Genomic DNA, 56537 nt, shown 5'->3' on the forward strand with positions numbered 1-56537 from the left:
TTCGTGTCTTTGGGGGTGTGGGGGGGGGGGTGGGGGGGATGGGGCTCGGGGTCCCCCCCCCCCCCCCCCCCCCCCCCCCGCCCCCCCCCCCCCCCCCCCCCCCCCCCCCCCCCCGGCCGCCACCGCGCTGTACGGGCCCCATCTCGACGGCGACGCGATGCCCGCCCTGTACGAGGAACTCCGCGGCAGATACGGCCCGGTGGCCCCCGTCACCGTTGCGCCCGGCATCGAGGCCTGGCTGGTCCTCGGCCACCGCGAGCTGCTCCGGCTCACCCGCGAGGAGCAGGACTTCTCACACGATCCGCGTCACTGGAGCCTGCTGCGCGAGGGCCGGGTGCCCGCGGACTCGCCGATCCTGCCGCTCGTCGGCTGGCGGCCCGCGCTGCTGTTCGCCGACGGCCAGCAGCACCGCCGGATGCGGGCCGCCGTCTCGGACGCCCTCGCCGGGATCAACGGACACGAGCTGCGCCGCAGTGTCCGGGCCGCGGCCGAGCAGCTGATCGCCTCTTTCGCCGAACGCCGTGAGGCGGACCTCGTACCGCACTACGCGCGCAAGCTCCCCATGCAGGTCATCACCGGGCTGCTCGGCCTGGACGACCGGACAGGGCAGCAGCTCGTCCAGGCCATCGCCGGATTGGCCGTCGCCAACGCGGACTCGGCCAACGCGAGCAAGCGGATGGGCGCGATCCTGCTCGCGCTGATCGAGGAGAAGCGGCGCAGGCCCGGCAACGACGTCACCTCGGCGCTGCTGCACCACCCGGCACGTCTCACCGACGAGGAGGTGCTGCACAACCTGGTGGTGATGTTCGTCGCGGGCAATCAGACCACCGTGAACTGGATCGCCACGACCCTGCGCATCCTGCTCTGCGACCCCGCGTTCCGGTCCTCGCTGACGGGCGGTCATCTCAGCGTCGACGACGCGCTCGACCTGGTGCTGTGGCGCTTCCCGCCGACGCAGAACTTCCCCGCCCGGTACGCGACACGGGATCTGAGCTTCGGCGGCCAGGACATCAGGGCCGGCGACATGCTGGTCCTCGGACTGGCCGCGGCCAACGCCGACCCCGCGGTGCTGCCGCCCGACGGCAGCCCGGTCGTCGGCAACCGCTCCCATCTTGCCTTCGGGGCGGGACCGCACACGTGCCCGGCGCAGGACCCGGCCCGGCTGATCACCCGTACCGCGGTGGACACCATCCGGCACCGGCTGCCCGATCTGGAGCTGGCCGTCGCGGAGTCGGAACTGGCCTGGATCTCCTCTCCCTGGAGCAAGGGTCTTGCCGCGCTCCCGGTCCGGTTCACCGACCCTCAGCTGCCCCTCGCCCCACGAACGCCGAAGCCGTCGCAAGCACCGCAAGCACCGCACGTACGGCAGTCAGTGCACTCACCGCACACCGCGCCACAGACAGGAGAGCCTCGTTGAACACCTCACCCTCGGACGCGCACCGGATGGACCCGGCCGGCGGCTGCCCGCACGCGGACAACGCACGGCTGCTCGCCCGGGGCGCCGTGGCTCCGGTCGTGCTTCCCGGTGATGTGGCGGGCATGGCCGTGCTCGGGCACGACGCGCTCAAGGAGTTCCTCGCCCACCCCGATGTGGCCAAGGGAGCCGAGCACTTCACCGCGCTGCGCGAGGGCGGGATAGCCGACGGCTGGCCGCTGAAGACCTTCGCGACCGTGCAGGGCATGACGACGGCCGACGGCGCCGACCACCGGCGGCTGCGGTCCCTGGTGAGCAAGGCGTTCACCGCGCGCCGTGTGGAAGAGCTTCGGCCGCGCATCGAGACGGTGACCGCCGAGCTGCTGGACGGCCTCGGCCGGGCGGCGGCCGAGGGCGGCGGCACCGCCGATCTGCGCCGCCACTTCGCGATGCCGCTGCCCATGGGTGTGATCTGCGAACTGCTCGGCGTGGACGCCGAGTACCAGGACCGGCTGCACCATCTGTCCAACCAGGTCGTCGCGACCGACATCGGCCCCCAGGAGGCGATGGCCGCCAACAAGGAGCTGGTGGAGGTGCTGAGCACGGTCGCCGCCGCCCGGATGAAGGAGCCCGGCGACGATCTCACCAGCGCGCTCATCGCTGCCCGCGAGGAGGACGGCGACCGGCTCAGCCAGTACGAGCTGATCGGCACCCTGCTGCTGATGATCATCGCCGGGCACGAGACCACGCTGAACCTGATCACCAACGCCGTCCGTGCGCTGTGCGCTCACCGCGACCAGCTCGCCCTGGTCCGGTCGGCCGAGGCGAGCTGGGCGGATGTGGTCGAGGAGACCCTGCGCTGGGACAGCCCGGTCAGCTACTTCCCGTTCCGCTACCCGACGCGGGATCTCACTCTCGACGGCACCGTGATCCCCAAGGGGACGCCCGTGCTGGCCGGATACTCGGCCGCCGGACGCGACAAGGCCGCTCACGGCCCCGACGCGGACCGCTTCGACGTGACCCGGGACGCGGCCTCGCGGCATCTCTCCCTCGGCCACGGACCGCACTACTGCCTCGGCGCGCCGCTGGCCCGGATGGAGGCGACCATCGCCCTGGAGCAGTTGTTCACCCGCTTCCCCGACCTGGACCTGGCCGTCACGGAGCCGGAACTGCCGCGCCACGCCAGCTTTGTGGGCAACAGCGTGCAGGAGCTGCCGGTGCGGCCGGTTCCGTAGTCACCCGTACGGACCAGGCCGACCGCCCGGATCCCGACGGTCCGCCGCAGGCTGTAGGACATACCTGAGAGCTTCGGCGTGAGCGAAGATCAAAGTGCGAAGAGCGCAGTGCGCAGCGCAGTGCGCAGTGTGCAGTGCGAACGAGGAACAGGGAGCCGGCATGGCAGGAAAGTTCGAAGCGACGGTCGTGATCGACCGGCCTGTCGAGGAGGTCTTCGCCTTTCTCGCCGACGGCGAGAACGATCCGAAGTTCAGTCCCCGAGTGCTGGAGATGAGGAAGACCACCGACGGCCCGACGGCCGTCGGCACCGTCTACCGCAGCAGGGTCAAGGACGCCGGGATGACGACCGGCCGTGAGTTCCGGATCAGTGAGTTCGAGCCGTCTCGCAGGATCCGCTGGACGGAGCTGTCCAAGAACATCGTGACCGTCCCGGAAGGCGGCTACGACCTGGAGCCTGTCGATGCCGGCCGTACCCGGCTGAGGGTGTTCAACACTCTGGAGGGGCACGGCCTGGGCAAGCTGCTGGTGGGATTCGCGCTGAGCGCGGCCCGTAAGGACGCGGACGCCTTCGGCCGGCGCATCAAGGCCGCTGTCGAAGCGTCCTAGGGTCTGTCCGGTGGATCAGGCTGGAGCTCAGCAAGATCCACCGGACAGACCCTAGGCGCACAGGCGCGCCGCCGCGCCGCTCAGGCGTCCTGCTGCGGCGCGCCCGGGATCTCGGCTCCCGAGGGCATGCCCTCGGCGACGTAGGCGTCGTAGTACGGCTGCCACGGCTCGGCGGACTCGCTGTGCGGGCCTTCGGCACGGGCTCCGGCGAGGTGCCTGTCCAGTTCGGTGAGGCAGACGCTCCAGCCCGCGGCGTTGCGGGCCGCGGTGTTCCGCGCCTCCAGCACGTTCGTCAGCGTCAGCCGGCAGCCTTCGCCCTCCGCCGCCAGTTCCAGATGGATCTCGTCGCCGCCCCAGGTGAAGGCGAGGCGGCGCGGCGCGTCGAACGCCAGCACCGTTCCTGTCGTCGGGGGCAGGTTGGGGTCGTCGGAGAACTCGATCTTCCCGCCGGCGTGCGGCTCCAGCCGGACCGTCGACGGGAACCAGTGGGCGAGTCCCTCCGGCTCGGAGACGGCGGCCCAGACCCGTTCGACCGCATGCGGATACGAGCGCTGGAACTGGACGGCCGGGCGGCCCTCGAAGTCGATGAAGGTTCCGCGGTTCATGATGGCTCCTCTGTGCGGTCACCGCTGCCGCCGTCGTCGAGATAGCGGCCCAGTGCGTCAAGACTCTGGTTCCACAGCCGCCGGTACGGCGCGAGCCATGCGTCGAGCTCCGCGATCGGGCCCGGCTCGATCGCGTAGATACGCTGCTGCGCCTGCTTCCTCACCCGGACGAGCCCGGCCTCCCGCAGCACCCGCAGATGCTTGGACACATTCGGCTGGGACTGACCGAGCACCTCGACCAGCTCGCTGACCGCGCGGTCGCGCTCACGCAGCAGATCGAGCACGGCCCGCCGGTGCGGGTCCACCAGGGCCGACCAGATGGCGTCTGTCATCCATCGAATATGCGCCATGGGTTATATGCCTGTCAAGGCATGTAAGTTCCCTGGCGCTGATGTCAGCCCGCGCCTACCCGGTCGGGCCGCCGTACTGCCTCATGCCGTCCCCGCCCGGTCAGGCGCTCTTGGTCGGCGAGTCCAGCAGCAGTCGCAGCTGCTTCTCCCCGTCTCCCGACACCGCGTGCTCCACCTCGACCGCGAAGCCCGAGGTGAGCGCCTTGGCCATCCGGTCCACCGCCGGATACGAGCCGGACAGCTCCGCCGCCACGGGCGCGTGGAGCGCCGTTGCGGCCACCGGTCCGGCGGTGTCGGCGGGCGACACGTCATAGGTGGCCATCCAGATCGTGGGGTGGCCGCCCCGGCCCAGCTTGTGCGGGTGCTCCTCGGCGTCCCGGTCGCAGGGGTACGCCGCGAGCAGCGCGCCGAAGACGGCGTCCGCGTCCTCCGGTGCACCGCTGAGCTGCACCGATACTTCCTCGCCGTGCTTGTCCGTCGCGGTCACGGTGATCCCCGTCCTCTCTCGCGCTGGGGTTTCCCTCTCCAAGGTCCCACCTCGCGCCCCGCACAGCACGGGCAGAGCATCTTCCGGGGGCCGGCCCTCCGGACGCCCGTCAGTGCCCCTGCGGCTGCTCACCGGTCCGGGTCCAGTGCAGCAGCTCGTCCGCACCCCACGTGTTGATCACCCGGGCCTGAGGCACCCCGCACTCCTCCGCCCGCACACATCCGTTGATCTGCCAGTCCAGCTGCCCCGGAGCATGCGCGTCGGTGTCGATCGCGAACAGCGTCCCCGCGTCGACCGCCCGCCGCAGCAGCCGGCGCGGCGGATCCAGTCGCTCCGGACGGCTGTTGATCTCCACGGCCGTCCCGTACTCCGCACACGCCGCGAACACCTGCTCCGCGTCGAACTCCGACTCCGGACGGCCCCGTCCCCCGTCACGGCCCGTCAGCAGCCGCCCGGTGCAGTGCCCCAGCACGTCCACCAGCGGATTACGGACCGCGGCGACCATGCGCCGGGTCATCGGCCGCGCCTCCATGCGGAGTTTGGAGTGGACGGAGGCCACCACCAGGTCCAGCCGGTCGAGCAGCTCCGGTTCCTGGTCGAGCGAGCCGTCCTGCAGGATGTCGCACTCGATACCGGTGAGCAGCCGGAACGGCGCCCAGGTCCGGTTCAGTTCCGCCACGAGGTCCAGCTGCTCGCGCAGCCGCTCCGCCGACAGCCCGCGCGCGACCGTCAGCCTGGGCGAGTGATCGGTGAGTACGGCCCACTCATGGCCGAGCTCAGCCGCGGCCCTGCCCATCGCCTCGATCGGGCTGCCGCCGTCCGACCAGTCCGAGTGCAGATGGCAGTCGCCGCGCAGCGCCGCGCGCAGCCGCGTCCCGGCATTGCCCTGGACGGGCTGCGCGCCCGACTCCTCCTCCAGCCGGCGCAGATACGCGGGCATCTCCCCGGCCAGAGCTTCCCGCACCACCTGCGCGGTCTTCGGCCCGAGACCCCGCACCGCCTCCAGGGATCCGGCCGCGGCGCGCTCACCGACCTCGCGCTCACCCAGTGCGGTGACAGCTGCCGACGCCGTACGGAAGGCCCGCACCCGGTACGTCGGAGCCCCGGACCGCTCCAGCAGGAACGCGATCCGGTCCAGTGCCTCCTCCGGTTTCATGGCCGGGTGCCGTCTTCGCGCTACTCCTTGAGCACGGACAGGATGTTTCCCGCCGGGTCCTTGAACCAGGCGATGTCCGGGCCCTCGCCGCGGTGGATCCCCTTCTCGTCCTGGGCGAAGCCCTCATAGCGCTCGAACGTCACCCCGCGTGCGACCAGTTCGTCGACGGTCTCGTCGATGTCGTCCACGGGGAAGTTGAGAATGGTGAAGGCTGCGGGCCTGTGATCGCCCTTCGGGTACGCCAGCACGTTCGTGTCCCCGGCGAGGTGCAGAGTGAGCAGCCCGTTCTGCTCGGAGACGCGAAGGCCGAGCGTACCGCCGTAGAACTGCTTCGCCTTCTCGATGTCGTCGACCGAGAAGCCGCTGAATGCTCTGCTCTCTCCCAGCATGGCCCTTCCCTTCCTCCTGGTTGCGGCCCGGCTCTCTCATGGTCCTCCCGCGCACGTTCACCGGCGACCGACGAACCTCCGCGCGAGCTCATCACCCAACCTGACCGCTGCCCGGTGGGACTCGATGGGGGAGACCTTCGAATCGCGGAACAGTATGTACGTGACACCGGAATTGACGCCGCCGGTCAGTGGGTCGGGATCGATGCCCAGGGCGTCGGCCACGGCCCACGAGGCCTCGCCGATGATCTCCTCGGGGCCGACGTCCCCCACGACCGCGTACACCACCCTGTTGCGGTAGACGACGGCGGCGACGCTGCCGGGCCGAATGCCGGAGTCGCTGTAGTCCCAGCGTGAGCTGGGCGCCGGGACGACGATGAACGGGATGAATTCGGAGCTGAGCGGGTCCCCCGCGGAGTCGACGACGGCCGTCGAGTCCTGGAAGTACATGTCCGTGTCGCTGTTGCACGCGTCCGTGGGCCAGCCGTCGCAGTCGATGTCCATGTCCGCCTTCCAGTACACGGCATCGCTCGTGCCGCACACCGGGACGTTCGCGGGCTCGTCCGTGTCTATTCGGAACCTGCCGTCCGATATTCGGTTGCACTTCCTGACCTCGGCAAGGAGTGCGGCCGCACTGACCGAACCCTCGTAGTACGAACGGGCGGAGGCTGAGGCTGAGGCGGGGAGAGCGGTGGCGGCGAACACCGCCGCGCAGGCGGCGGCGACCGCCTTGGAACGTTGGGGCACGGGGGATGTCCTTCGGTTCGGGCGCGGCCGCTGTCAGCGGCCGTCGCGTATGTGGTCGCGTATGTAGTGGCCGAGCCTGTCCAGGAAGATCCGCTGCCCCGGGACGAGCAGCCGCGCCGCCCGTTCCAGGGGAAACCACCCCACCCTGTCGATCTCCGGGAACTCGCTCAGCACGCCGGACCGGGGCGGCCACTCCATGGTGAAAGTGCCGGGCACCACGCCGTCCGGGTCGAGGTCACCCTCGACCGCCCAGATCGACACGGTCTTGCCGCCCGTCTGGCGGTTCTCGCCCAGCGACACCCGGTCTCCGTCGGGCGCCGGCAGGCCGAGTTCCTCCTCGAACTCCCGGCCTGCGGCGGCTTCCGGCTCCTCCTCGGGGCCGTACTCGCCTTTGGGAATCGACCAGGCGCCCTCGTCCTTGGCGGCCCAGTACGGGCCGCCCATGTGACCGATCAGCACCTCGACGCCCGGATCCGCGACCCGGAAGAGCAGGAGACCTGCGCTTCGTTTGCCCGACATGCCGTCGAGTCTGCTGTCCGGCGTCCGGTGCCGCCAGACAACCGCGGCCCTCCGTGAAGGGCGTGCGAAACGGTTTCCGGATCAGCTCAGCTGCTCCATCAGGGTGTCCAGGTCGACCGTGTCAGCGGCCGGCGGAGTCGCGGTGGGCACCGGCTTGTCGTAGTCGGAGAAATCGACGCTTGCCTTGGCCGCCCCTGCGCTGGTCACGTTCAGCCGTACCGGGTAGGGCGTGCCTTCGGTCGCCACGTACATCGTGATCGTCCTGCCCGCGCGCTGTCCCGTCACGGGGATGACGTCAGTTCCGTCGATCCTCGTCTTCTTGCCCTTGGTGAACGCGCCCCCGCTGTCCGGGGCGCCGGCGAGCGTGTCCAGGAACTCGTCGAGGTCGCACACGTCGGTGAGGTCCTTCAGCAGGCCGTCGTCCGTGGTGCCGTGCAGATACTTGTCCCCGAACAGCTCTTCGGCCGTCTCGCCGACGCCGGGCACCTGGCTCTTCCAGAACGCCGCGTCCGGCTTGAGCCACACGGCCTCTCCGCGCTTGATGATCTTTACGGACCCCTCGGTGCCCATGCTCACCGAACCCGCGCAGTTCCCTTCGCGGTCCAGCGTGAGATCCAGCTTGCTCGGCGAGCCCGGCTCACGGAGGTCGCCCTCGCTCATGATGTGCACCGACGAGGCGTCCAGAAGCGCGGACCTGGCTTTGTCGGCGATCTGCCGGGCCGAGAGCGACTCGATGTCGTCGTCGGCGTACGCGGTGCCGCCGACCGCGAGCGCCGCCGCGACGAGGGCCGCCAGACAGGCCGGCACCTGTCCACTGCACCGATGACCGGTCACGTCGCCTCCCTGGAGGGACCTGCCCAAGGCGTGCGGTCCGTACCTCACGAGCGTACGTCGCACGGTCACCACCTGCCCGTTCGGGTGAATCGCCCGGGATCCGGCATCCGGTGCCCGGGGCCGCCGCGTTGCGCCGCCGCCCGGGGCGCGGCAGGGTCGTAGATGCGCGGCCGAAGGAGGACACAGCCATGCCCATCGCCACGGTGAACCCCGCGACCGGCGAGACGCTCAAGACCTTCGAAGCACTCGGACCCGAGGCGATCGAGAGCCGCCTGGCCGCTGCCGACGAGGCGTTCCGTACGTACCGCACCACCGGATTCGGCGAACGCTCCCGGCTGCTCAAGCGGGCAGCCGCGCTGCTGGAGGAGGACCAGGACGACATCGCCCGCACCATGACCACCGAGATGGGCAAACCCCTCGCGGCGGCCCGGGCAGAGGCGGCCAAGTGCGTGAAGGCGATGCGCTGGTACGCCGACCACGCCGAGGCACTGCTCGCCGACGAGTATCCCGCGGACTCCGATGTGAAGGACTCGGGCGCCGCCAGCGCCCGGGTCCACTACCGCCCGCTGGGCGTGATCCTCGCCGTGATGCCGTGGAACTTCCCGCTGTGGCAGGTCGTACGGTTCGCGGCACCTGCCCTGATGGCGGGCAACACGGGGTTGCTCAAGCACGCGTCGAACGTCCCGCAGACCGCCCTCTACCTGGGTGATCTCTTCCACAGGGCGGGCTTCCCCGACGGCTGCTTCCAGACCCTGCTGATCGGCTCGGGCGCGGTCGAGAGCGTCCTGCGCGACCCCCGGGTCGCCGCCGCGACGCTCACCGGCAGTGAGCCCGCCGGCCGGTCGGTCGCGTCGATCGCCGGGGACGAGGTGAAGAAGACCGTCCTGGAGCTGGGCGGCAGCGACCCGTACGTCGTCATGCCGTCGGCGGACGTCGACAAGGCCGCGCGCACCGCGGTCACCGCGCGCGTGCAGAACAACGGGCAGTCATGCATCGCGGCCAAACGCTTCATCGTCCACGAGGACGTCTACGACGCCTTCACCGAGCGGTTCGCCGTCCGGATGGAGGCACTCACCGTCGGTGACCCGCTGGAGGAGTCCACCGAGGTCGGCCCGCTCGCCACCGAGAAGGGACGCGCCGACCTGGAGGAGCTGGTCGACGACGCCGTACGGCTCGGCGCGCACGCGCTGTGCGGGGCGGGCCGGCCGGGGGACCAGCCGCACGGCTGGTTCTACCTCCCGACCGTCCTCACCGGGATCACCGAGGAGATGCGCATCCACCGCGAGGAGACCTTCGGACCGGTGGCGACCGTCTACCGCGTGGCGGACCTCGACGAGGCGGTCTCCCTCGCCAACGACAGTCCCTTCGGGCTAAGTTCGAACGTCTGGACGCGCGACGACGCCGAGGTGGACCGGTTCGTACGCGACCTCGAAGCAGGCGGTGTCTTCTTCAACGGCATGACGGCCTCGCATCCGGCGATGCCGTTCGGCGGCGTCAAGCGATCCGGCTACGGGCGCGAACTGTCCGGGCACGGCATCAAGGAGTTCTGCAACACCACCACCGTCTGGAGCGCGCCCTGAGCCCGAGCCGGACGGCCCGGCGCCGGGCCCAGCAGCCGGCCGGGCGTACCGCCGGGGTGCGAACTCGTGATCAAGAGACTGGTCAAGGGCGCTGAGTGCCGGGCCGGTTGAGGATTCGGTACAGGGCCGGATCAGTGCCGGCCGAGGCCGATCCGCACCGGACCTCCCCCGCCGTCCACCCGGTCCGCCCAGTGCGCCGGAACCGCCATCGAGCGCTCCGGATCCGCCGTACGCAGCAGACGGCCACGGTGCAGCAGCCGCCCGTCCTGGCCGACCGTCACCACCGGACGGACCAGCCGCTCCGAGGCACGCAGCAGGAGCCGTGCGCCCGCGTCGCCGGGACCGATGAGGTTCGGCGCCGCCCAGCGCAGCGGGGCGTCCACGACCACCGGCACTCGGGCGTCCGGCCAGCGCCCGTCTGCGAGGAAGCGCCGTACGTGTGCGGCCGCGCGGCGGCCCTCGAGCGCCGCGGTACCGGCCCGTTCGATCCCGTGCAGGACGTTCCCCACGGCGAAGACGCCCGGACGGACGGTACGGAACGTGGAGTCGACGGCCGGGCCACGGGTGCCCGCGTCGAGCGCGATCCCGGCGCTCCTGGCCAGCTCGTGGTCGGGAATCCAGTCGCCGGTGAAGACGACCGTGTCGCACGCGACGACCGTGGTGCGGCCGTCGTGGCGGCGCAGCCCCACGCCCTTGAGCCGTCCCCGCCCGATCAGTCCGGTCACGACCGTGCCGGTGAACTGCGGCACGGGACGCCCCAGTTCCGGACGCGGCCGCCCCGGCCCCTCGGTCACCAGGGCGACGGGCTCGGCGCCGGCGCGCCGCAGCGTGGCGACGGCCGCGCGGGCCACGGGCCCCGCACCGACGATCACCGCGCGCTCTCCGACCGACTGCCCGTACAGATGCACGGCCTGCTGAAGCTCACCCGTCGTGTACACCCCTGCGGGCCGGTCACCCGGCACCAGCCGGGCGCTGCGCGGCCGTTCGCGCGCGCCGGTGGCCAGCACGACCGCCCGGGCCGGCAGCTCCGCCGGACCGGCCGGGCTCGTAGCCTCCAGGGCGAGCGGACCCGACCACCCCGTGACCGTGACACCCGTACGCACCCGCGCCCCGGCCCGTTCCGCCGCATCCGTCCAGTGCCGGGCATACGCCGGACCGGTCATCGGCTGTCGCAGATCCCGCAGCCCGAAGCCGCCGTGGTGACAGTGGCGCGGCACCCCGCCCGCCTGCTGCTCCCGGTCGACGACCTCGATCAGTCCCGCCCCGGCCGCGGCCAGCGCGCCGGCCACGGCGAGACCGGCCGGACCCGCCCCGACGACCAGCACGTCGGCCCTGCGCCCGCTCACCGCGCGGCCTCGAACAGCTCGCGCACCGCGGCCCCGCAGTAGAAGCCCTGGCAGCGGCCACCGCGGGCCCGCGTGCGCCGCCGCAATCCGTCCAGTGAGGACGGCGGAATGTCACTGGTCAGGGCGTCCCTGATCTCCCCGCGCGTCACCCGCTCGCACGGGCACACGATCGCCCCGTACTCCGGATCTGCGGCGATCAGTCCGGTGCTCCGGTACGGCCGGGGGAACGCCTCCCCGATGTTCGGCATACGCACGGGCGTGAGCGCGTCCGGCGTGCCGAGAGCGAGCCCCGCGTCGGCGAGCAGCTCCACCACATGCGCCGCGACGGCCATGGACGCCGTCAGCCCGGTCGAGCGGATTCCGCCGACCGTGACATACCGCTGCTCCGGTCGGCCGGTGATGCGGTAGTCCTCCTGGCCGGTCGCGGCACGCAGTCCCGCGTAGACCGCGGTGACCTCCTCGTCCAGCAGTTCCGGCACGATCCGGCGGCCCTTCTCCCGCAGCAGCGCGAGCCCTTCGGCCGTCGATCCCGTCGCGGTCTTGTCGTCCAGGTCCTCGGCGGTGGGTCCCAGCATCACGTTCCCGTACACGGTCGGCGCCACCAGCACACCCTTGCCCAGTGCCGTCGGGACCGGGAGCAGAATGTGGCGGACCAGACCGCGGGCGAACTTGTCGAAGACGATCAGCTGGCCGCGCCGCGGGGTGACCGTGAACGTCCCGTGGCCCAGCAGCCGGTCGATCTCGTCCGCGTACAGGCCCGCGGCGTTCACCAGATGGCGGGCGCGCACCGTTCCCCGGCTCGTGCTGACGAGATGATGGCCGTCGGTGGCGGTGACGGCGTCCACGCGGCAGTTCAGATGCAGGGCGACTCCCGAGCGCACGGCCTGGGTCGCGTAGGCCAGTGTCGTCGTCCACGGGCAGATGATGCTCTCGCCCGGGACGTCGAGCGCGCCGAGCGCTCCCGGGCCCAGATGCGGCTCACGGGCGCGCACTTCGGCTGCGCCGATGATCCGGGCGTCGCGGCAGCCGTTGCGTTCCGCCTTGTCGGCGAGGCCCGGCAGGGCGGCGAGCTGCTCCTCGTCCCAGGCGACGAGGAGCGCGCCGAGCGGCTCCACGGGGATGCCGGACTCCCGCGCGTACGCGGCGAGCCGCCGGCTGCCGTCCCGTACGAGACCGGACTCCAGCGAGCCCGGGACCGCGTCGAATCCCGTGTGCAGAATTGCCGTGTTGGCCTTCGACGTTCCCTCGCCGACATCGCCCGACGCCTCGACGAGGGCGGTCCGCAGCCGGTAGCGGGCCAGCTCACGGGCGATGGCCGCCCCGACGACACCGGCTCCGACGACCACGACATCGAGCACGCCGTCGTCCACCGGCCCGGCGCTCGTCACGGACACGATTCGTCCTGTTCTCCCCCGGACTCTCCCCCGGAGCTGCCGCCTGGGAGGTGCCCCCTTCTCCGGCCACGCGGCGCAGAGGTGCGGCCGTCGATGTCATCCGCGGACCGGCGGCCGCGTGCCCCTCGCTCACGGCACGCGCCCGGTGAAGCCTGGTCGGTGAGGGCGTCCACCGCCGCGCGGAACGCCGCAAGCCGCTCCTCCGCCTGCCCGGCCGGGATGCGGGGCTCGTACACCGCTGCCGGTTTCCACGCTGGCACCGCCGCTTCGACGGTGAGTCCGGGGTCCAGGCCCAGGCGTGCGACCGTGCCCACTCCCAGGGCCGTGGCATCGGGCAACGCCGAGACCTCGACCGGTCGTTGCAGCAGATCCGCCTGCGTCTGCATCAGCAGCGCGGACCGGGTCAGCCCGCCGTCCACGCGCAGCGAGGACAGCGGAGCACCCAGATCCGTGGCGACGGCGTCGGCGAGGGCCACGACCTGCGCGGCGATCCCCTCGCACAGCGCGCGCACCAGATGCCCGGCCGTGGTGTCGAGGCCGAGACCCGTCAGCGATCCGCGCAGATCGCCCCGCCACCACGGTGCCGCCAGACCCGCCAGCGCCGGTACGAACGTGACACCACCGCTGTCCGGCACGGACGAGCCGACCGGGTCGAGGTCTGCCGCACCGGAGATCACACCGAGGTCGGTCAGCCAGCGGACCGCGGACGCGGCCGTGTACACCTGCCCGTCGAGGCAGTAGCTGGTACGTCCGGCCAGCCGCCACGCCACACAGCTGACCAGCCCCGAACTTCCGCGTCTGGGCGTCGCGCCGGTCTGCGCCAGCAGGAACGCGCCCGTGCCGTAGGTGCACTTGGCGGTGCCCGGCTCGGTGACCCGCTGGGCGAGCAGGGCGGCCTGCTGGTCGACGAGCAGTCCCGTCAGGGGCAGTCCGGGCCCGAAGGCGGTCGTGGTCCCGACGGGCCCCGCCGCGTCCACGACGCGCGGCAGCCGCTCCCCGGACAGCCCGAAGATCTCCAGCGCTCGTGGCGACCACTCGACCCGGTCGAGATCCAGCAGCTGGGTGCGTCCCGCGGTCGCCGCATCCGTGACGAACTCACGGGTCAACTGCCTTGTCAGCCATACGTCGCTGGTGGTCACCGTGCCTTCGCGCGTCAGCTCCCGGCGGATCCAGGCCATCTTCGGTGCCGCGAAATACGGATCGAGCGGCAGCCCCGTGAGGTGGCGCAGCTCCTCGGCCTCTTCCGGTGCGAGCCCGGCGCACACGGACTCCGCCCGCCGGTCCTGCCACACGATCGCGTCGGTCAGTGGCGCACCGGTGTCCGGGTCCCAGGCCAGCACGGTCTCACCCTGATTGGCCAGCCCCACCGCCGCGACCGGCTCCCCGGCCTCGGCGAGCGCTCGACCGCCCGCGTCGACGACCGACGTCAACAGCTCGGCCGGGTCGACCTCGACGGTCCCTCCCGCACCGTAGCGGGGGCGCACCGCTGCCCAGCCGGCCCCGATCACGCCCCGCTCGGGGCAGATGACGAGCGCCTTCGTCCCCGACGTGCCCTGGTCGACGGCGAGCACAGGGGCGGTGGGGCGGGAATCGGCGGCCAGCATGTCCTGTCTCTTCGCTATGTCCCGGTCTCTTCGGCCGGTGATCCGGTCACGTGAGGTCACGTGAGGCGCGAAGCCGCGGGAGTCGCGGGGAGTCGCGGGGAGTCGCGGGGAGTCGCGGGGAGTCGCGGGGAGTCGCGCGGTGATCACCGACGGCAAGCCTGACCCAGCCCGTGCGCCCCGTCAAGGCCCGCAAGCCGTGCGTCGAGCAGGCCTGACACATGGTCAATTTCACGTACAGAGCGAATAGTTGTGCAAGATCCGCAAACATGTCCAACAGAGCGCGACCGCCCCTACACTGATCGTCGACCAACAGCAGGACGCACTTGCGGCGAGTAACGCCCGCCTTTGCCCCACCGTCCTGGAGGACCCATGACGACCAACGTCCGTTCCTGGTTACGCACGGTACGCAGCTTCGCCATGGACGTCACCACCCGTGCCGGGGAGGGCTGATGGCCCATGACCATTTCCGCCCCGTCTACCACCCCGCCGGCCATGACAACGCGCTGCGCGCGGCCGTGCAGGACGTGCGCACCGGACGATGGGTGTCGATGCGGGACCTCCTCACCGGGACGGCCAACCGGTCGCTGTGGACGCAGCGGACCCAGGTCCTCGCCGCCGTCGCGGCCGGCTCCGACGTCGTCAACGCCTGGCGGGCGGAGGAGCCGCAGAGCATCCCCGCGGCCGTGATGCAGACCCGGGTCGCCGTCGAGCGGACCGTCCGCGCACACCGTGACGGGCACCGCCACACCCGGGACCTCTGGCACGAGGCCTGGGACGCGTGCGCGGACACGGCCCGCGTCGCGCCCGACGACCCCGTCCCATGGGTGTGCCTGCTGGCCCTCGCCCAGCTCGACGACCAGCAGCGCATGGCGGAGCACCGGGTCCCGCCGCCCGGTCCGATGCTGCCGCCCGGCCCCTGGGGGCTGCTGGCCGAGGCGGACAAGCGCGACCCCGGCAACCGTGAGGCGTACCACCGGATGCTGCAGTTCCTGTACGTACGACGGGCGGGCGCCCTGTCGGAGGCCGTGAACTTCGTGCAGTGGGCGGCCTCCGCGGCGCCGCCGGGCTCACCGCTGCACGTGCTGCCGCTCTACGCCCGGGTCGAGCGCTACCGCAGGGAACAGGGCCACCGCCGGGCACTGGACCTGCACTGGGTCGCGGAAGACGCCATCCGGGACTCCGTACGCGCCATGCACGGCTGGTTCGACCACGCCGTGCCCGCCACCAGCTCGCTCCTCGACCTCAGCCATCTCGCCCACGCCCTGTGGGGAGCACTGCACTTCGAGGAGGCCGGCCGGGTCTTCGAGGCGCTGGGGCCGTACTACACCCCACTGCCCTGGGCGTACCGCACCCCGGATCAGCACGACCAGGCGCTCACCGAGGAGCTGTACGTGCGCGCCCGTGGCCGCTGTCTCGCCGCCGCCCGTGACGTCCCCGGCGACTGACCCGCCCGTTCACACCCGTCCCCCCCGTTCCCTCCATTCCCCCGTTCCCCCGTTCCCCCGTTCCCCCGAACCATCAACTCACTTCCCCCGGAGGTCCTTCCATGTCCCGTACAGCGTGGTCCGTCGAGGACCAGGCGCCGCCCAGGGATGAGGAGCAGCGGCTGCGTGAGCTCGGCTACCAGCCGGTCCTCGCCCGCCGGATGGGAGGCTTCGGCAACTTCGCCATCAGCTTCTCCGTCATATCCGTCCTGTCCGGCTGCATGACCCTCTACGGCTTCGGGCTGAACACCGGCGGCCCGGCCGTGATGATGTGGGGCTGGGCGGGCGTCGGACTCTTCGTCCTCTGCGTGGGGCTGGCCCTCGCCGAGGTCACCAGTGCCTACCCCACCTCCGGAGCCCTCTACTACATGGCCGACCGGCTCGGCGGCCGCCGCTGGGGCTGGTACACCGGCTGGCTCAATCTTCTCGGACTGCTGGGCGCGATCGCCGGAATCGACTACGGCGCCGCCCTGTTCACCGGCGCGTTCCTCAATCTCCAGTGGGGCTTCGACCCGACCCCCGGATCGACGTTCGCCATCTTCATCTGCATCCTGCTGCTGCACGCCGTACTCAACCTGTTCGGCGTCCGCCTCGTCAGCGTCCTCAACTCGGTCAGCGTCTGGTGGCATCTGGCCGGTGTCGCCGTGATCGTCGGTGCCCTGGCGATCGTGCCCGACCACCACCAGTCGCCGTCCTTCGTCTTCACCGAGTTCGTCAACGACACCGGCTGGGCCAATCCGTTCTACGTGGCGGCGATCGGCCTGCTGCTCGCCCAGTACACGTTCTCCGGCTACGATGCCTCCGCCCATCTGTCGGAGGAGACCTCCAACGCCTCCGTGTCGGCCGCCCGCGGCATCGTCCGCGCCATCTGGGTCTCCTGGATCGCCGGATTCGTCCTGCTCGCCGGACTGACCTTCGCGATCCAGGACTACGCGGGCACCCAGGGCACGGAAACGAATGTGCCGCCCGCCCAGATCCTGCTCGACGCGCTCGGCTCGGCAGGAGCCTCGACGCTGCTGCTCGTCGTGATCGTCGCCCAGCTGTTCTGCGGCAACGCCGAGGTGGCGGCCGCCAGCCGTATGGTGTTCGCCTTCAGCCGGGACAACGCGCTGCCGGGCTCGGCGCTGTGGCGGAAGGTCAGCAGCCGGACGCAGACCCCCGTCCCGGCGGTCTGGCTCTCCGTCGGCGTGGCCTGTCTGCTGGCCCTGCCGTCCCTGTACTCCGTGACCGCGTACGGAGCGGTCACCGCCATCAACGTCATCGGGATCACGCCGGCCTACGCGATCCCCATCTATCTGCGGCTGCGTGCCGGGAACCGCTTCCAGCCGGGCCCCTGGCAACTCGGCCGCTGGAGCAGGCCGATCGGCTGGACCGCGGTGAGCTGGGTCGCCGTCGTCACCGTGCTCTTCTGTCTTCCGCAGTCCTCGCCGGTCACCGTGAACTCCATGAACTACGCCTCGATCGCGCTGGCCGTCGTCCTGCTCCTGGCCACCGTCTGGTGGTTCGTCGCCCGCCGCTCGTACGGCACACCGTCCGCGTACGGAAACGCGCGCGAGCAGGCGGAGATCGCCGAGGGAATCGTCTGACCGGTCCCGCGGCGGGCTCGGGCGGCGCGGTGACGCGCGTGCCCGGGCCCGCCGTTCGTTGCGTGCGCACCGTGGGCAGTGGGCAGGAAGACAGCGCAGCCACCCCCCAGCAGGCGACGGCGGGAGCACACCGATCATGGAGCGGCAGACGGACTGGCAATTCCTCGACGACCGCGGCCACTTGGCGACGGCGGACCGGCGGCCGGCGAGGGTCGTCACCTACATTCAGGCCGGAGCGACCCTCTGGGAGCACGGGATACGTCCCGCGGGGCTCTTCGGATCGAACCACGACGGGGACGGGCCGGACCCCGTCAAGGCGGGATCCCTGCCGCTCGACGGCATGGACGGCATCGAGTACCTCGGCTCCGGTGCCGCCCTCGATGCCGACGTGCTGCTGGGCGGCGCGCCCGATCTCGTCGTCGCCGTCACCTACGGCGGCGCGCAGGTGTACGGCCTCGATCCCGAAGCCGCCAAGCATGTCGAGGAGCGGGTTCCGCTGGTGGTGCTCGACGTGGGCCAGGGCCAGTCCCTCGCTGACGTACGGGCCCGCTTCACCGCACTGGCCCGGGCCCTCGGCGCCGGCCAGGACACCTCGGGCGCTGTCGCCCTCGCCCGCGCCGAGCAGCGCCTGCGGACACTGGCCCGCGGATCCGCCGCCCGGGCGACGCTGCTGGCGCTCTCGCCCGCGTCCGCCGACAGCGCGTATCTGGCCAAGCCGTCGTCCTGGCCGGACCTGCGGGAACTGACCGGGTTCGGCCTCGATCTGGCGGCCCCGGAAGGCGGGCCGAGCACCAACTGGTTCACCGCCGACTGGTCCGACGTCGCCGGACTCTCCGCCCGGGTCCTCCTCGTCGACGTACGCTCCAACGCCTTCCCGCTCGATGCCCTGCGCGACAACGCGGCATGGCGGGCCGCCGCGTCAGGGGCCCGCGTCGTCCCCTGGAACCCGGAAGCGCCGAGCAGCGACGGCGCTCACGCCCGGTTCTTCGACGAGGTCGCCGCCGCGCTCGAAGCCGCGGCGGACCGGACCTAGGGGCTCGGCCCCGGGGTTCGCCCGACGGCGTGCCCATGGGGCGTTCCCGCCACCCACCGGGAGGCCCGCTGTCCGTCACGTCTGCCGCGTCTCACCCGCCCCAGAGCGTGACGTACACCGGGGGCCGGAACTGGGAGGGCGGGACGCCCGCGCCGGGCGCGCGCATGATGCGGGTCGCCGCGGGGGTGTGCAGGAAGTGAAGGAACGCGTCGGTGGCCGGGGAGCGGTGCTCGGGCTGCAGGACGGTGGCGTGCCACGTGGCGTCCGACGGTGTGGCCGAAGTGTCCAGCATGCGCAGCTCGTCGCGCCGGATGCGGGGCGACACCAGATGGTCCAAGGCCGGAGCCACACCCGCGCCCTCGGCGGCGGCAGCCCAGGTCGCGGCCTGGTTCGGGAACACCCACACGTGCCGTTCGGGCACGTCCAGCCGACGCAGCAGCCGCCCGGAGTCCGCCTCCGGATCGGTGCCGGAGGAGTCGACCAGCCACGACCACTGCGATGGCGGACCGGGAGGCCGCGGCGCCCTGGCGCCGGTCACCACGACCAGCCGGGTGCGGAACAGCGGCTCGCTGACGAGTTCGCCCCCGCGGACGGCACCGAGATCCGGCCCGAGCGCGACATCGGCCAGCCGGTTCTCCACCAGCACGCGCATCTCGTTGCCGACGGCCACTCCGAAGGAGGCCTCGGTCCTGCGCCCCGCACGGACGGCGAAGGCCTCCATGAGCGACGGAAGTACGAACTCGGCCAGCGTGCTCGTGGCGACGACGCGCAGTTCGTCGGGAGCACCCCGCGCCGCGCGTACGGCGGCCTCGGCATCCGCGCTCAGCGCGACCATGCGCGACGCGACCGGCAGGAGCCGCGCCCCCGCGGGCGTCAGTCGCATTCCACCGCCGCTGGTGCGCCGGATGAGCGGATCGCCGAAGTGGGTGCGCAGCGCGCCGATCGCCTGCGACACGGCGGACTCGCTCACGCTCAGGGTCCGCGCCGCAGCCGCCACCGAACCGAGCCGGGCAACCAGCACGAAGGTGCTGAGCTGTTTCACGGTCACTATCTGATTTTCCTGCATTTGCAGAGATAAGTGAATGCTTAATATCCCCTTGCACGGCTGGTGCCGGCGAGCGCAGCATCGCGGCAGGGCGGGGACAGCGTCCCGGGAGGCCCGATGCAGGTTCCAGCCGCGTTCCAGTACGAGAGGGCGACCAGCCTCGATCACGCGATCGAGCTGCTCACCCAGTACGGCCCCGAGGCCCGGGTGGTGGCGGGCGGCCACAGCCTGCTGCCGATGATGAAGCTGAGGCTGGCCCAGCCCGAGGCACTGATCGACATCAACGGCCTCGACGAGCTGGCGCTGATCCGGGTGGACGGGCACGAACTGGCCGTCGGGGCGATGGTCCGCCACGCGGAGCTGCTGGCCTCGCCGGTCGTCGGCGAGCACTTCCCCATCCTGCGGGACGCGGAACGGGTCATCGCCGATCCCCTCGTGCGCAACCGCGGCACGGTGGGCGGCTCGCTGTGCCAGGCCGATCCGTCGGAGGACCTGTCCGCCGCGTTCTCGGCGCTGCGCGCAACCCTTGTCGCCCAGGGCCCCGGAGGCAGACGCTCCATCGCGATCAGGGAGTTCTTCCTCGGCCCGTACGAGACCGCGCTGGACGACGCGGAGCTTCTGGTGGAGATCCGGGTACCCATCCGTTCGCACGCCAGCGCCTACCGCAAGGTCGAGCGCCGGGCCGGTGACTGGGCGGTCGTCGCGGCAGGAGCGGTGCTGGAGATCTCCGGCGGGGTGATCGGTGAGGCCGGCATCGGGCTGACCGCGGTGGGTGCCCGGCGGTTCGTGGCCGAGCGGGCCGAGGACTTCCTGCGCGGCGGACGGCCGGACGACGAGGGCTTCGCCGAGGCGGGCCGGATCGCCTCGGAGGAGTGCCGGCCGGCAGCCGACCAGCGCGGCCCCGCCGACTACAAGCGGCATCTGGCCGGGGAGCTCACCACGCGGGCGCTGCGTGCCGCCGCCGCCCGCGCCCAGGGGCAGGAGGCATGACATGCGGATCACCGTGACAGTGAACGGCGAGCAGCACACGAGGGACGTGGAGCCCAGGCTGCTGCTGGTGCACTTCCTGCGCGACGACCTGGGGCTCACCGGCACCCACTGGGGCTGCGACACCTCCAACTGCGGGGTGTGCACCGTATGGCTGGACGGCACGCCGGTGAAGTCCTGCACCGTGCTCGCCGTGATGGCCGACGGCCATGAGGTGTCGACCGTCGAGGGTCTGGCGCGCGACGGTGAACTCGACCCGGTGCAGCAGGGATTCGTCGCCTGCCACGGGCTGCAGTGCGGTTTCTGCACGCCGGGGATGATGATGACGGCACGCTGGCTGCTGGACCACAACGCCGATCCGTCCGAGGAGGACATCCGCGAAGCCATCTCCGGACAGGTGTGCCGCTGCACCGGCTACGAGAACATCGTGCGCTCCATCCGCTGGGCCGTCGAGCACGGCGGCGGGGCGCGGACCGCCGAGCACGGGGCGCGGACCGCCGACGCCGGCACGGAACAGGCGCCCGGCCGCGAGGAGGTGCGGACATGACGACCACCGGGGAACGGCCGGTCGGCTTCGGCCGGATGCCCCGCAAGGAGGACGCGCGGTTCGTCCGCGGCCACGGAACCTACGTCGACGACGTCCGGCTGCCGGGGATGCTGTACGGAGCCGTCCTGCGCAGCCCGCTCGCGCACGCCCGGATCGTGTCCTTCGACACCAGCGCCGCCGAGGCGCACCCGAAGGTCAAGGCCGTGATCACCGGGCAGACCCTGGCCGGTCTCGGGCTGGCCTGGATGCCCACGATCTCGTACGACACCCAGGCCGTGCTCGCCACCGACAAGGTCCGCTTCCAGGGCCAGGAGGTCGCCTTCGTCGTCGCCGAGGACCGATACGCGGCCCGTGACGCCCTCGAGCTGATCGACGTGGAGTACGAACCGCTGCCGCCGGTCGTCGATGCCCGCAGGGCGCTCGACCCGGACGCACCGGTGATCCGCGACGACAAGGAACAGCAGACCGACAACCACGTCTTCGACTGGTCGGCGGGCGACAAGGAGCGCACCGACGAGGTCTTCGCGGCCGCCGACGTCGTGGTGGAGCAGGACATGCTCTACCCACGGGTGCACCCGGCGCCGCTGGAGACCTGCGGCACCGTCGCGGACATGGACGCCATCACCGGGAAGCTGACGGTGTGGTCCACCACCCAGGCCCCGCACGCCCACCGCACCCTCTACGCGATGGTGGCCGGCATCCCGGAGCACAAGATCCGGATCATCTCGCCCGACATCGGCGGCGGCTTCGGCAACAAGGTCGGCATCTACCCCGGCTACGTGTGCGCGGTCGTCGGCTCGATCGTCACCGGCAAGCCTGTCAAGTGGGTGGAGGACCGCTCGGAGAACCTGATGAGCACCTCCTTCGCCCGCGACTACCACATGCACGGCGAGATCGCGGCGACGAAGGACGGGAAGATCCAGGCCCTGCGCGTCCATGTGACCGCCGACCACGGCGCCTTCAACGCCACCGCGCAGCCGACGCAGTTCCCGGCCGGCTTCTTCGGCGTGTTCACCGGCTCGTACGACCTGGCCGCCGCCCACTGCACCGTGACCGGCGTCTACACCAACAAGGCGCCCGGCGGTGTCGCCTACGCCTGCTCGTTCCGCGTCACCGAGGCCGTGTACCTGGTCGAGCGGATGGTCGACCTGCTCGCGGCCGAGCTCGGCGCGGACCCGGCAGAGCTGCGGATGCGCAACCTGCTGCGACCCGAACAGTTCCCGTACCGGACACAGACCGGGTGGGAGTACGACTCCGGCGACTACCCGCGGACCCTGCGGCTCGCGATGGACATGGCGCACTACGAGGACCTGCGCCGGGAGCAGGCCGAGAAGCGCGAGCGCGGCGAGCTGATGGGCATCGGGGTCAGCTTCTTCACCGAGGCCGTCGGCGCCGGCCCCCGCAAGCACATGGACATCCTCGGGCTGGGCATGGCCGACGGCGCCGAACTGCGCGTCCACCCGACCGGCAAGGCCGTCCTGCGGATCTCCGTACAGACCCAGGGCCAGGGCCACGAGACGACCTTCGCGCAGATCGTCGCCGAGGAACTCGGCATCCCGCCCGAGGACGTCGAGGTGGTGCACGGCGACACCGACCAGACCCCGTTCGGGCTCGGCACCTACGGATCCCGCTCCACACCCGTGTCCGGGGCGGCGACCGCGATGGTCGCCCGCAAGGTGCGCGAGCGCGCGAAGATCGTCGCCTCCGCGATGCTCGAAGTGAGCCCGGACGACCTGGAATGGGAGAAGGGCCGCTGGTTCGTCACCGGTGACCCCGACCAGGGCAAGACCATGGCCGAGATCGCCCTCGCGGCGCACTCCAACCTCGAACTGCCGGAGGGCGTCGAGGGCCACCTGGACGCGACCTGCGTCTACAACCCGCCGAACCTCACCTTCCCCTTCGGCGCCTACATCTGTGTCGCCGACGTGGACGCGGGCACCGGTCAGGTCAAAGTCCGCCGGTTCGTCGCCGTGGACGACTGCGGCAACAGGATCAACCCCATGATCGTCGAGGGGCAGGTGCACGGCGGGCTCGCCGACGGCCTCGGCATGGCGCTCATGCAGGTCATCGCCTTCGACGAGGACGGCAACTGCCTCGGCGGGTCCTTCATGGACTACCTCCTGCCGACCTCGGTCGAGTGTCCGTCCTGGGAGCTGGGCGAGACCGTCACCCCCTCCCCCCACCACCCGATCGGCGCGAAGGGTGTCGGCGAGTCGGCCACCGTGGGCTCGCCTGCCGCAGTGGTCAACGCCGTGGTCGACGCACTGAAACCGCTCGGCGTACGCCATATCGACATGCCCCTGACCCCCGCCGCGGTCTGGCGGGCCGCCCAGGGCCGGCCGCTGCGCAGCGACCTGGCGATCACCTGAGGCCGCGTGATGACGAGCACCGAACTGCTGAACCGCGCGGACGGGCTCCGGCAGGGCCGGACCCCCTTCGTTCTGGCCACTGTCGTACGCGCGGAACGGCCCACGAGTGCCAAGCCCGGGGACACTGCGCTGGTGCTGCCCGACGGAACCGTCGAAGGCTTCGTGGGCGGCACATGCGCCGAGACGACGGTGCAACTGCATGGTCTGCGGCTGCTGGAGACCGGCGAGTCGCTGCTGCTGCGGATCACGGCCGCCGCGGACGCCGGGGCCGAAGGCGCGGAGGCGACGGGCCAGGGCCTGGTGACGGTGGCCAATCCGTGCCTGTCGGGCGGCACGCTCGACATCTTCATGGAGGTGAACCTCCCGCCGGCACTGGTGCACGTCTACGGACACGCGCCCATCGCCCGAGCCCTGCTCGACGTCGGTCGCGTGCTCGGCCTCGACACCCGGCCCGCCTCGCCCGGGGAGCCGTTGCCGCCCGATCTGGACGTCGTCGTCGTCGCCTCGCACGGCCGCGACGAGGAGCCCGTGCTGATCGAGGCCGTACGTGCCGCGGTCCCGTACATCGGGCTGGTGGCCAGCCGGAAGCGCGGCGCGGCGGTACTCGCCGGGCTGGGCCTCACCGAGGAGCAGCGCGCGCACGTCCGGACCCCGGCCGGGCTGGACATCGGAGCACGCACCCCGGCGGAGGTGGCGCTCTCGGTGTACGCCGAGATCATCGCGCTGCGGCCCCGGCGCGCCCGGGCCGCGCGGCCCGCAGGCGCCGCCGCCGGGGCGCCCGCCGTCGCCGAGGCGGTCGATCCCGTGTGCGGCATGACCGTCCCGATCACCCCCGCAACCCTCGCGCTGGACCGGGACGGCGGCACGGCGTACTTCTGCGGGCCGGGGTGCCAGCACGCCTTCGCCGACGACCCTTCCCGTTACGCGCATGCCTGACCTCGACGCCCTCGTACCGGATGTCCCCGCCCTGCGCTCACGGCTGGACGCCGTCGGCTACCTGGCGGACGACGCCCTGGCCACGGCGCTGCTGCTGGCCGTGCGCATGCGGCAGCCGATCCTGCTGGAGGGCGAGCCCGGCGTCGGCAAGACCGAGGCGGCCCGCGCCCTCGCCGCCGTACTCGACACCCCGCTGATCCGGCTGCAGTGCTACGAGGGGCTCTCCTCGGCCGAGGCCCTGTACGAGTGGAACTATCCGCGGCAACTGCTGGCCATCCGGCTGGCCGAGTCCCGCGGGGAGTCCCTGCGCGACACCGACCTGTTCGCCGAGGACTATCTGCTCCCGCGGCCGCTGCTCGCAGCGATCTCCCACCCGGGACCGCGGCCGGCCGTGCTGCTCATCGACGAGGTGGACCGCGCCGACGACGAATTCGAGGCCTTCCTGCTGGAGCTGCTGGCCGACGCCGCCGTCACCATCCCCGAACTGGGGACCCGGAGGGCCACGGTGCCGCCGGTGGCGGTGCTGACCTCCAACCGCACCCGGGACCTGCACGACGCGCTGAAACGCCGCTGCCTCTACCACTGGATCGACTACCCGGACACCGCACGGGTCGCCGCGATCATCCGCAAACGGGTGCCGGAGTCGGCCGAGTGGCTGGCCGCGCGCGTGGCGCGCGGGGTGGCGGCGCTGCGTGCCCTGCCGGAGCTCACCAAGCCGCCCGGCATCGCCGAGGCGATCGACTGGGCAGGCGCGCTCAAGGCGCTGGGGCTCTCCGTGCTCGACGCCGATGCCGCGGACCGCACCTTGGGGGCGGTGCTCAAGTACGCCGAGGACCTGCAGGCCGTGCGCCGGGCCGGGCTGGCGGAGCTGGTCGATGCGGAGACCGGCACCGATGCCTGATCTGCCGGAACTGGCCGCCTCGTTCACCGGGGCCCTGCGCGACGCCGGGATCGCGGTGGGCCCCGAGCGCACACGGAGCTTCGCCCGGGCCGTCACCCTGCTGGCGCCGTCGACGACGCGCGAGTTGCGGCACTGCGCGCTCACCACCCTGGTGTCCGACCGCGAGCAGATCGAGCCGTTCGACGCGGTCTTCCGCGAGGTCTTCGGCGGCCCGGCCGACCGCGGAGCACGGCGCGGGCAGCCCGGCGACCCGCCCCGGTCGATTCCGGGCACCGTCCCCGGCGCCGACAGGAAGGCCACCGCGGACGAAGGCGGCAGGGAGGCCGGCGCACAGCCGCGGGAGGTGGCCCTGCCTCTCGCCGCCAGTCCCCTCGACCGCCTCGCCGCCCGCGACTTCGCGGCCCTGTCCGCCGAGGAACTCGCGCGCCTCTCCGAGATGATGCGCACCGTCGCGCTCCGCACCCCGACGCGGCCGTCCCGCCGGCGCCGGCCCGCGCCCCACGGCGAACGGATCGACCTGCGCCGCACGCTGGCCGTCAGCAGGCGCACCGGCGGATACCCCCTGCGGCTGCGCCGCTTCGTACCGCGCACCCGTCCCCGCGATCTCGTCGTGCTCTGCGACATCTCCGGATCGATGGAGCCCTACGCCCGCGCCATGCTGCAACTGCTCTACTGCGCCTCGCGCGCAGCCCGGGCCGAGGTGTTCACCTTCGCCACCCGGCTCACCCGCCTCACGCCCGCCCTCCACCGGGCCGGGCCCTACGACGCCCTGGCACGGGCCGGGCGGGCGGCCCCGGACTGGTCCGGTGGCACCCGGATAGCGGACTGCCTCGCGGAGTTCAACGAACGGTTCGGCCGACGGGGCATGGCGCACGGCGCCGTGGTCGTCATCGTCTCCGACGGCTGGGACACCGGCCGGCCCGCGGACCTCGCCACGCACATGGCACGGCTGTCGCTCGTCGCCTACCGCGTCGTATGGGTCAACCCCCGTACGGCCAGCCCCCGTTACCGTCCGCTCGTCGGCGGCATGGCCGCCGCGTTGCCCTACTGCGACGCCGTCGTCAGCGCCCACAGCTTCGCGGCCCTGGACGACTTCACCGCCGCCTTGTCCGCCCCGGGCCGCCGACGGTGACCCGGGCCTCTCCCGTGTCCCTCCCGAACCGGTTCCAGCGTGGGGTGGGCAACGGCTCGTCCGCACGGGACGATCGGCGCTGTTGCGACAGATATGGCTGGATCGCGTCGAAGCGGAACCAGTCGACCGATCACACGTCTTCCCCTGTGTCACGACCGCTGGAGAGAGGAGAACAGGATCTTGGAGATCATCGGGGCTCGTCCGTCTCGCCGCGCCGTGCTGGCCTTCGGCGCAGGTGCGGCTCTGGCCGCCGCCATGTCACCGAGCAGTGCGGCCCACGCGGCGGCGCCAGGCGGCGGCACGGTCCCCCGACAGCTGGCTGACCTCGAACGGGAGCATTCCGCGCGCCTCGGTGTGTACGCGCGCAACCTGACCACGGGGAAGACCGTCGTTCACCGGGCCGATGAGCGTTTCCCGATGTGCTCGGTGTTCAAGACGCTCGCCGCCGCCGCCGTCCTGCGCGACCTCGACCGCCATGGCGAGTTCCTGGCACAGCGGATCCGGTACGCCGAGAAAGACGTCAAGGACTCGGGCTATGCCCCGATCACGGGTACGCCCGAGCATCTTGCCGACGGGATGACCGTCGGGGAACTGTGCGCCGCCACCATCAGCTACAGCGACAACGCAGCGGCGAACCTGCTGCTCCGCGAACTGGGCGGACCCACCGCCGTCACCCGCTTCTGCCGCTCGGTCGGCGATCGGACGACCCGGCTCGATCGCTGGGAGCCCGAGCTGAACTCGGCGGAGCCGGCCCGCCTGACCGACACGACCAGCCCACGCGCGATCGGGAGGACCTACGCGCGACTTGTTCTCGGCGACGCACTCGCACCGCGGGACCGGGAACGGCTCACCGGGTGGCTGCTCGCCAACACCACCAGCGGTGAGCGCTTCCGTGCCGGGCTGCCGGCGGACTGGACCCTGGCCGACAAGACCGGTGCGGGGAAGTACGGGACGAACAACGACGTGGGCATCGCCTGGACCGCGGACGGGTCACCTGTCGTCCTGGCCGTCCTGACGACCAAGCAGGCCTCCGACGCCGCGGCGGACAATCCGCTGATCGCCAGGACCGCCGCGCTGCTGGCGAACGCGCTCGCCTGACGCTTCGGCGCGGTGGGCCCCGGCCGGTCCCCCGGAGGTGGAGGCGGAGCGGTCGCACACGGAGCAGTGGACGGGCCCGTGACGGCGGCCCCGGAAGTCCGTGCGCCGACCGCACCGCCTCTCACCCGTTCTCGAGCCGTGCCGCGAGCTCGACGGGGAGGAGGTCCCGGTTCGCGGCGGTGAGCAGGACGACGTCGATGTCGGCGCGCCGTTTGAGTGCGTCCGTGAACGGGTCGTGCCGTACATGGACCGTGGCGACGACGTCGACATCGGCATCGAACAGGGCCCGGACGACGTCGCGGAACGCGGTGCAGGCCAGCTCCATCCCGCCGAGCTCGTCGATGAGCACGAGCTGCCCCGCAGCCGGACGTGTTGCCGCCGCCGTCAGCGCTGGCAGCGCAAGCCGTTCCATGACGCTCAGGTCGACGCCGTAACGGCCGATCCGAGGCGGCCCCGGGAAGTCGGCATGGGCGAGGACGGCCCGTCGGCCGGACATGGTCTCCAGAACGAAGCCCTCCCGAGCACCCCTGTGCCGGATCTCCTCCGTGGTGAATCCCACGACGTTCCGCGTGCGCAGCAGCGGTACCAGTCGGCGGACGGCGGTGGTCTTCCCCGAGCCGGGCCGCCCTTCCAGCAGGATTCTCGTCGGCATCTCGTCTCCACATCAGGTCGGCGGCCCGGACGGTCGAGGCCGCGGGAACCGGCGCCGGCGGCCTTCGCTCACTCGGCCGATCGGGTGCTCGGGCGCCACCGGTCGGTGGCCGCCGGGCCGCTGCGGGTACAGCCACGCGCATGACCGCAACCGAGCTGAGCAGCCCGGCGGTCGACGACCACGACAGTAGGGTCCGTTGCGTGCCTTCCGGCCGCGCGACCCGCCGCACGCGGCCCCCTGACGGTCCGTCGACGACGGCCTGTCAGCCCGGCTGCCGCCCGGCGAAGCGGTCCAGCGCGCGCAGAACCTCCGCGCGGGCCGCATCGCTGCCCAGGTGGCCGGCGTCGTCGATCGTCACCAGACGCGCGTCCCGCCAGGCACGGCAGAGTTCCCACGCGGTGTCCAGGGGACTTGACAGATCGAGCCGACCGTGGACCAGCACCCCGGGGATCCCGGCCAGCCGCCCCGCGTCGCGGATCAGCGCGCCCTCCTCCAGCCACGCACCGTGCGAGAAGTAGTGCGTGACGATCCGCACGAGCGCCAGCCGGGCCTCCGGGGCACGGCCGGAGTAGGCGTCCGGGCCGCCGTTCGGCTCCAGTGAGAGGACCGCGTCCTCCCAGGCGCACCAGTCGTTCGCGGCCTTCGACCGCACCTGGGGGTCGGGGTCGTTCATCCGGCGTGCGTACGCCGCGACCGGATCGCCGTACCGTCCGCTTCCGGCACCCCGGCCAGGAACCGCTCCCACTCCTGCGGGAAGAAGCGCGCCACACCGCGGTACAGCCAGTCGATCTCCGTACGCCGGGTCGTGGTCACACCGTTCACGACGATCGACGATCTCCGACACGCGCTCCGGGTGCCTTTGCGCGTACGCGAGCAGCAGCGTCGAACCCCATGAACCGCCGTACAGCAGCCAGCGGTCGATCCCCAGCAGCTCACGCAGCCGTTCCATGTCGGCGAGGAGATGCCCCGTCGTGTTGTGGGTCAGGTCCGCGGCGGGATCGCCGGCGTGCGGTGTGCTGCGGCCGCATCCGCGCTGGTCGAACAGGACGATCCGGTACCGCTCGGGATCGAAGTAGCTGCGGACGCCGGGCGTACAGCCGGACCCCGGCCCGCCGTGCACGACCAGAGCGGGCTTGCCCTGCGGATTGCCGCAGACCTCCCAGTACACGAGATGGCCGTCGCCGGTGTCGAGCATGCCCTGGTCGTACGGTTCGACGGGCGGATACATCTCTGGCATGACGGCTCCTCAGGTGCGGGCGGCGCGGGCGGAGTCGATCACGATAGGCGCCCCGTCCCGCCTTCGCAGCGGAGTTTCAGGCTTGCCCGGCGAGCCGGAGCAGCGTCGTCGCCAGGACGTCGACGCCTCGGGCGCAAGTTTCGGGAGACGGGGATTGTGGCTGATCCCGTCGTACTCACCGGGCACGAAGATCATGGCGGTCGGGCAGAGCGCGGCGATCTCCTGGGCGTCGTGTCCGGCGCCCGACAGCAGCGACAGCCGGCGCAGCCCGTGGTCGTCCGCGGCCCTGGCGATGTCCTGTTGGACGGACGCGTCGAAGGCCACATGGCTCGTCCTCGCCATCCGGCGGGTGGAGACGCCCGGCCCGGGCTGCTGCGTCCGCAGTGTCCGCAGGAACGTGTCGAGATCCTCCTCGGCCCGGGCCATCGCCGTGTCGTCGGGGTTGCGCAGGTCGACCGTGAGCTCGGCGCGGGCGGGCACGATGTTGGTGAGGTCCGGGTGGACGGCCAGATGGCCGACGGTGGTGCGCAGTTCGCCGTACGCGGCCGTGGTGGTCATCGGGTGGCTGCCTCGGGCTGGTGGGGGAGGGAGTGGGGGTTGGCCGTGCTGCCCTCCGTGCAGAGCAGTACGACGGTGGTGCCGGGTCCCGCGCCGAGCGCGGCCCTGCGTCCGGCGGCGCCGGGCCCGGTCAGCGCGGCGCGGACCCCGGCAAGCGACGCGGCCCCGCAGGGACCCGCGGGCACACCGAGGGCGGCCAGGTCGCGTGCGGCCAGGTCCGCGTCCGGGTCGCCGACGGCGACCGCGGCGTCGAGGCCGTCGCGGAGCACCGGCCAGGCGAGGGAGGAGGCCGTACCGCAGTTGAGACCGGCCATGGTGGTGGAACCTGTCTCCACGGTGGCCGGCCGCCCCGCGCTGAGGGAGGCCAGTACGGACGCCGCGGTGTCCGGTTCGACGGTGAGCAGCGCGGGCGAGGATCCCGTCGCCCGGCTGCGGTAGTGGGTGACGGCCGCCTGGGCCAGGGAACCCACTCCGGCGGGCACGGACACCAGCCCGGCCGGTCCTGCTCCGGCGTCCCGCAGCTGGGAGTCGGTCTCGGTGAACAGCGTGGAGTACCCCTCGACGATCCAGCCGGGGATCTCCTCGTAACCGGGCCAGGCCATGTCCTGGACCAGGACGGAGCCCGGTTCCGCGGCGGCTTCTGCCGCGCGGGCGACGGCCGCGTCGTAACTGCCGGGGACCTGGACGACCTCCGCGCCCTCGGCCTCGATGGCGGCCGTGGCGGCCGGATGCACCCCGCCGGCGACGAACACCCGGGCGTGCTGCCCGGACTGCCGGGCCATCCGGGCGAGGGCGCGCCCGTGATTGCCGTCCGTCGCGGTGACGAGCACCAGAGGTCCGCCGTCGCGCCGAAGCGCCGCGTCGTCGGTCCTCTGCTCTTCGCCATCGGGCCCGCGATGTCTGCCGAGCAGCCGGTGGACCGCCCAGGACGCGCCGAGCGCCTTGAAGGCGGCGAGCCCGAGCCGTGCAGACTCGTCCTTGGCGAACACCCTGCCCACGCCCAGTTCGCCTGCCAGATCGGGGAGTTCGGTCAACGGGGTGGGGGAGTAGCCGGGGAGCCCGGCGTGGAAGGCCGCGATCCCGGCGGGAGCAGGGTCACAGCGCCAGGTCCTGGCCTCGGGCCGTACGTACCAGCCCAGGGGAGCGGTGGAAGCGTTCTCTGTCACGTCACCACCGTGCCGGGACCGGCTCTCCTTGGTCCAGCGAATGTTTCCGAGCAATACTCATCGGGAAATCCGAACGATCGATCCCTGGGGCGGAGGATCCGATGCTGGATCTGCACCGGCTGCGTCTGCTGCGTGAGCTGAAGCACCGCGGCACCCTGGCGGCGGTGGCCGCCGCGCTGGCGTACAGCCCCTCCTCCGTGTCGCAGCAACTCGCCCAGCTGGAATCGGGGGTGGGAGTGCCGCTGCTGGAGCCGGTCGGCCGGCGCGTGCGGCTCACGCCGCAGGCCGAGATCCTCGTCGCCCACACCGAGGCCCTGCTGGAGCGGCTCGAACAGGCAGAGGCGGACATCGCGACCTCGCTCGACGAGCTCACGGGCACCTTGCGCATCGCCTCCTTCCAGACGGCGGCGCTCGCCCTCGTCCCGGCCGCGCTGACCCTGATCCGGGCCTCGCATCCCCGACTCCGCGTCCACGTCACCCAGTTGGAGCCGGAGACAGCCCTTCCCGCCCTGCTCGCACGCGACTTCGATCTGGTCGTCGGCGAGGAGTACCCGGGCAGCCCCGGCCCGCGGCCCGACCGGATCGAACAGGAGGAGCTGTGCACGGACACGCTCCGCCTCGCCCTGCCGGGCCCCGGGGACACCGGCGACCCACAGCAGGCGCTGCGCGGGCTCGCCGCGCATCCATGGGTGATGGAGCCGGAAGGCACCGTCGCCCGCCAGTGGGCGCTGTCGCTGTGCCGCGACGCCGGTTTCGAGCCGGACGTACGGTACGAATCCGCCGACCTGCTGCTCCATCTGCGGCTGGTCGAGGAGGGCCACGCCGCCGCGCTGCTCCCGGATCTCGTCTGGCACGGCCGCACCCCGACCGTCCCCCTGCGGGACCTGCCCAGCGGCCGCGCCTCGCGCCGGATATTCACCGCCGTCCGCAGCGGCGGCAGCCGGCACCCCGCGGTCGTGGCCTGCCGCGCGGCGCTCCGGGAGTCCGCACGCCAGGCCACCGCCCGTCCCGCGTGACGGCGCCGACTGCCGGCCCGGCAGCCGACCGCTGACGAGACGTCAGCCGACGGCCGGCTCCCGCTGCATCGGCGGCTCGGTGGGCGTCCCGGGGACCGGGCCGAACAGCACCGCGCGAGCGACCTTCGGCGCGAACAGCGCGGTAAGCGGCGTGGCCAGCGTCAGTACGGAACGGAAGGCGGGGCCCACGACGTCGGGGTCGCCCGGGTACCGCTGCTGGACGCGGCTCAGGTACCAGGCGGCGGGACGGTCCACGGCCCGCGCGGTCACCGCGCTCCCCGCCGCGCCCGGCATCTTCCTGTCCGCGCCCGAAGAGATGTCCCAGGCCTGGCGCGAGGCCTCGAACAGCGCCTGCTGGACCCGCCGCGTCGTCGGCGTACGACGCTGATCGCCCAGCGCGTCGCGCAGTGCCACGGCGCTCATCGCGGCGACCGACATGCCCTGCCCGTAGATCGGGTTGAAGGTGCACAGCGCGTCGCCCGTCGCGAGGAATCCGGCGGGGCGGCGGCCCGGGCGGTCGTACCGGCGCCGCACGTTCGATGTCGACCGGAAGCCGAAGGGCGCCGTCTGCGGCTCCGCCTCCAGCAGCCACTCATGGAAGTAGGGGTGGGGGAAGCGGGCCGCGTACGCGGTGAAACCGGCCTCGTCCGTGGGAGGTTCCTGGCCCCGCAGGCCCGAGAAGATGACCAGATGGGTGCCGTCCTCCAGGGGCAGCACGCCGCCTCCGTACACCTGCGACGGGTTCGGGTAGAACCAGTACGCGAGGGATTCGGTGCCCAGGTTCTTGCTCGTGTTGCGGTAGATGCGTGAGGTGTAGGCGAGACCGGTGTCGATGGTCTCCTCCTGCGGTGGCTCGGCACCGATCGCACTCAGCCACTGCGAGGCACGCGAACCGCGGCCCGACGCGTCCACGACCAGGTCGGCTTCGAGGGTGTGCGGTTCCGCGCGGCCGGCCCGTGACCCGTCGCCGCGCTCGCGCAGCAGCACTCCCCGCACCCGCGAGGCATCGCCGACGAGCCCGACTGCGTCCGTCGACTCGGCCCTCGTGATCAACGGGTTGGCCAGCACCCGCTCGCGCACCAGATGCTCGATCTGGGCGCGGGAACCGGTGTAGATGTGCGTCGTCGGCGCCGTGCGCCGGAACCAGCCGCCACTCCACTGCACCATGTCCGACGGCATGCCGACCCGGGGCGAGCCCGCCGCCCTCAGCTCGGCCATGAATCCTGGCAGCAACGAGTCCAGCGCGAGCTGTCCGCCCTCCAGCAGCACATGGGCGTGCCGGCCGTGCGGTACGCCGGCGCGCGGCTGGGGACTTTCCGGGAGGCGGTCGCGCTCGACGATCGTCACTTTGTCGGCGTGCTCGGCGAGCACGTGCGCCGCGAGCAGCCCCGCGAGGCTGCCTCCGACGACGACGGCATGGCGCCCACCCGCGCTCCGCCGCCAACTGCCGTTCATCTGCGCATGGTTCACCATGTCCGCCCCTCGTGGTCAGCGCGTGGATCCAGGACCGACCAGTATTCCCGGCGCGGCCCTGAAGATCACGAGGGCCGGGCCGGAGGCGCTCGATGTGGTATGAGGCCTCGTCCCGGTGCTGGGCGACGTGATGGTCGCGGCTGTCGTCGAGGCTGTACCCGATCCGGCAGGATCCGAAAGAAACCCCTGGGCCGACCTGGGCCGTGTCTTCGAAGTCCCGTCTGCCCGGCGACGCTACTTCGAAGACACTCCCTGGCCGTCGGCCACCGGCCGGCCCAGCTCGGTCAGCGCATACGTCAGCCACTCGATCCAGAACCGCTCCAGATCGATCCCGCCACGCAGCACGACATGCCGGATCCGGTCCTCGACGGAGTCCCGCTCCGGCGGGAAATGCCGCTGCTCGATATCGGTGTACTCGGCCAACTGCCGTTCGTGCAGCGCGAGATGACGGCGCAGCTCGGCCTCCAGGCCCTCCGTCCCCACCACCGCCGCCGCCCGCATCCGCAGCAGCAGCGCGTCCCGGATCGGCTTCGGGTCCTCGGTCCTGCCGACCCACGTGGTCAGCTCGGCGCGCCCCGCGGGCAGCACCTCGTACTCCTTCTTCTGGCCGCGGGTCGGCTGGGCGGACGGCAGGGCACGGATGTGCCCCGCCTCCTCCAGCTTGCCCAGCTCCCGGTAGATCTGCTGATGCGTGGCCGACCAGAAGTAGCCGATCGACTTGTCGAAGCGGCGGGTCAGCTCCAGCCCTGAGGACGGCTTCTCGAGCAGGGCGGTGAGGATCGCGTGCGGGAGTGACATGGCGTCATCCTAGGTTCGGGTGAACAGCCGCGCCTCGATCGCCGGAAGGGCCCAGCAGAGCCCCTTGGCGGGTGGCCCCAGGCGAAGCTCCGGGGGAGACCGAGGACACGCCCGAAGGGCGATACGGGGGTCCGGGGGGTCGCCCCCGGACACACCCTAGATCGTCGCGGCCAGCCGCGTGCCCTGGTCGATGGCGCGCTTGGCGTCCAGCTCCGCGGCGACATCGGCGCCACCGATGAGGTGGACGGTGTGTCCGGCCGCGCTCAGCTCCTCGTACAGATCGCGGCGCGGCTCCTGTCCGGCGCAGAGCACGATCGTGTCGACGGGGATGACGGTGGACGCGCCGTCCACCGTGATGTGCAGGCCCGCGTCGTCGATGCGGTCGTACGTCGCTCCGGCGACCATCGTGACACCACGGTGCTTGAGCTCGGTGCGGTGGATCCAGCCGGTCGTCTTGCCGAGACCCGCGCCGACCTTGGTGGGCTTGCGCTGCAGCAGATGCACCGTACGCGGCGGCTTCGGGCGCTCGGGAGCCCGCAGCCCGCCCCGCGTCCCGTACGCGGTGTCCACGCCCCACTGCCGGAAGTACGTCTCCGGGTCGAGGCTCGCCCCTTCGCCGCCGTCGGTGAGGAACTCCGCGACGTCGAAACCGATTCCGCCCGCGCCGACGATCGCCACGCGCTCGCCCACCGCGACGCCGTCCCGCAGGACGTCGAGGTAGCTGACGACGCTCGGATGGCCGACGCCCTCGATCTCCGGCGTGCGGGGAGAGACTCCCGTGGCCACCACGATCTCGTCGTACCCGCTGAGCAGCTCCGGCGTGACGAGGGTCTTCAGGCGGACCTCCACGCCGCGCAGCTCCAGCTGCGTACGGAAGTAGCGGAGCGTCTCCTCGAACTCCTCCTTGCCCGGCACCCGCTTGGCGATGTTCAGCTGCCCGCCGATCTCGTCGCCGGCGTCGAAGAGGGTCACCGCGTGTCCGCGCTCGGCCGCGGACACGGCGAAGGCGAGACCCGCGGGGCCCGCACCGACGACGGCGAGCCGCTTGCGCAGCCTGGTGGGGGAGAGGATCAGCTCGGTCTCGTGGCAGGCACGCGGGTTGACCAGGCAGGAAGTGATCTTCCCGCTGAACGTGTGGTCCAGGCAGGCCTGGTTGCAGCCGATGCAGGTGTTGATCGTCTCGGCGCGGTCCTCCCGCGCCTTCGTCACGAAGTCCGGGTCGGCCAGGAACGGCCGCGCCATCGAGACCATGTCGGCGCGCCCCTCGGCGAGCAGCCGCTCGGCCACCTCGGGGGTGTTGATCCGGTTGCTGGTGACCAGCGGCACCGACACGGATCCCATCAGCTTCCGCGTCACCCAGGTGTAGGCGCCACGCGGCACCGAGGTCGCGATCGTCGGGATACGGGCCTCGTGCCAGCCGATACCGGTGTTGATGATCGTCGCGCCGGCCGCCTCGATCTCCTTGGCGAGCGTGACGACCTCCTCCAGCGAGGAGCCGCCCGGCACCAGGTCGAGCATCGAGAGGCGGTAGATCAGGATGAAGTCCTCGCCGACGCGCTCACGGGTGCGACGGACGATCTCCAGCGGGAAGCGGACCCGGTTCTCGTACGAGCCGCCCCAGCGGTCGGTGCGCTGATTGGTGGCGCTCGCGATGAACTCGTTGATCAGATAGCCCTCGGAGCCCATGATCTCGACTCCGTCGTATCCCGCGGACTTGGCCAGCTCCGCGGCCCGTACGTAGTCCTCGACCGTCCGCTCGACCTCGTCGTCGGTGAGGGCGTTCGGGACGAACGGGCTGATCGGCGCCTGGAGCGCGCTGGGGGCGACCAGCTGCGGGTGGTACGCGTACCGGCCGAAGTGCAGGATCTGCATCGCGATCCGGCCGCCCGCCGCGTGCACCGCGTCCGTCACGGTGCGGTGCTGTGCGGCCTCCGCCTCGGTGGTCAGCTTGGCGCCGCCGTCGTACGGGCGTCCCTCGTCGTTCGGGGCGATACCGCCGGTCACGATCAGGCCGACGCCGCCGCGCGCACGGGCGGCGTAGAAGGCGGCCATGCGCTCGAAGCCGTTCTCCGCCTCCTCCAGGCCGATGTGCATCGAGCCCATCAGCACCCGATTGGGCAGCGTCGTGAACCCGAGGTCGAGCGGGCTCAGCAGGTGCGGGTACGGGGCCGGGGCCTGGGGCTGCGGGGGCGGCGGGGTCATCAGGGGTTCCTCCTCGCGCAAGGTGCGTCGAGTCCCTTTGTAGACGCCGACGAGCCGTTATGCAACAAGTTGCACAACGAGGGAGGGGTGACATGCGCTACGCCGGCGCCGCCCGGCGGTCCAGGTCCTCCGGAGTCCGCGGCCCGGTGGCGTCGGCGGCCGGCAGCCCGTGAGAACAGCTGGTCGTCAGGATCCCCGCACTCAGACCTTCCGGTAGCCGTACGCCTCCGCTGCCGCCGTCCGCACCGCGTCCAGATCGCCGCCCGCCGAGGCGGTCACCACCGCCGCGATCGCGCCCTCCACGAACGGGGCGTCCACCAGCCTGGTCCCCTCCGGCAGCTCGTCCCCCTCGGCGAGCAGTGCCTTCACGGTCAGCACCGCGCTGCCGAGGTCGACGATGACGGCGACGCCCGCACCCCGGTCGACCGCCATCGCCGCCTGTGTGATCAGCTCCGAGCTGGTGCCGAGCCCGCCGTCCGGCGTACCGCCGGCTGCCGCGACCGGGGCGGTCGCGCCGCCGCCCGCGAGCCCCCTGGCGAGTTCGGCGACGGAGGCCGCGACCTCCGCGCTGTGCGAGACGAGGACGACGCCGACCTGGCTCACGACGTCACCTCCGTCCCGCTCGTCCCGCCCGTCTCGGCGAGGGCGGCGATCAGCAGCGCGGAGGACGTCGCCCCCGGGTCCTGGTGCCCGATACTGCGCTCGCCCAGATAGCTCGCCCTGCCCTTGCGTGCCAGCATCGGTACGGTTGCGAGCGCGCCCTGCTCCGCGGCCTCCCGGGCGGCCGCGAACGACTCGGCCGAATCGCCGAGCGCCTCCACGGCGGGCTCCAGCGCGTCCAGCATCGTCTTGTCCCCGGCCTTCGCCCCGCCGAGCTGCGCCACCGCGGCGACGCCCGCGCGCAGTGCCTCCGCCAGCTGCTCCGGGGAGACCTCCGCCGCGTCGCCGAGCGTTTTGCCCGTACGCCGCAGCAGCGTGCCGTACAGCGGACCCGACGCGCCGCCCACCGTCGAGATCAACTGCCGTCCGCACAGCATCAGCAGGGCTCCCGGAGTGTCCGGCGCCTCCTTCTCCAGTGCGGTGGTCACCGCGGTGAAACCACGCTGCATGTTGTTGCCGTGGTCGGCATCCCCGATCGCGGAGTCGAGTTCGGTCAGACGGCCGGCCTCACGGTCCATGGCGGCGGCGGTGACGGTCATCCAGCGGCGGAAGAAACCCGTGTCCAGCACTGTGTCTCCTTTTCGTTGCTCACCACGGATGCGTTGCGTCCACGGTTCAACGGCCCCAGCGCAGCGCGGGAGTCTGCACGGGTGCGTCCCACAGCCGCAGCAGCTCCTCGTCCGCCTCGCACAGCGTCACCGAGCATCCGGCCATGTCGAGCGAGGTCACGTAGTTCCCGACGAGGGTCCGTGCCACCGGCACCTCGCGCTCGACCAGCACGCGCTGCACCTCAGCGTTGAACCCGTACAGTTCGAGCAGCGGTGTCGCACCCATGCCGTTGACCAGCGCCAGCACCGGACTGGACGGCTGCAGGTCCTCCAGGACGGCGTTCACCGCGAAGTCCGCGATCTCCCCCGAGGTCATCATCGGGCGCCGCTCGCGGCCCGGCTCCCCGTGGATGCCGATGCCCAACTCCAGCTCGCCCGGCGGGAGATCGAAGGTGGGACTGCCCTTGGCCGGCGTCGTGCACGCGCTCAGCGCCACGCCGAAGCTGCGCGACCGCTCGTTGACGCGCCGCGCGATGGCCTCGACCCGCTCCAGCGGTGCGCCCTCCTCGGCGGCTGCTCCGGCGATCTTCTCGACGAAGAGCGTCGCTCCCGTACCGCGCCTGCCTGCCGTGTACAGACTGTCCGTCACCGCCACGTCGTCGTTCACCAGCACTTTGGCGATCTGGACACCCTCGTCCTCGGCGAGCTCCTGGGCCATGTCGAAGTTGAGGACGTCGCCGGTGTAGTTCTTGACGACGAACAGCACCCCCGCCCCGCTGTCGACGGCGGCCGCGGCCCGCGCCATCTGGTCCGGTACGGGCGACGTGAACACCTCCCCGGGGCATGCCGCCGAGAGCATCCCCGGCCCGACGAACCCGCCGTGCAACGGCTCATGCCCGGACCCGCCCCCGGACACCAGCGCGACCTTGCCGGCGACCGGAGCGTCTCCCCTGACCACGACCCGGTTCTCGACATCCACACTCAGCTCGGGATGTGCGGCCGCCAATCCCCGCAGGGCATCCGCGACGACGGTCTCCGGGACGTTGATGAGCATCCGCATGGCTACCTCCTGATGAGACTGGCGATCATCACTCTGAACAGGGTCTTCGCAGGTCGGGCTGGGTGCCGTGGTGCCGAATGCCGGCCATGGCGCGCTCGGTACGGATGCTCACATGGTAGGCCGCTACGGCGGAGTCACCCGTGGTGAAACGGCCGCAGCTTCCCCACCGGAGAGTTCGTCGAGCGAGCGTCCGGCCGGTTCGACGCGGAAGACCAGGGTGACCGTGAAGGCGAGCGCGCTGGTCACCGCGATGCCGTACAGCAGTGCGCTCTGGCCGATGTCCGCCAGCAGCACGGGGAAAAGGAACGTGCCCAGGGCGGCGCCGAGCTTTCCGCACCCGGCGGCGAAACCATGCCCCGCGGCCCGCACTTCGGACGGGAAGACCTCGGCAGGCAGCGCGAAGGTGGTGGCATTGGGCCCCATGTTCATGAAGGTGTTGAACAGGGCGAAGCCGAGGAAGACCAGGACGAGGTGCGATCCCGCACCGCCCGGGAGCCGGCCCGTTGCGGCCAGAAGGCAGAGCGCACCGGTCATCACCGCGAATCCGGCCAGCTGGAGCGGAACCCGCCCTACGCGGTCGACCAGCACGATCGCCAGCAGGAACCCGATCACCAGAAAGACGTCCAGGGCAGCCGTGCCCTCGGTGGAAGCCACGTCGTCGGCGATGAACGTGGCATTCGCGCCGGCCAGTGCGAGGCCGGCCAGCAAGGTGGGGGTGAAGATGCCCACCCCGTAGGTCGCGATGTCCATCAGGAACCAGGGCACGGCCGTGAAGACCGTCCGTCGCCTCAGCCGGCGCGAGAACAACTGGGGCTGGACGAAGGCCTTGAGCCCCTCGGGCGGCGGCTCCTGCCGCGCACGGTCCGCCTCGCCGATGTGGACCCGCCGCCCGGTCAGCGCCCGCCCGACCGCGCAGGCCTCTTGCTCATGGCCGTTGCCGGCCAGCCAGCGCGGGCTCTCGGGCACCTTCCGCCGCAAGTGGATGATCAGCAGGGCAGGCAGCACACCGAACCCCAGCATGATGCGCCAGGAAGTGATGTCCGGCAGCACGAGGAGAGTCACCACACCGACCGCCGCTCCCAGGAGAATGCCGACCGCCTGCAGACTGAACGCGCCGACGAGCCAGCGTCCCCGGCTCCGGGCCGGCAGAATCTCCGCGAGGTAGCTGGCCGCGATGGGGTAGTCCAGCCCGACGGCGACACCCAGCATGAGCCGGAAGGCAATCAGGGACCAGATGTCCCACGCGCAGGCGCACAACACCGAGAACACGACGAACAGCCACAGGTCGACCCGGAAGATCCGGCTGCGCCCGATCCGGTCGCCGAGGGGACCGAGCAGAGCGGCGCCGAGCGCGGCTCCCACGATCGCGGCGGCCGACAGCAGTCCCTGCTCGGCGGAGGTCGCGCCGAATTCCCTGGCGATCAGGGGATTGGCGACACCGATGATGAAGAAGTCGAAGCCGTCGAGCAGGATCCCCAGTCCGGCCAGCAGCCAGAACTTCAGGTGCAGGCGTGACATGGGCGCGCTGTCGAGCGCCGCACCCAGAGGAAGGGATCCGCCGGGAGATCCGTTGGTCACTACGGGCACGGTGAACGACCCCCAGAGCGGTCGGGTGTGGTGTGCGACGGATCGCGGACCGGTGCCGCGGGGCTGAGGCGAGGCGCCGGTAAGAGTGAAGGCCACCGGCCGCGACTGATCAACGTGCCACGCGGGGACGGCACCGGCCGCCATCCGGAGTTCACGGTGGCCCGCGCCCTGACCCTGCCGGCGCCGGTGACCGCGCGGTGGAGGCCAGGGAACGACCCGTGCGGTGGAGGCCACCGAACCGGGCGTCCCGTGTCAGTAGCGCTGGGCCTTGGCGACCGTGGGGGTCAGATTCATACCGGGCGGCTTCCGGCTGATCGCGAGTGGTTGTGCCCGCTCCCCGGGAGCGAGATCCTGCGCTCCGACGATCCGGCTCTCCACGACCTTCCCGGAGGAGTCGGTGAAGTCGACCTGCACCGCGTACGACGCCGTCTGGTCGGTGCTGTTGGTGATCGTGACCACGACGGCCCGGACGCCGCCGGTGTCGGCCGTCGGCTTGCCCGTGAGCGAGACATCGGAGATCGCGTTCCCGCCACCCTTCAGGTCCTTGAGCTTCTCCTGTGCCGCCGCGTTGGCGCGGGCCACCTCGGCCGAGACCGAGGCCTCGAAGGACGAGGCGGCGGCCGACGCCGACGAGGCCGCGGCGGAGGCCGCGGCGCGCGCGGAAGCCTCGAGCGAAGCCAGCGCGGAAGGCGGCGTCCCCGTGAACGCCGAGGTGTCCGGCGGGGTCGGGCGCGGGCTGAACGGCGAACTGGTGCCCGAATCGCCGCTTTCGGTGCCGCACGCGGCCAGGGCGGCCGTGCCGGTTGCCGCGACGATCACGGCCAGCGCGGTGCCCGCCACCCGCCGCCTGACGGACAGGCCCGGCGTACACGTGCTCATCAGGGGCGTCCCTTCACTGCCGGTGACCGAACCACCCCCTGGTGCGCTGCCTCAGTAGCGCAGAGTGCTCGCGATGCCGCCCATCCCGGCGAGAGTGCCGTCCGGTACGAAGTGGACCTCGGCGCCCGTCTCCAGCGACCGCTCCACGATGTCGTCGACGATGTCGGTGACGGCGTCCAGGTCCCCCGGCTCCGCGGGAGCCAGATGGCCGCCCGAGTCGCGCACGGTCTCCTGGTAGTTCTCCTCCACGGCCAGCAGTGCGACCCGGCCGGACTCGACGTTCTGCCGGATCTCGTCGACCCCGGCGGCGAACGCCCGCCGCCCACGGGCCTTGTCCAGCTCCGAGAGGACACTCTCGATGTCCTTCTGCGCCTGGGCCTCGACGAACGGACGCACGGCCTGCCACACGGCATGGGCCGGCCCTGCCGCCAGTCCGCCCTGCGGGACATGGGTCGCCGTTCGCGGGGCGACCGTGCCGACGTCGTCGAGCAGCGCGAGCGCCGCCGCCTCACCCGCCACGTAGAGCGGCCGGGGATCGGCCTTGAGCACCGCTCCCAGCGCCGTGTCCGCCTCGCGCAGGAAGTGGCGGGTCGCCTCGTCGGTGAAGGCGCTCGGCACGTCGCCGATCTGCTCCTCGCGCTCGGCGTCGGGGTTCTCGAACGTGCGGGTCATCGGGAACGCCCAGGTGTCCTCCTGGATGACACGGTCCGCCGAGCCGCTCCACAGAGTGACGCGGTCGGACGACACGGCCATCACCCAGAAGGGCTGCTCCGCGGCCTGCGCCGAGACGAGATTGCGGGTCAGGAACGTGTCCGAGAGCACGACGCGCTCCGGCACCGCACGGCCCAGCGTCCACACCTGATGCTCGCCCTGCGCGGCGAAGACGACCAGCCCGTCCTCCGCGTGGACCAGATCGACCTCCGACAGGGCCAGGTCCAGCTGCTGGACGATGTCGATCCGGCTGTCCCGGGTGACGGCCGGATCGGCCTGGAGCTGCTCCTTGGCCTCGGCGACCAGGTTGCGCAGCCGGACGGGATCCTGCGCGTTGTCCGGCTCACGGCGATGCGTGGGCATCAGAACCGACACCGCCGGATAGGGGCGCTGCTTGCGCAGCCGGGCAAGGACATCGGAGCTGAGAGCGGGGTGCATGCGGATCCCTCCAGGGCGTGCAGTGAATGCCTGCGAGCCATGAACCCGTGGAAAGCCTCCTGGGCCGATAGGTCATCAAGGTGAACGATATGTCCGATTGCTCAACCGGGCAGAAGATGCGGGTCGGCGGCGGACGTGCACAACCGCGGAAGCCCCGGTCAGCCGGGCTGCACCAGACGGTCCGCGACGGTCTTCGCGGCGGTGCCCATGAGGATCGTGTAGTGGTTGCAGTCCGGCACCTCCTCCGCGGTCAGCAGCGGCGCCCGCTCCGTCCAGTGCGCCACCAGCTCGGGCGGGTTCATGCCGGGGGTCTGGTCCATCAGCCCCTTGGGCGCGGACAGGAGCCGGGCCGGGAAGGTCAGGTCCAGCAGATCCGCGGCGAAGGCATCGGCCGAGGTCAGCAGCTCCCGGCCGTCCTGGCGCACCGCGGCCTCCTGGGCGCGGGAACGGCGGGCGCCCTCGGGGCCGGTCAGGTCGTACCGGACGTACTTCTCGATGGTGTCGTTCCAGTACCGGCCGAGGCCCGGGTGGGCGCGGAAGAAGTCCACGTACGCCTCGTCGCTCGGATAGGTCATGGAGAGCCGGGCGATCGCCGGGCCGAGGGAGGCGTCGAGCAGCACGTCCGGATCGGTGCCGCCGGGCAGCGGCAGTGGCAGGCCGCCGTCGACGAGCAGCAGACGCTCGAAGAGCTCAGGACGGCGGGCGGCTGCGCGCAGGGCGACGAAGGCCCCCATCGAGTGGCCGGTCAGCGTGACCGGGCGGCCGCCGCCGAATCGTGCGGCGGCCGCGCAGACGTCGGCCGCGTGGGTGTCGACGCCGTACGGGCCCGGGGCGGTGTCGCTGCCGCCCCGGCCCCGCAGGTCGGGGGCGAACAGCGACCAGTCCGGCGGCAGTTGGCGCCCGACGGCCGCGAAGGTGGTGCCGCAGGACAGCGGCGCGTACGGGGTGGGCCAGCCGTGCCCGGCCGGGTCCGTGTCGTGGTACAGCGTCCGGGCCCCGAAGTCCCGGTAGAACTCCACCCCTTCGTCGCTCACCCGGTCCTGGACCAGCGGGTCCTTCGTGCCGTGGTACGTGTAGACGGGCTTGCCCGCGAGGTTGGAGACCGGGTCGATCCTCCCCTCGGCCGACCAGCGGCGGGCGATGTTCTCGATCCTGGCGGGATCGGTGGAGATGAGCCCGGTGCCGCAGGCGATCAGGCCGGTGACGATGCCGCCCTTGCCACAGTAGTACGGGCCCGCGGCGAAGACGCCCGCGCCCTTGAACGTCCCGGAGTACGCGACCTGCAGCTGCGAGGCCATGAACCCGCCGGAGGAGATTCCGGTGATGTAGGTGTCGGTGATGTCGAGTTCGGGCAGCGCCGGTTCGGCGGCCCGGGCGGGGGCGGCGAGGCCCAGGTGGCGGCCAGGGCCGTGGCGAGGGTGACGACGGCGGCTCTCAGGTTCTTCCGTCGCTGCTGCGAGCGGAACCTCATCGTTCATGCTCCTTCGACTTGGTGTGGGGGACCGAAGGGGCCTGGGGCCGTCCTGCGGAGTGGCCCTGGGGGACCGGCAGAGGGGGCGGAGTGATCTCCCGCTTGAGGATCTTGCCGGTCGGTCCCTTCGGCAGCGCGTCGGTGATCCGCACCAGACGCGGGTACTTGTAGGGGGCGACGCGCGCCTTGACGAACTCCCGCAGTTCGTCGGCGACGACGGCCGTCCCGTGCCCCGGCTTGAGCGCGACGACGGCTGTCACTTCCTCGCCCAGCTCGGGGTGGGGCGTCCCGAGCACCGCGGCCTCGGCGACCGCCGGATGCTCGTACAGCACCTCCTCGATCTCCCGCGGATAGACGTTGAACCCGCCACGGATGATCATCTCCTTCTTGCGGCCGACGATCCGGAACAGTCCGTCCGGGTCGCGCACGCCCAGGTCCCCCGTGCGGAACCAGCCGTCCTGGATCGCCTCCGCGGTGGCCTCGGGCCGGTTCCAGTAGCCCTTCATGACGTTGTGGCCGCTGATCGCGACCTCGCCGGTCCGCCCCTCGGGAACCTCTCGCCCCGCCTCGTCCTGGATCCGGATGCGCACGCCGTCGACGGGCACACCGATGGTCCCGGCGCGCCGCGGCCCCTCGGTCCGGTTGAAGGCGGCGACCGGAGAGGTCTCGGACAGCCCGTAGCCCTCCAGCAGCGGGCAGCCGAAGGCCTCCTCGAAGGCGTGCAGGACCTCCACGGGCATCGCCGCGCCCCCCGACGCGGCGAGCCGCAGATGCTCCCGGTGCGCGGCGCTGAGGGTGGGGTGGGCGAGCAGCGCCGCGTACATGGTCGGTACGCCCTCGAAGACGGTGACCCGGTCCCGCAGCAGCATCTCCAGCGCCCGGCCGGCGTCGAAGCGCGGCAGCAGGGTGAGGCAGGCCCCAGCCGCGACCGCGCAGTTGAGAGCGCAGGTCTGGCCGAAGGAGTGGAAGAGAGGGAGACCGCCGAAGAGCACGTCGTGCTCGGTGAGGCGCAGAAGGGATGTGCTCGTGGCGGCGACGTTCTGGAGCAGGTTGCCGTGCGTGAGCTCGGCGCCCTTCGGGCGGCCGGTGGTTCCCGAGGTGTAGATGATGACGGCGGTGTCACCGGGGGACCGGGTGACGACCTCGTCGTACGGTTCATGCCCGGTGAGGAGGGCCGGCCAGTCCTCGTCGGCGCCCAGCAGGTGCGCGGCGCCCGAGTCCTCCAGGTAGAAGTCCGTCTCACGTTCCTTGAGCAGCGGGTTCATCGGCACGACGACACCGCCTGCCCGAAGGATGCCGTAGTAGAGCACCGCGAACGCCGGCACGTTGGGCAGGCAGAGGCCGACCCGGTCGCCGGGGCGCACGCCGAGCGAGCGCAGATACGACGCCGCGCGTGCGGCCTGCCGCTCCAGCCGGGCGTACGTGACCACTTCGTCGTCGAGGCGGAGCGCGGGGCGGTCCGGGTGGCGGGCCGCGGTGTCCGACAGCAGATGTGCGAGATTCACGAAGCCCTCCGGTACCGGGTGGTCGTGCGGTGGGACGAGGGCACGGAAACCTCCAGGAAGCGTGGCGATGACGTCCGGGTAATGTCCGACATCGTTCGCTGCCGGACGCGGCGTGCGCCATGGAGCGGTCCCACGCTGTGGCGCAGCGAGGAGTGGAGACTTTCTCGTCGCCGTGCGGCGCGGCTCGTTCCTGCCGTCGTCGGCGCGGCAGTTGCCGGAATGGAGAAGAGCTCCACCGAAGCGCCGCCGGTGACGGGGGACATGGCCGCGGAGCAACGGGCGTGGGGTATCACTGGCCGTGTGACGACGACGCGCACGGCCACCGGGTCTCTGCTCCGTCTCCTGCGCGAGGAGGCGGACGAGGAGGCTTTCCGCACCGTCGGGGCGGACGGGCCACTGATCGACGACGCCCTGCAGATACGCGCCCGGCTCGCCGCCCACCGGCGCCGCGAGGCCGCGCTCGCCGGGCTGTACGAGACCGCCGGCGACCTCGCCTCGCTGCGCGACCTGGAGGACGTCCTGCAGGCGATCGTCCGGCGCGCCCGCACGCTTGTCGGCACGGACGTCGCGTATCTGCTGCTGTCCGACCCGGAGGCGGGCGACACGTACGTCCGTGTCACCGACGGCATCACCACCGAGCCGTTCAAGACCGGACGGCTCGCCGTCGGAACCGGACTCGGTGGGCTCGTCGCCGAGACCGCCCAGCCGTACCGCACGGCCGACTACCCGAACGACGCCCGCTTCGCCCATTCCGACTACGTGGACGGTGTCATCGCCGCGGAGGGACTGGTGGCCATCCAGGGCGTACCGCTGAAGTTCGGCGACCAGGTGTACGGCGTGCTGTTCGCCGCCAACCGGCGGGTGCGGCCGTTCGCGCCCGAAGAGGTCGAACTGCTCATCTCACTCGCCAACCACGCCGCACTGGCCATCGAGAACGCCACCCTCTTCGAGGAGGTGCGCAAAGCCGCCGCCGTCCATGAGCGGCTGACCGCCGTCGCGCTGGAGGGCGGTGGTCCCGTCGGTCTCGCGCAGGCCCTCGCGGACGTGCTGCGCGGAAGTGTCCTGGTCCTCGACGCGTACGACCGTCCACTGGCCGCCGCGGGCGATTCCCCGCCCGAACCGGGGTCGTGGAAGCGTGAGTTGAGCGAGGTGCGCGCCCGGCGGACCTCGGTGACCCGCGGCGGCACGTGTGTCAGCCCCATCGTCGCGGTCGGCGAACACCTGGGCACCCTCTTCTTCGTACGTGGCGGACTGGACGCCTCCGATGTGCACGCCCTCGAACGGGCCGCCCAGGCCGCCGCGCTGATGCTGCTCGGCGAGCGCTCCGTCGCCGAGGCCGAGCGGCGGCTGCGCGGCGAGATCCTGGACGATCTGCTGGGCGCCCCGCACCGGGACCCGTCCGGGCTGCGCCGGCGGGCCGCTCTGGTCGGCCTCGACCTGGCGGACGCGCATGTCGTACTGGCCGCCCGCGGCGAGGAGGGCGACCACAGGCGCCGGATCACGGAGCTGGCGAGCGCCCATGCCGCACGGCTCGGCGGCATCGCGGGCGAGTACGGCGGCAACACCGTCGTCGTCCTGCCCGGCGCCGACGACGCGGGCAGAGCCGCCCGTGCGCTCGCCGCGGCCCTGACCGCAGGCGACGGCCGCCGGGTCACCGTGGGCGCCGAGTCGGCACCGCCGGGAGCGGCGGCGCTGGTCGAGGCGCACCGGGACGCCGCCCGCTGTCTGGACGTGCTGCTGGCCCTGAACCGGGCCGGTGAGGGCGCCTGCCGCGACGAACTGGGCATCCACGGCATTCTGCTCGGCCAGACGGACCGCAGGGAGCTGGACCGGTTCGTGACCCGCACCATCGGCCCGCTGGTGGAGCACGACGCGGCGCGCGGCAGCGAACTCGTCCGTACGGCACTGGAGTACTTCGCCTGCGACGGCAATCTGACCAGAACCGCCGCTGCCCTGTACGTCCACGTCAACACGCTCTACCAGCGCATCGACCGGATCGCGGCACTGATCGGGAAGCAGTGGCGCCATGGGGACCAGGCGCTGCAGGTGCACCTCGCGCTGAAGACGCACATGACCTCGCGCTGAATGGGCTTGGGCCGCACGGCCATTGACTTCGTTCCCCTGGATTGGTTGAGTGGCTCATCCACTGAGCCACTGGGGAGGAACGGCGTGGAGGCACTGCCCCGCGAAACCATCGTCGACGTCCTGGAGAGCCGGCTGCGAGAGGACATCCTCACCGGCCGGCACCCGGCCGGCAGTTATCTTCCGCCGGAGCGCCAGCTCGCCGACGGCTACGGAGTCACCCGCACCACCCTCAAGCACGCCTTCGGGCGCCTCGCCCAGGCCGGACTCCTGGAGACCCGGCACGGAGTGGGCACCCGGGTCCGTGACTACGCGCGGCTCGGCGGGGCCGATCTGCTGCCCATGCTCGTACGGCACAGTCCGGACTGGATCGGCGAGATCTTCGAAGTGCGGCGAAGTGTCGGATCGTTGATCGCCGAGCGGGCCGCGGCCCGCGCCACCGCACAGCACCGGGACGAGCTGCGCACCCTGCTGGACGCCGTGCGCGAGGCGGACGGCGGCGACGCCGTGCAACTCGCCGACATCGAAGTCCACCGGGCGCTGGCCCGCGCGACCGGCAACCGCGTCTACGTTCTGCTGACCAACACCCTGTTCAACGCCTATCTGCCGGTCCGGGCTGCGCTCGTGGGTCCGTTCACGGACGCCGAGGTCGCGTACGGGCGGCTGGCGCCGGTCGTCGACGCGGTCGCGACCGGTGACGAGAGCGGCGCGCGTCGTGCCGCCGAGGCGTATCTGACGGCGACCGAACGGATCATGCTGGAGGGCCTCGCGTGAGCACGAACACGACCACGAACGTGAGCGCGAACACGAGCGGCCGCGGAACGGTGTTCAGAGAGACCATGCTCGGCACGGTCCGGCTCGACGGTGAGGACCGGACCCGCCGGATCCGCCTCGATCTGCGGGTGTCGGCGGACCGCGTCATGCGGCTTCTCGGCACGACCGAGGCGCGGACCACGGGCCGGGTACGCATCGCCGGATGGGCCGACGACCCGTGCGCCGAGGGCGAGCTGGAGATCTCACCGCTCGCCAGGCGGCGTATCCGCTACCGCCTCTCGTTCACCGCCGACGGCCGCCGGATCACCCTCGACGGCTGGAAGTCCGTGACCCCGCGCAGACCGGTCGCGTCGATGACCGTACTGCCGTACACGCTGTACGAGGACGGGGCACGGGTCGGTACGGGCACGCTCCGCTTCCCTGTGAGCACACAGCTCGGGCCCTTCCTCGCGAGCTTCCGCTTCCCACGCCGCGAGGACCCGGCCCCGCTCATGGCACCCCGCTGGAACGGCGAGCCGGGCCGCACCGAGGTCTGGTACACGACCCTGACCGACCCGGCGACCGGCACCGGCCTCTGGCTCCACCATGAACTCACCGCGCCCACCGACGGATCCGAGCCGGTCGCCCACGGCTGGGCCGCGGTCTTCCCCAAGGACGGGCCGGTACGGCACGCGCGCTTCGGCCCCGCCCGGTGGACGGCCGGCGAGGACGGCTTCACCGCCGGCGGGATCTCGGCCACGCCCGGCCGGCTGACCGGCTCGGCGGACGGGCTGCGCTGGGACCTCACCGAACACGCGACGGACACGCCACTCTTCACCTTTCCCCGCTGGTCCTGGAGGCGGCCGCTGCTGCCCGCCGCCCAGATGCTCCCGGCCGCGCGGGCCTCGTACAGCGGCACGTTCTCGTACGAGGACACGACGCTGACACCGGCCGGTGCGCCCGGCGCCTCGGCCCGGATCTACGGGCACGGCAACGCGCGCCGCTGGGCCTGGCTGCACGCGGACCTCGGCGGGGGAGACGTGCTGGAGATCGTCGCCGCCGTCTCCATGCGGCCCGGGCTGCGCCGGCTGCCGCCCCTGGTCTTCCTGCGCCTGCGCCGGGCCGGCCGCACCTGGCCACGACGGGCGGAGCGCACGGCGGTGGGCTGGGCCGGGATCGGGCGGTTCCGTTCCGCCGTCGGCCTGCCCGTCTGGACCGTGAGCGGCCGCGCGGGCCTGCGCCGCATCCGGGTCGAGGTCACCCAGCACGAGGACCACACCCTCGCGCTCGACTACACCGACCCGGACGGCTCCCGGGCGATCTGCCGCAACAGCGAACGCGCCGATGCGCACGTGCTGCTGGAGCGGTGGTGGGGCGGCTGGCGCACGGAGGCCGAATGGACCCTGGACGGCACCGCTCACGCGGAGGTGGGCACACGATGAGTCTCACCGGTTTCGTGGCCGCCCTCATCGCCGACGACGGCGCAGCCCACTGGCCCGCGCGCGTCCCGGCAAGACTCGAAGGGGTGCTCGACTCGATGCCGTCGGCCGCCCGCACCGGAGTGCGGTCCGCGGCGCGCGTCATCGACGCGTACGCGCTGGCCCGCACGGGCCGCAGACTCGCCGCCCTCACCCCCGCCGAACGGGAGGCCGTGCTCGGCTCGCTCGGCGCACGCACCGCTCTCGCCCCGCTCCTCGACGTGCTCAAGGTGCCCGTGCTGCTCGCCGCCGGGACCGAGCGCATGCTCCAGCAGGCCGCAACTGTCCCCGCGCTGACGCGGAAGGACCCGCCGCTCGACTGCACACCCGCCGGCGAGTGGCCCGCCCGCTCCACCGCCGACGCCGTGGTCATCGGGTCCGGGGCGGGCGGAGCCATGGCCGCGCGGACCCTGGCCCGTGCCGGACTGGACGTCGTCGTACTGGAGGAAGGGCACCACCACTCCACCGAGTCCTTCGGGCGGCGCACCCCGCTCGACCGGTTCGCCGAGCTGTACCGGGACGGCGGAGCCACCGTCGCCGTGGGCAGCCCGCCCCTGCTGCTGCCCGTGGGCCGGGCCGTCGGCGGCACGACGGTCGTCAACTCCGGTACGTGCTACCGCACTCCGGACCACGTCCAGGAGCGCTGGGCGAAGGAATTCGGGTTCGCTCCCGCCGGGCGGTTCGGCCCGTACCTCGACGAGGCCGAACGCACGCTGCGGGTGGCCACCCAGCCACTGGACGTCCTCGGCAACAACGGCCGGATCGCGCTCGCCGGCGCCGAACGCCTCGGCTGGCAGGCGGCACCGCTGCGCCGCAACGCGCCCGGCTGCAAGGGCTCCTGCCAGTGCGTCGTGGGCTGCCCCACCGGCGCCAAGCAGAGCGTGCAGCTCTCCGTGCTGCCCGACGCCTGCGCCGCCGGAGCCCGCATCGTCACCGGTGCGACCGTGCGGCGGATCCTCGTGGACGGGGACCACCCCGGCGGCCCGCGCGCGGCCGGCATACGCGTACGACGGGAGGGCGGCGGCGAGTTCGAGATCCTGTCCCCGCTCGTCGTCGTCGCCGCGGGCGCCCTGCACTCGCCGCCGCTGCTGCGCCGCTCGGGCCTCGGCGGACACCCCCGGCTCGGCCTGGGCCTCAGCGTCCACCCCGCCACCAGCGTCGCCGGACGCTTCGCCGAGCCGGTCACCGCCTGGGAAGGCGTACTGCAGAGCGTCGGCGTGGAGGAGCACCACGACGGTGGCGTACTGATCGAGGCGACCGCGACCCCACCCGGGATGGGCTCCTTCGTCCTGCCGGGCCTCGGAGCCGAACTGCGGCGCGAACTGGAGAGCGCGGACCGGCTCGCCACCCTCGGAGCCATGATCGCCGACCGCCCGTCCGGCCGCGTGCTGGGCAAGGACCGTACGCTGCTCCGTTACGACCTGGACCGCCGGGACGCGGGCCGGCTGATGCGCGCCGTACGGGCGATGGGCGAGCTGCTGTTCGCGGCGGGCGCGGAGGAGGTCCTCACGGGCATCCCCTCCGCCCCGCGTGCCCGCAGCCTCGCCGATCTGGACGGCGTTCTCGCCCGCGTGGGCCCACGGCAGCTGCATCTCTCCGCCTATCACCCCACCGGCACGGTCGCGGCGGGTGCCGACCCGCAGCGCTTCCCCGCGGACCCCACGGGACGGCTCCGCGGCGTGCACGGAGTGCTGGTCACGGACGCCTCGGTGCTGCCGGGCTGCCCCGAGGTGAATCCGCAGCTCAGCATCATGGCGGCGGCACTGGCGGTCACGGAGGCCCAGCTGGAGCGATGACGGACGGCGACGCCCCGTACCACCCGGCGGCCCTCACCTGGCGGAATGCCCCCATGTCGCGCAGCGTGGAGGGCGGGAACCGCGAGAAACGTGGGACCGCGAGAAAGGTGAACGGCATGGACAGGCAGGATTCGGCTCCGCGTGTCGTGGTGGGTGTCGACGGATCGCCCTCGTCGCACGAGGCGCTGCGCTGGGCGGTCCGGCATGCCGGTCTGATCGGGGCGACGGTGGAGGCCGTGGAGGCGTACGAGCTGCCGGGAGCGCACGGGTGGTCGGCTCCCGTGGTGGATGCCGGCTTCGACGCGGAGGTGGCCCGGGAATCGCTCGCCGAGGAGATCCGCAAGGTGCTGGGCGATTCGGAAGGCTCCCAGGTGCGGCAGGTCCTGCTGCGCGGCAACCCCGTCGAGGCGCTCGTGAAAGCGTCGGAGGGCGCGGAGCTACTGGTGGTGGGCAGCCGGGGCCGCGGCGGGTTCGCCCGTGTGCTGCTCGGTTCGGTGAGCCAGCAGTGCGCCCTCTACGCGACCTGCCCGGTCGTCATCGTCCGCCCCGAGGCCGCCGCGCCCGAGGGCGCGTGACGGCGGCCGTCGTCACGCGCCGGCACGGAGCGCGGGCGTCCGCCGACGGGTGGATCCTGAAGGCAGGACGGGGCCGCGCGGGCATTCCGCGGCCGGACGCGGGCGAGGAGGTTCCCCATGACACGGACGCTGGAATGGCGGGTCCGCATGCAGCTGTCCGAGGAGGACGGCACGACCAGGGCCCGGGTGGAGCTGGACACCGGCAAGACGACGCTCACCGGCCACGGCACCGCCCACTGCAACCCCCAGGACGTGGACGTCCCCGAGATCGGCGACGAACTCGCGGCGAGCCGCGCGATGAGCGACCTCGCCCGCCGGCTGATGCGGGTGGCGGACCGCGATCTGGAATCGATGGGCGCAGGGCCCGGACCGAGTTACGGGTACGGCTGGCCGGAGGTGTCGGCCTGACGCCCGCCGGCACGGCCGGTGCCGAGGCGTGTCCTCGGGGGCCCGGCGGCGTCCCCCGGTGCGCCCATGCCCCGGCCGCCCTCTCACCGACGGCAGTGAGCTCCCCCGGGCGTATGCGGCCATCCGCGACTACCGTCCATCCGCTCCCGGAACCATGATCCGGCGGGCGACCGCCGTACGCCCACGTGCGCCCTTAATACCCCGCCCAGCCGGACACGGACAGTGGCCGGGCGCACGGACAGTAGCCGGGCGTTACCGGGCCCGGGTGGCGGATGCGCGTTAACGTGAAGCTGCGCGCAGCACACCATGATCGTTCGACAGCGGCGGAGGAATCATGGGCGGGGACGTCCGGAGCGAATCGGGCCGCTTCCCTCGACTGCGGCTCGACGAACTGCTCGAAGAGCTCCAGGTGCGCATCGACGAGGTCCGCGGTACCAGGGACCGCCTCGACGGGCTGCTGGAGGCCGTCCTCTCCGTGGGCAGGGAGCTGGATCTGCCGCACGTGCTCCGCGAGATCGTGGAGGCCGCCGTGGTACTGGTGGACGCCGAGTACGGTGCACTCGGGGTGATCGGGGAGGACAAGAGACTGTCCCAGTTCCTGCCGGTCGGCATCAGCGACGAGCTGCGGGAGCGGATCGGTGACCTGCCCTCCGGCCACGGGCTGCTCGGGGAGCTGATCAGGCATCCCGAGCCATTGCGGCTTGCGGAACTGTCCGAGCACGTCGCATCGTCGGGGTTCCCCGAGCACCACCCGCCGATGCATTCGTTCCTCGGAGTCCCGGTCCGTGTGCGCGACGAGGTGTTCGGCAACCTCTATCTGACGCAGAAGCGGGGTGGGGCCGAGTTCGACGAGGAGGACGAGGCGGTCCTGGCGACGCTCGCCGTGGCAGCCGGTATCGCCGTCGAGAACGCACGCCTCTACGAGGAGACCCGCCTCAGGGAACACTGGCTGGCCGCCAGCTCCGAGTTCACCAACGCCCTGCTGTCCGGTACTCCGGAAGTCCGGGTCCTGGAGATGATGCTGGACCGCGCCCGGCTGATCACCGAGGCCCGGGTCGGAGTCGTGTATCTGACGGAGGAGGGCGGGGACCTGCGCGGCGTCCTCGCGCTCGGCGAGGGCGTGGAGCGGCATCAAGGCGTGGTGCTGCCCCGCGGCGAAGGGACGCTCGTCAGCGCGGCGTTGGTGAGTGAAGAGGGCCTGATCACCACTCCTGACGTGGCCAACGACGCCCGCGTGACCTTCCGGCCGGAGCGGTGGAAGGACTGCGGTCCCGCCGTGGCCGTCCTGATCGGAGACAAGGACACGCTGCGGGGCGTGCTGATGCTCGCCCGTGGTGCCGGCCGTCCGCCCTTCACCGATACGGAGACCGCGCCGTTGTCGGGCTTCGCCGGCCAGGCCGCGCTCGCCCTGGAGCTGGCCGAGCGGCGGCGGGACGCCGAGCAGATGAGCCTGTTGGCCGACCACGACCGTATCGCCCGGGACCTGCACGATCTCGCCATCCAGCGGCTGTTCGCGACGGGGATGACGCTCCAGAGCGCCCAGCGCTTCGTTCAGCACCCCGAGGCGTCCGAGCGACTGGGGCGGGCGATCGACGACCTCGACGCCACCATCAAGATCATCCGCTCGACCATCTTCGGGCTGCGTGAGCACGAGGCCCCGGGCACGTCACCCGGACTCAGACTCCGCACCGTGCGGGTCGTCGAAGAAGCCGCCCCGGCGCTCGGCTTCGCACCGTCCGTGCGCATGGAAGGCCTCATCGATACCGACGTACCCCGCCAGGTGGCCGACGAGGTCGTCGCCGTACTGGGCGAAGCCCTCGTCAACGTCGCACGGCACGCACGGGCCGCGAACGCCGATGTATCGGTCGTCGCACACGCCGGGACGCTGACCGTGACGGTGACCGACGACGGTGTCGGCATCGCGGAGGGCGGCAGGCGCAGCGGGCTGCGGAACCTGGCGGAACGCGCCGGGAAACTGGGCGGTGAGCTGACCGTGACCCGTGGGACCGCCGGTGGCACCCGGCTGGTGTGGCGGGTGCCGGTGCCGGCGGGACGGTGAGTACGCAGGGCTCCCGGCGGCCGCGCTGACCCCCGTACCACCGGATACCCAGCCTTCAGTGGTGCGGCTCTCCGTGCTCGTGGAACTGGGCCGCGATGACCGCGGCCTGTACGCGGCGCTCCACGCCGAGCTTCGACAGCAGGTGCGAGATGTGGTTCTTGACCGTCTTCTCGGACAGGTAGAGACGCTCGGCGATCTGACGGTTGGTCAGGCCGTCTCCGATCAGTGCGAGGACTTCCCGTTCCCGCTCCGAGAGCACGGCCAGTCGCTCGTCCCCCTCCTGGTGAACCGCCTCCGGGCCGCGCAGTGAACCCATGAGCTTCGCGGTCGTGGCGGGATCGAGCATCGACTGCCCGGTCGCCACGGTGCGTACGGCCGCGACCAGGTCGGAACCCTTGATCTGCTTGAGGACGTATCCCGCCGCCCCGGCCATGATCGCGTCCAGCAGTGCGTCCTCGTCGTCGAAGGACGTCAGCATGAGACAGGCGACCTCCGGCATCAGCGACCGCAGCTCCCGGCAGACGGTGATGCCGTCGCCGTCCGGGAGCCGGATGTCGAGGACCGCGACATGGGGGCGCAGAGCGGGTCCTCGCGCCAGCGCCTGCGCGGCGGTTGCCGCCTCTCCCACCACCGCTATGTCGGATTCGGCGCCGAGCAGGTCGTGAAGGCCCCGCCGGACGACTTCATGGTCGTCGAGCAGGAACACCCGGATGGGCACCTCCGCGGAGAAGACCGGCGCCTCGGACATACGAGCCCCTTGGTGGTCGGTGGTGCCCACTCGATCACGCGGATCCACGGAAACCTCGCAACAGGGCCGAACGGTCGGGGCCACCGGCCCCGCGAGCCCTTCCCGGCGCTCGTCACCGACGCCGTGCGGAGCGCCCACGAGGCACGTCCACAGCTCCATCAGTCCGGCGATCTCGTGTGCGCCATGACCTCGCCGCAGTGGGGCGGGGAATCGGGCAGATCATCCCCGGCCTGCGCCGCCTGGTAACGGGCGATCTCGTCCGCGACGCATCCGGCGACCGGCTCCACCATGGCCGCGACGGCGGGGGAGAGCCCGGAGCCCACTGTGGAGTCGACGACCTGGACGGCGTACACCACGAGCCGTCCCGGAAGGCGTCCGAGAGCCCGGGAGAGTTCGATGGCCTCACCGAGTACGTTCCCGTGCGGATGGTCGTCCTCGGGCTGTGCGAGACGCTCGCCGTCCAGATCCATCCGGGTCACCCGGCCGGGATCATCAGGGTACGCGTGCGCGGAGTCCACGACCACGGCCAGTTCCGCGTCGTGCCACAGTCCGACGAGCCGGGCCGGCTCGCCGTTGCAGGTGGCGACGTCGGCATCCGGTAGCAGCGGCTGGTCCGCGGTCCGTTCCCGCAGTGTGTCGATGACCGCCCAGCCCACCCCGTCATCGCGCCTGAAGTCATGGCCCAGGCCGATGAGGGCGATCCGTGAACGGGCATCCATGGTGCTGCCTTCCGACTACGGTGACCACCTTCGTCGTCCCCGGACGGCCCGTACATGGGCCGAACGGCCCCTGTGCCGGGACCGCCCCGCCCATTTCGACGGACGGCCCCGGCGGCCCTCCGGGCACCGCACCCGAAGGGCCGCCGGGGCCCGCGTCCGCACTCGCGGTCAGTTCGCCAGCAGGGACTCCAGGATCGCCTCGTCCGGCACGCTGATCCTCGCCCTCTCCAGACTCACGCAGTCCGGATCGAGCCGGAACCGCGCCAGGTCGCGGCCGGACACTCCCCAGGCGTGCCAGGACAACCGTTCCCAGGCCAGCTGGGGCGGGTTGTACCAGCCGTCGCCGAGGCCCGTGAGCAGCGGTTCGGCCTCCGCGAGGCCGGGGCCGATCCGGTACACCGAGCCGCCGAACACCGAGGCGAACACCTCGCCGCGGTGCACGCTGAGCTCGCCGTAGCTCGGCAGCTTTCCCGTGTGCAGGACCGTCCGGGACTCGAGGTCCATGGCGAACCAGGTGCCCGCGAGCCGCTTGTAGACCCCGTACAGCACACCGTCGTGCACCTCGATGTGCTGCAG

52 protein-coding genes (1 of these 52 running past the window's edge) are annotated in these 56537 nt (G+C 72.0%); 22 read left to right on the forward strand and 30 right to left on the reverse strand.

Annotation, left to right across the window (positions count from 1 at the left end; all coding sequences use genetic code 11):
* The first annotated feature begins 157 nt into the window (after positions 1-157).
* From AC0699_RS29290 to AC0699_RS29300, 3 genes are all read left to right on the forward strand, one after another.
* Positions 158-1417, forward strand: a complete 1260-nt coding sequence (locus AC0699_RS29290; protein ID WP_478666120.1) for a cytochrome P450 — start codon at positions 158-160, stop codon at positions 1415-1417.
* Between the two features lie 26 nt (positions 1418-1443).
* Positions 1444-2649, forward strand: coding sequence for a cytochrome P450 family protein (locus tag AC0699_RS29295; protein ID WP_478666329.1), 1206 nt, complete (start codon positions 1444-1446; stop codon positions 2647-2649).
* A 160-nt stretch (positions 2650-2809) separates the two neighbouring features.
* Complete coding sequence (locus AC0699_RS29300; RefSeq protein ID WP_469769793.1) at positions 2810-3256, forward strand: SRPBCC family protein; 447 nt, start codon at positions 2810-2812, stop codon at positions 3254-3256.
* Positions 3257-3336: 80 nt separating this feature from the next.
* Here AC0699_RS29300 and AC0699_RS29305 read toward each other — a convergent pair whose 3' ends face one another.
* From AC0699_RS29305 to AC0699_RS29340, 8 genes are all read right to left on the reverse strand, one after another.
* The gene (locus tag AC0699_RS29305; RefSeq protein ID WP_478666125.1) at positions 3337-3861 is read right to left on the reverse strand and encodes an SRPBCC family protein; all 525 of its coding nucleotides are present in this window, start codon (positions 3859-3861) and stop codon (positions 3337-3339) included.
* Positions 3858-4193, reverse strand: a complete 336-nt coding sequence (locus AC0699_RS29310; RefSeq protein WP_469769791.1) for an ArsR/SmtB family transcription factor — start codon at positions 4191-4193, stop codon at positions 3858-3860. The genes AC0699_RS29305 and AC0699_RS29310 overlap by 4 nt, the downstream gene beginning before the upstream one ends.
* A 118-nt stretch (positions 4194-4311) precedes the next feature.
* The gene (locus AC0699_RS29315) at positions 4312-4698 is read right to left on the reverse strand and encodes a hypothetical protein (RefSeq protein WP_478666131.1); all 387 of its coding nucleotides are present in this window, start codon (positions 4696-4698) and stop codon (positions 4312-4314) included.
* A 109-nt stretch (positions 4699-4807) separates the two neighbouring features.
* Positions 4808-5854, reverse strand: coding sequence for a PHP domain-containing protein (locus AC0699_RS29320; RefSeq protein WP_478666133.1), 1047 nt, complete (start codon positions 5852-5854; stop codon positions 4808-4810).
* A 20-nt stretch (positions 5855-5874) separates the two neighbouring features.
* A complete protein-coding gene (locus tag AC0699_RS29325) occupies positions 5875-6243 on the reverse strand; it encodes a VOC family protein (RefSeq protein ID WP_478666135.1) in 369 nt (122 codons plus the stop codon).
* A 57-nt stretch (positions 6244-6300) separates the two neighbouring features.
* Positions 6301-6987, reverse strand: coding sequence for a glycoside hydrolase family 75 protein (locus AC0699_RS29330; RefSeq protein ID WP_478666137.1), 687 nt, complete (start codon positions 6985-6987; stop codon positions 6301-6303).
* 33 nt (positions 6988-7020) lie between these two features.
* Complete coding sequence (locus AC0699_RS29335; RefSeq protein ID WP_478666140.1) at positions 7021-7506, reverse strand: NUDIX hydrolase; 486 nt, start codon at positions 7504-7506, stop codon at positions 7021-7023.
* Positions 7507-7587: 81 nt separating this feature from the next.
* Entirely contained in the window at positions 7588-8340 is a 753-nt protein-coding gene (locus AC0699_RS29340; RefSeq protein ID WP_478666143.1) for a hypothetical protein, read from the reverse strand.
* A gap of 188 nt (positions 8341-8528) precedes the next feature.
* Here AC0699_RS29340 and AC0699_RS29345 point away from each other — a divergent pair, with 188 nt between their 5' ends.
* Positions 8529-9920 carry an NADP-dependent succinic semialdehyde dehydrogenase gene (locus AC0699_RS29345; RefSeq protein ID WP_478666145.1) on the forward strand — a complete coding sequence of 464 codons (1392 nt, stop codon included), beginning with the start codon at positions 8529-8531 and terminating at the stop codon, positions 9918-9920.
* Positions 9921-10051: 131 nt separating this feature from the next.
* Here the strand turns inward: AC0699_RS29345 and AC0699_RS29350 are convergent, their stop codons facing one another.
* Genes AC0699_RS29350 through AC0699_RS29360 form a run of 3 tightly spaced genes read right to left on the reverse strand, consistent with a single transcriptional unit; the run spans position 10052 to position 14264 of the window.
* On the reverse strand, positions 10052-11266 hold the full coding sequence (locus AC0699_RS29350; protein WP_478666149.1) for an NAD(P)/FAD-dependent oxidoreductase: 1215 nt from the start codon (positions 11264-11266) through the stop codon (positions 10052-10054).
* Positions 11263-12660, reverse strand: coding sequence for an FAD-dependent oxidoreductase (locus AC0699_RS29355; RefSeq protein WP_478666151.1), 1398 nt, complete (start codon positions 12658-12660; stop codon positions 11263-11265). The genes AC0699_RS29350 and AC0699_RS29355 overlap by 4 nt, the downstream gene beginning before the upstream one ends.
* A complete protein-coding gene (locus tag AC0699_RS29360) occupies positions 12651-14264 on the reverse strand; it encodes an FGGY family carbohydrate kinase (protein ID WP_478666153.1) in 1614 nt (537 codons plus the stop codon). The genes AC0699_RS29355 and AC0699_RS29360 overlap by 10 nt, the downstream gene beginning before the upstream one ends.
* Positions 14265-14713: 449 nt before the next feature.
* On the opposite strand from AC0699_RS29360, the gene AC0699_RS29365 reads away from it, so the two are divergent.
* The 3 genes from AC0699_RS29365 to AC0699_RS29375 all read left to right on the forward strand — a co-directional run bounded on the left by AC0699_RS29365 (position 14714) and on the right by AC0699_RS29375 (position 18367).
* Positions 14714-15709, forward strand: a complete 996-nt coding sequence (locus AC0699_RS29365) for a hypothetical protein (RefSeq protein ID WP_478666156.1) — start codon at positions 14714-14716, stop codon at positions 15707-15709.
* A 101-nt stretch (positions 15710-15810) separates the two neighbouring features.
* The gene (locus AC0699_RS29370) at positions 15811-17334 is read left to right on the forward strand and encodes an amino acid permease (RefSeq protein WP_478666158.1); all 1524 of its coding nucleotides are present in this window, start codon (positions 15811-15813) and stop codon (positions 17332-17334) included.
* Positions 17335-17470: 136 nt separating this feature from the next.
* Positions 17471-18367, forward strand: a complete 897-nt coding sequence (locus AC0699_RS29375) for a substrate-binding domain-containing protein (RefSeq protein WP_478666163.1) — start codon at positions 17471-17473, stop codon at positions 18365-18367.
* Positions 18368-18458: 91 nt separating this feature from the next.
* Here AC0699_RS29375 and AC0699_RS29380 read toward each other — a convergent pair whose 3' ends face one another.
* On the reverse strand, positions 18459-19415 hold the full coding sequence (locus AC0699_RS29380; RefSeq protein WP_478666166.1) for a LysR family transcriptional regulator: 957 nt from the start codon (positions 19413-19415) through the stop codon (positions 18459-18461).
* A gap of 114 nt (positions 19416-19529) precedes the next feature.
* Here AC0699_RS29380 and AC0699_RS29385 point away from each other — a divergent pair, with 114 nt between their 5' ends.
* The 7 genes from AC0699_RS29385 to bla all read left to right on the forward strand — a co-directional run bounded on the left by AC0699_RS29385 (position 19530) and on the right by bla (position 27382).
* Complete coding sequence (locus AC0699_RS29385) at positions 19530-20402, forward strand: FAD binding domain-containing protein (protein ID WP_478666169.1); 873 nt, start codon at positions 19530-19532, stop codon at positions 20400-20402.
* Position 20403: 1 nt separating this feature from the next.
* Complete coding sequence (locus AC0699_RS29390; RefSeq protein ID WP_478666171.1) at positions 20404-20946, forward strand: (2Fe-2S)-binding protein; 543 nt, start codon at positions 20404-20406, stop codon at positions 20944-20946.
* Positions 20943-23315, forward strand: a complete 2373-nt coding sequence (locus AC0699_RS29395) for an aerobic carbon-monoxide dehydrogenase large subunit (RefSeq protein ID WP_478666175.1) — start codon at positions 20943-20945, stop codon at positions 23313-23315. The genes AC0699_RS29390 and AC0699_RS29395 overlap by 4 nt, the downstream gene beginning before the upstream one ends.
* A gap of 9 nt (positions 23316-23324) precedes the next feature.
* Entirely contained in the window at positions 23325-24251 is a 927-nt protein-coding gene (locus AC0699_RS29400; RefSeq protein ID WP_478666177.1) for an XdhC family protein, read from the forward strand.
* A complete protein-coding gene (locus tag AC0699_RS29405; RefSeq protein ID WP_478666179.1) occupies positions 24244-25152 on the forward strand; it encodes an AAA family ATPase in 909 nt (302 codons plus the stop codon). The genes AC0699_RS29400 and AC0699_RS29405 overlap by 8 nt, the downstream gene beginning before the upstream one ends.
* Positions 25145-26284, forward strand: coding sequence for a vWA domain-containing protein (locus tag AC0699_RS29410; RefSeq protein WP_478666181.1), 1140 nt, complete (start codon positions 25145-25147; stop codon positions 26282-26284). The genes AC0699_RS29405 and AC0699_RS29410 overlap by 8 nt, the downstream gene beginning before the upstream one ends.
* 180 nt (positions 26285-26464) lie before the next feature.
* Complete coding sequence (gene bla / locus AC0699_RS29415; RefSeq protein ID WP_478666183.1) at positions 26465-27382, forward strand: class A beta-lactamase; 918 nt, start codon at positions 26465-26467, stop codon at positions 27380-27382.
* A gap of 121 nt (positions 27383-27503) precedes the next feature.
* Here bla and AC0699_RS29420 read toward each other — a convergent pair whose 3' ends face one another.
* The 4 genes from AC0699_RS29420 to AC0699_RS29435 all read right to left on the reverse strand — a co-directional run bounded on the left by AC0699_RS29420 (position 27504) and on the right by AC0699_RS29435 (position 30995).
* Complete coding sequence (locus AC0699_RS29420) at positions 27504-28034, reverse strand: nucleoside-triphosphatase (RefSeq protein ID WP_478666186.1); 531 nt, start codon at positions 28032-28034, stop codon at positions 27504-27506.
* Positions 28035-28296: 262 nt separating this feature from the next.
* On the reverse strand, positions 28297-29271 hold the full coding sequence (gene pip / locus AC0699_RS29425; protein WP_478666188.1) for a prolyl aminopeptidase: 975 nt from the start codon (positions 29269-29271) through the stop codon (positions 28297-28299).
* A 9-nt stretch (positions 29272-29280) separates the two neighbouring features.
* Positions 29281-29829, reverse strand: coding sequence for a hypothetical protein (locus AC0699_RS29430; protein WP_478666190.1), 549 nt, complete (start codon positions 29827-29829; stop codon positions 29281-29283).
* On the reverse strand, positions 29826-30995 hold the full coding sequence (locus AC0699_RS29435) for a diaminopropionate ammonia-lyase (RefSeq protein WP_478666193.1): 1170 nt from the start codon (positions 30993-30995) through the stop codon (positions 29826-29828). The genes AC0699_RS29430 and AC0699_RS29435 overlap by 4 nt, the downstream gene beginning before the upstream one ends.
* 101 nt (positions 30996-31096) lie before the next feature.
* Between AC0699_RS29435 and AC0699_RS29440 the strand changes: the two genes are divergently transcribed.
* Complete coding sequence (locus AC0699_RS29440; protein ID WP_478666196.1) at positions 31097-32011, forward strand: LysR family transcriptional regulator; 915 nt, start codon at positions 31097-31099, stop codon at positions 32009-32011.
* Between the two features lie 42 nt (positions 32012-32053).
* On the opposite strand, the gene AC0699_RS29445 is transcribed toward AC0699_RS29440, so the two are convergent.
* The 11 genes from AC0699_RS29445 to AC0699_RS29495 all read right to left on the reverse strand — a co-directional run bounded on the left by AC0699_RS29445 (position 32054) and on the right by AC0699_RS29495 (position 45343).
* Positions 32054-33484, reverse strand: a complete 1431-nt coding sequence (locus AC0699_RS29445) for an FAD-dependent oxidoreductase (protein WP_478666197.1) — start codon at positions 33482-33484, stop codon at positions 32054-32056.
* A 234-nt stretch (positions 33485-33718) separates the two neighbouring features.
* Positions 33719-34282 carry a PadR family transcriptional regulator gene (locus AC0699_RS29450; protein ID WP_478666200.1) on the reverse strand — a complete coding sequence of 188 codons (564 nt, stop codon included), beginning with the start codon at positions 34280-34282 and terminating at the stop codon, positions 33719-33721.
* 156 nt (positions 34283-34438) lie between these two features.
* Complete coding sequence (locus AC0699_RS29455) at positions 34439-36484, reverse strand: oxidoreductase (RefSeq protein ID WP_478666203.1); 2046 nt, start codon at positions 36482-36484, stop codon at positions 34439-34441.
* 201 nt (positions 36485-36685) lie between these two features.
* Positions 36686-37087 (reverse strand): PTS-dependent dihydroxyacetone kinase phosphotransferase subunit DhaM, encoded by a 402-nt coding sequence (locus AC0699_RS29460; RefSeq protein WP_469772753.1) that lies wholly within the window; start codon positions 37085-37087, stop codon positions 36686-36688.
* Positions 37084-37713, reverse strand: coding sequence for a dihydroxyacetone kinase subunit DhaL (gene dhaL, locus AC0699_RS29465; RefSeq protein WP_478666208.1), 630 nt, complete (start codon positions 37711-37713; stop codon positions 37084-37086). The genes AC0699_RS29460 and dhaL overlap by 4 nt, the downstream gene beginning before the upstream one ends.
* Positions 37714-37759: 46 nt before the next feature.
* A complete protein-coding gene (gene dhaK / locus AC0699_RS29470; RefSeq protein ID WP_478666210.1) occupies positions 37760-38752 on the reverse strand; it encodes a dihydroxyacetone kinase subunit DhaK in 993 nt (330 codons plus the stop codon).
* 123 nt (positions 38753-38875) lie between these two features.
* Positions 38876-40330, reverse strand: coding sequence for an MFS transporter (locus AC0699_RS29475; RefSeq protein WP_478666213.1), 1455 nt, complete (start codon positions 40328-40330; stop codon positions 38876-38878).
* A 261-nt stretch (positions 40331-40591) separates the two neighbouring features.
* Positions 40592-41218 carry an FxLYD domain-containing protein gene (locus tag AC0699_RS29480; protein WP_478666215.1) on the reverse strand — a complete coding sequence of 209 codons (627 nt, stop codon included), beginning with the start codon at positions 41216-41218 and terminating at the stop codon, positions 40592-40594.
* 51 nt (positions 41219-41269) lie between these two features.
* Positions 41270-42367: a baeRF3 domain-containing protein gene (locus tag AC0699_RS29485; RefSeq protein ID WP_478666219.1), complete on the reverse strand. Its 1098-nt coding sequence runs from the start codon at positions 42365-42367 to the stop codon at positions 41270-41272.
* A 158-nt stretch (positions 42368-42525) separates the two neighbouring features.
* Complete coding sequence (locus tag AC0699_RS29490; RefSeq protein ID WP_478666222.1) at positions 42526-43845, reverse strand: alpha/beta fold hydrolase; 1320 nt, start codon at positions 43843-43845, stop codon at positions 42526-42528.
* On the reverse strand, positions 43835-45343 hold the full coding sequence (locus AC0699_RS29495) for a long-chain-fatty-acid--CoA ligase (protein WP_478666225.1): 1509 nt from the start codon (positions 45341-45343) through the stop codon (positions 43835-43837). Before AC0699_RS29495 ends, AC0699_RS29490 begins: the two co-directional genes overlap by 11 nt.
* A 300-nt stretch (positions 45344-45643) precedes the next feature.
* Between AC0699_RS29495 and AC0699_RS29500 the strand changes: the two genes are divergently transcribed.
* The 7 genes from AC0699_RS29500 to AC0699_RS29530 all read left to right on the forward strand — a co-directional run bounded on the left by AC0699_RS29500 (position 45644) and on the right by AC0699_RS29530 (position 54494).
* Complete coding sequence (locus AC0699_RS29500; RefSeq protein WP_478666228.1) at positions 45644-47428, forward strand: helix-turn-helix domain-containing protein; 1785 nt, start codon at positions 45644-45646, stop codon at positions 47426-47428.
* Between the two features lie 84 nt (positions 47429-47512).
* Positions 47513-48199 carry a FadR/GntR family transcriptional regulator gene (locus tag AC0699_RS29505; RefSeq protein WP_478666230.1) on the forward strand — a complete coding sequence of 229 codons (687 nt, stop codon included), beginning with the start codon at positions 47513-47515 and terminating at the stop codon, positions 48197-48199.
* The gene (locus AC0699_RS29510; protein ID WP_478666232.1) at positions 48196-49620 is read left to right on the forward strand and encodes a hypothetical protein; all 1425 of its coding nucleotides are present in this window, start codon (positions 48196-48198) and stop codon (positions 49618-49620) included. Before AC0699_RS29505 ends, AC0699_RS29510 begins: the two co-directional genes overlap by 4 nt.
* Positions 49617-51452 (forward strand): GMC family oxidoreductase, encoded by a 1836-nt coding sequence (locus AC0699_RS29515; protein ID WP_478666234.1) that lies wholly within the window; start codon positions 49617-49619, stop codon positions 51450-51452. Before AC0699_RS29510 ends, AC0699_RS29515 begins: the two co-directional genes overlap by 4 nt.
* A gap of 116 nt (positions 51453-51568) precedes the next feature.
* Positions 51569-52027, forward strand: a complete 459-nt coding sequence (locus tag AC0699_RS29520; RefSeq protein ID WP_478666238.1) for a universal stress protein — start codon at positions 51569-51571, stop codon at positions 52025-52027.
* A 117-nt stretch (positions 52028-52144) separates the two neighbouring features.
* Entirely contained in the window at positions 52145-52435 is a 291-nt protein-coding gene (locus AC0699_RS29525; RefSeq protein WP_478666240.1) for a DUF1876 domain-containing protein, read from the forward strand.
* A 334-nt stretch (positions 52436-52769) separates the two neighbouring features.
* On the forward strand, positions 52770-54494 hold the full coding sequence (locus tag AC0699_RS29530) for a sensor histidine kinase (protein WP_478666243.1): 1725 nt from the start codon (positions 52770-52772) through the stop codon (positions 54492-54494).
* 55 nt (positions 54495-54549) lie between these two features.
* Here AC0699_RS29530 and AC0699_RS29535 read toward each other — a convergent pair whose 3' ends face one another.
* From AC0699_RS29535 to AC0699_RS29545, 3 genes are all read right to left on the reverse strand, one after another.
* Positions 54550-55242: a response regulator gene (locus tag AC0699_RS29535; RefSeq protein WP_478666247.1), complete on the reverse strand. Its 693-nt coding sequence runs from the start codon at positions 55240-55242 to the stop codon at positions 54550-54552.
* Positions 55243-55400: 158 nt separating this feature from the next.
* Positions 55401-55961 (reverse strand): hydrogenase maturation protease, encoded by a 561-nt coding sequence (locus AC0699_RS29540; RefSeq protein WP_478666251.1) that lies wholly within the window; start codon positions 55959-55961, stop codon positions 55401-55403.
* A gap of 168 nt (positions 55962-56129) precedes the next feature.
* Positions 56130-56537, reverse strand: the end of a protein-coding gene (locus AC0699_RS29545) for an NHL repeat-containing protein (RefSeq protein WP_478666253.1). Its footprint extends 1680 nt past the window's final position; the window shows 408 of its 2088 coding nt (coding positions 1681-2088); its start codon lies off the right edge, out of view; the stop codon is at positions 56130-56132.

The organism is Streptomyces sp. NPDC043870 (assembly GCF_056435785.1).

What these genes read in the sequence shown, in the direction of transcription:
- AC0699_RS29405 (WP_478666179.1), top strand. Translation starts at nt 24,244, where the DNA reads ATGCCTGACCTCGACGCCCTCGTACCGGATGTCCCCGCCCTGCGCTCA.
- AC0699_RS29410 (WP_478666181.1), top strand. Translation starts at nt 25,145, where the DNA reads ATGCCTGATCTGCCGGAACTGGCCGCCTCGTTCACCGGGGCCCTGCGC.
- AC0699_RS29295 (WP_478666329.1), top strand. Translation starts at nt 1,444, where the DNA reads ATGGACCCGGCCGGCGGCTGCCCGCACGCGGACAACGCACGGCTGCTC.
- AC0699_RS29520 (WP_478666238.1), top strand. Translation starts at nt 51,569, where the DNA reads ATGGACAGGCAGGATTCGGCTCCGCGTGTCGTGGTGGGTGTCGACGGA.
- AC0699_RS29345 (WP_478666145.1), top strand. Translation starts at nt 8,529, where the DNA reads ATGCCCATCGCCACGGTGAACCCCGCGACCGGCGAGACGCTCAAGACC.
- AC0699_RS29530 (WP_478666243.1), top strand. Translation starts at nt 52,770, where the DNA reads ATGGGCGGGGACGTCCGGAGCGAATCGGGCCGCTTCCCTCGACTGCGG.
- AC0699_RS29335 (WP_478666140.1), bottom strand. Translation starts at nt 7,506, where the DNA reads ATGTCGGGCAAACGAAGCGCAGGTCTCCTGCTCTTCCGGGTCGCGGAT.
- AC0699_RS29320 (WP_478666133.1), bottom strand. Translation starts at nt 5,854, where the DNA reads ATGAAACCGGAGGAGGCACTGGACCGGATCGCGTTCCTGCTGGAGCGG.
- AC0699_RS29490 (WP_478666222.1), bottom strand. Translation starts at nt 43,845, where the DNA reads ATGAACGATGAGGTTCCGCTCGCAGCAGCGACGGAAGAACCTGAGAGC.
- AC0699_RS29300 (WP_469769793.1), top strand. Translation starts at nt 2,810, where the DNA reads ATGGCAGGAAAGTTCGAAGCGACGGTCGTGATCGACCGGCCTGTCGAG.
- AC0699_RS29375 (WP_478666163.1), top strand. Translation starts at nt 17,471, where the DNA reads ATGGAGCGGCAGACGGACTGGCAATTCCTCGACGACCGCGGCCACTTG.
- AC0699_RS29290 (WP_478666120.1), top strand. Translation starts at nt 158, where the DNA reads ATGCCCGCCCTGTACGAGGAACTCCGCGGCAGATACGGCCCGGTGGCC.
- AC0699_RS29445 (WP_478666197.1), bottom strand. Translation starts at nt 33,484, where the DNA reads ATGGTGAACCATGCGCAGATGAACGGCAGTTGGCGGCGGAGCGCGGGT.
- AC0699_RS29310 (WP_469769791.1), bottom strand. Translation starts at nt 4,193, where the DNA reads ATGACAGACGCCATCTGGTCGGCCCTGGTGGACCCGCACCGGCGGGCC.
- AC0699_RS29325 (WP_478666135.1), bottom strand. Translation starts at nt 6,243, where the DNA reads ATGCTGGGAGAGAGCAGAGCATTCAGCGGCTTCTCGGTCGACGACATC.
- dhaK (WP_478666210.1), bottom strand. Translation starts at nt 38,752, where the DNA reads ATGCGGATGCTCATCAACGTCCCGGAGACCGTCGTCGCGGATGCCCTG.
- AC0699_RS29485 (WP_478666219.1), bottom strand. Translation starts at nt 42,367, where the DNA reads ATGCACCCCGCTCTCAGCTCCGATGTCCTTGCCCGGCTGCGCAAGCAG.
- AC0699_RS29535 (WP_478666247.1), bottom strand. Translation starts at nt 55,242, where the DNA reads ATGTCCGAGGCGCCGGTCTTCTCCGCGGAGGTGCCCATCCGGGTGTTC.
- AC0699_RS29400 (WP_478666177.1), top strand. Translation starts at nt 23,325, where the DNA reads ATGACGAGCACCGAACTGCTGAACCGCGCGGACGGGCTCCGGCAGGGC.
- AC0699_RS29430 (WP_478666190.1), bottom strand. Translation starts at nt 29,829, where the DNA reads ATGACCACCACGGCCGCGTACGGCGAACTGCGCACCACCGTCGGCCAT.
- AC0699_RS29480 (WP_478666215.1), bottom strand. Translation starts at nt 41,218, where the DNA reads ATGAGCACGTGTACGCCGGGCCTGTCCGTCAGGCGGCGGGTGGCGGGC.
- AC0699_RS29305 (WP_478666125.1), bottom strand. Translation starts at nt 3,861, where the DNA reads ATGAACCGCGGAACCTTCATCGACTTCGAGGGCCGCCCGGCCGTCCAG.
- AC0699_RS29515 (WP_478666234.1), top strand. Translation starts at nt 49,617, where the DNA reads ATGAGTCTCACCGGTTTCGTGGCCGCCCTCATCGCCGACGACGGCGCA.
- AC0699_RS29395 (WP_478666175.1), top strand. Translation starts at nt 20,943, where the DNA reads ATGACGACCACCGGGGAACGGCCGGTCGGCTTCGGCCGGATGCCCCGC.
- AC0699_RS29370 (WP_478666158.1), top strand. Translation starts at nt 15,811, where the DNA reads ATGTCCCGTACAGCGTGGTCCGTCGAGGACCAGGCGCCGCCCAGGGAT.
- AC0699_RS29440 (WP_478666196.1), top strand. Translation starts at nt 31,097, where the DNA reads ATGCTGGATCTGCACCGGCTGCGTCTGCTGCGTGAGCTGAAGCACCGC.
- pip (WP_478666188.1), bottom strand. Translation starts at nt 29,271, where the DNA reads ATGCCAGAGATGTATCCGCCCGTCGAACCGTACGACCAGGGCATGCTC.
- AC0699_RS29525 (WP_478666240.1), top strand. Translation starts at nt 52,145, where the DNA reads ATGACACGGACGCTGGAATGGCGGGTCCGCATGCAGCTGTCCGAGGAG.
- AC0699_RS29540 (WP_478666251.1), bottom strand. Translation starts at nt 55,961, where the DNA reads ATGGATGCCCGTTCACGGATCGCCCTCATCGGCCTGGGCCATGACTTC.
- AC0699_RS29390 (WP_478666171.1), top strand. Translation starts at nt 20,404, where the DNA reads ATGCGGATCACCGTGACAGTGAACGGCGAGCAGCACACGAGGGACGTG.
- AC0699_RS29385 (WP_478666169.1), top strand. Translation starts at nt 19,530, where the DNA reads ATGCAGGTTCCAGCCGCGTTCCAGTACGAGAGGGCGACCAGCCTCGAT.
- AC0699_RS29420 (WP_478666186.1), bottom strand. Translation starts at nt 28,034, where the DNA reads ATGCCGACGAGAATCCTGCTGGAAGGGCGGCCCGGCTCGGGGAAGACC.
- AC0699_RS29455 (WP_478666203.1), bottom strand. Translation starts at nt 36,484, where the DNA reads ATGACCCCGCCGCCCCCGCAGCCCCAGGCCCCGGCCCCGTACCCGCAC.
- AC0699_RS29365 (WP_478666156.1), top strand. Translation starts at nt 14,714, where the DNA reads ATGGCCCATGACCATTTCCGCCCCGTCTACCACCCCGCCGGCCATGAC.
- AC0699_RS29450 (WP_478666200.1), bottom strand. Translation starts at nt 34,282, where the DNA reads ATGTCACTCCCGCACGCGATCCTCACCGCCCTGCTCGAGAAGCCGTCC.
- AC0699_RS29360 (WP_478666153.1), bottom strand. Translation starts at nt 14,264, where the DNA reads ATGCTGGCCGCCGATTCCCGCCCCACCGCCCCTGTGCTCGCCGTCGAC.